Raw genomic sequence first — 56481 nt, forward strand, 5'->3', positions numbered from 1 at the left:
TCTGGGCGTGCGCGTCGTCGGCTCCCGTACGGTGCGTGAACGCGACGGACTCGCGATGTCCTCGCGCAATGTCTACCTCAGTGCAGAGCAGCGCCGTGTTGCACCGACGCTGCACCGGGTGCTGAAGGAGATCGCGACGCGGCTGCGCGCGGGCGAGGACATGCGGCAGGCCGTTCGTGATGGCGCTGCCGCGATCACCGAAGCCGGCTTTGCCTTGGACTATCTCGAGGTCCGCCACGCGGAGACACTGGCGCCGATCGGACCCAAGGAGTCCGGGCCGAAGCGGATTCTGGTGGCAGCCAAGATCGGAACCACGCGGTTGATCGACAACATCGCGGCGTGAGAATCGCGAGAGGAAGCGGCACAAGCGCCGGAACCAGAACAGGCGGGTTACACCGTCTGCGAGGTGCAAATGACTGCGCCCTCTCCCCTTGCGGGAGAGGGCATGTAGGACAGCACGGCGGACTCGGTCGGGTGAGGGGTATCTCTCCACACGTTTTTCTTGCGGAAAGATACCCCTCACCCGATCGCGTATGTGGATGGGCCGGTGATGCCCTCTTCCGCAAGGGGGCCCGCAAGGGGAAAGGGCGCAGCAACTGGCATCGCGGAGCGGATGGTTCTGCTGAGAGCGAGCTGCGGCACGCCGGCATTGGAACTCGCGCCCTTACAGCAGCCCCAGATCCCGCAGCTCGCGCCGCAGCGGCTCGGGCATGGCCTCGACGCCGGCAGCGCTGGCCTTGCCGAGATCGGCGGGAGCATCCTCCGCGGTCAGATAGCGCCAGCCCTGGAACGGGCGCATCGGCCGCGGCGACACGGCAATCACCTTCGGCTGCATGATGATGCGGCAGCGTCCGATGCCGTCGCCGTCGCGAAACGGCTCGATGCCGACGATCTTCTCGCGCGCAGCGACCTCGCCGCGAATCACCCAGTACAGCGAGCCGCCGCCGAGAATGTCCTCGACCCGTTTGGGCGTCATCCGCGTGACGTGCAAGTGCTGCTGCGGCAGGCCCTTCTTCTTGGCCGCGAGCATGCGCTCGGCGATCCATTCCTTGAGCTCTTTGACCGACTCGCAGCCGACGGCCAGCTTGATCAGATGCAGGGGCATGATGGCGGTTCGATCAGCGGGCTCTATTCGTCCTTGGCAGCCGGCTCGGCCGCCTCAGGCGCGGCCTGCGGCGCTGCCGCCGGCGGCTTCGGCCTAGGGGCCGCCGCCTTCTTGGCCGCGGGAGGCGCCTGCGCATGGCTCGCCGCGACGCTGGCCGGCGCAGCCGGTGCCGGCGCAAGCTGCGTCGGCGGCTTTGGCGCCGCCGCAGGCGCGGCCGAACGCGTCGAGGCCGTCGGCTCAGGGTTCATGATGCTGACCGGCGGGGTGTTGGCCGAGCTGGGAAACTCCGCAGTCGTGGGCTTGCCGGACGGCGCCGAGGGCGCCAGGCCGGCGAAAGTGCCGGCGGCCGGCTGCTGACCCGCAGCAGCGGCTGGCGGCGCGTTCCACTGCGAGGCATAGCGCGTCACCAGCCCTTCATAGGTCCGGCCTTCCATGTTGTTGACGAGTTGCTGGCGGTCCGCCACGGCACGGAACATCACGCAGTCGGTCGGCGTGCAGCGGTCGCGCGTCAGCAGCACATAGGCCATCAGGCCATAGCGATCACGCTCCACGGCACGGCGCAGCGCCAGCAACTCGGCGGTCATGACCTTGTTGGCGCTGGCGACATCCCCCGCTTGCGTTAGCCGGCTCAGCATGCCCGCCGCATAGCTGACGGCGGCCGCCGTCATCTCGGCCGACCCGAACAGGCCCCGCTCACAATTCGACAGCACCAGATCGCCGGCGAGATCGTCGACGCAGGCGAGCGCGGGCGGTGAGACGCCGACCGAAGCCGTCGTCGCAGCATCACCATTGCCGCCGCGGGGCGAGGCATCCTGGCTGCGCATCATCGAAGCGACCGCGATGCCGACGGCAAGCAGGGTGATCACCGTCAGCGCGCCGTTGGCGACCGACTTCTCGGCCCGCAGCAGCGTGATCAGCACGATCAAAGCAAAGAAGCCCGCCGCCGCAACGGTGAGCCACATCGGGAACGCCGGCGAGTTCAGGAGCTGGTCGAACGACGAGGGCCAGGTCGAATTCAAGGTCGAATTCATGCGCGCTGATTCCTGACGCGGGCCAAGCAAATCGGCCCCGATGGCATCCCGACATGGGACACAAGTGAAACGATCACCAAATTCAAACGATCACCCGATCCATGACGCCCCACCCCAGGACAATACGACGATTCCATGCCCCGTGCGGGCACAGGATGGTGCGGAGCTACCCGCTATCCCCAGGGGGATCGCGCAGCCTTCGTAAAACCTTCGGAGTCACACCTTCGGACAAAACCTTCGAAACCGGGCTTCGAGCCCCGTTGAGACTGCCGTTTCTCCTCCCTATCGACCGGCTGCGTCCGCCGACGCGCCGAGCCTGCCGAAAATCGTGCCGTCCTCAAGACAAGGCCAATTGGCTCTCTCTTGCAACCCGTTCAAAGGCTTCCGTCGAGCTCTTGATCCGGTACTGGCAGTCGTCCCCATCCGTCGGAAGTTGACGGATGATTTCATAGGTACCGCTGGCCGCCGGACGCGAGACGTTGCTCGCGGTAAAATAGACCGTCGACCCAATGGGGAACTTGTGTTTCAACGCCCTCTCCTGCTCGCATGCCGGCAAGAGCCCCTGGTCCCGCTGCCCGGGCCGGCGTGTCTTTAATAATATCTCTCCTATAGCACGCCGCCGCCGGCCGTGGCCAGCGGCCTCGTGACATGGCAAACACTGATATTGCGAGCTTCTTCAACGAGATGGCGCCGCGACCGGTATTCCTGGACTAACAGGCCCGGACAGGCTCTGGACAACCCATCGGACGTCAGACGTTCTCCACCCGGTCGATGGTCCAGGTTTCTGCAAGCCCGTCCTTCACCCAGGCTGCGAAGGCCGGCATCGCCATCATCGTCGCCATGTAGGCCCGGGTGTCCGCCGCGACCGGAACCGCGAAGGTGTGGAAGCGCGTCACGACCGGAGCGTACATCGCGTCTGCTCCGCTGAAGCGGCCGAACAGGAACGGACCGCCGGCGCCGTAGCGCGCCCGGCAGTCGCGCCAGATGTCCTCGATCCGGGCGATGTTGGCCCGGGCGTCGGCGGACAACTCCACCGGCCTGATCTCGCGATGCAGGTTCATCGGACACTCGTTGCGCAGGGCCTGGAAGCCGGAATGCATCTCGGCCGAGACCGACCGCGCATGCGCGCGCCCCGCCGCATCAGCGGGCCAGAGCCCGGCCTCCGGACAACGTTCAGCGAGATATTCGATGATCGCGAGCGAGTCCCACACCGTCACGGCGCCATCGATCAGGATCGGCACCTTGCCGGCAGGCGAGTGGCTGAGGATACGCGCCTTGTCGGCGGGATCGTCGGTGTAGAGCGGGATCACGATCTCCTCGAAGGCGATGTCGCAGCCGCGCAGCGCCAGCCACGGCCGCATCGACCATGAGGAATAGTTCTTGTTGCCGATCACCAGCTTCAGCGTCATGTCGCACCGTCTCCGCATCTCGAGCGTGGACCGCCCGTGCATCCCCCGCATTGGGGACCCGCGCGATCGAGGATCGCATACAGGATGAACGGCCATCGCGTCGACAGCCAAGCGCGACCATGCGACGCCCGCTCTCTCCCGACACGCATGCGCCGCTGGCGATCAGCGGACGAAGTCCCGCGGCGTGAACGACATCTCGATGATCTTCCACTCGTTGTAGCGATCGGGCGGAAGCATCGCGTAAGGCTGGCAGGCGTTCAACGCCTGGACCGCGCTCTCCTTGAGCTGAATGGCCTTCGAGGCTGCGACGACCTCGATCACCTCCGGCTCGGTCGCAAGCCGTCCATCCGGTGTCATGCCGAAGCGAAGCCTGATCAGCACGTTGTCGGACAGCGACAGCGAGACCGGCAGACGCGCGCAGCTCCTGACCTTCTCCCGCAGCGCTGTCTCGAGATTGGGAGCAAGGTTCGTCGTCGCGACCGACCCCGCCTCCTTGCCATCCTCCGAGGCCCCGGCTCGCGGCAGCGGTGAGAGCGGCTCGGGCAGACCGAGCATGACGCCGTATTTCACGGTGAGGTCCGGCTCTGGGGGCACATAGCTCGGCGCTGGAACCGGCGCTGGTGGCGGGGTCTGCTTGGCGGCGGATTTGACCTCCGATCTGGCGGCCAACTTCGCCGCTTTGGGCGATGCAGCCGGCGCCGGCTGTTTCGCCGCCGGTGCGGCCGGCGCCTGCGGAGTCGGAGTTTCCTTGGCCTCTTGCGGAGGACTGGGCGGAGGTGGCGCGGCGGCCGCCGGCAAGGCGCTCGGGGCCGGCTGCGGCAGGACCAGCTCCGGCGTCGGCGACGGTGATGGCGTGACCAACGGTTCCGGCGTCTTCTGCGGCTCGTCAGCGTCGACGATATTGACCGCGATCTCGTCGGACTTCGGCATCTCGTAAGGGCGCACCGAGGTCGAGACCACGGCGCCGCCGAAGATCAGGAGATGCACGAGCACGGATGCGGCGATGCCCCAACGTATGAACTGCCAACGTTCCATGCTGCTTCATTTGCGCCCGCTCGCGGCCTGGCGCATGCGGCACGCGCTGTCGCGGGGGTCATCGCCAGGGTTGAGCGCGGGCCACCTGCCCGCTCCTGCCACTCTAGCATGCCGGCCCGGGCGCCGCTCAATCCCATTTCGGCGCGAAGGCGAAGTTGGTCATCCGCCCTTCCGGACTGCCCATGGCGAAGATGTCGGCCATCTCCTGCTCGGACAGCTCGAAATCGAACACCTCGAGGTTCTCGGACAGCCGTTCGATCTTCGAGGTGCGCGGGATCGCCACGACGTTCTGCTGCACCAGCCAGCGCAGGCAGATCTGCGCCGGGCTCTTGCCATGGGCGCGGCCGATCCGGGTCAGGGTCGGATCGTTCTTGATCTTGCCCTTGGCGATCGGGCTATAGGCGACCAGCGCGAGGCCGTGCCGGGCGCAGGCCTCGCGAACCTTGGTCTGGTCGAGATAGGGATGATACTCGACCTGGTTGCACACCAGCGGCTCCGGCGACAGCGCCACGGCTTCGTCGAGCAGCGCGACCGTAAAATTGGACACGCCGATATGGCGTGCCAGCCCGAGCGTCTTGGCGTGCGCCAGCGCTCCCAGCGTCTCGGCCAGCGGCACGTGCGGGTTCGGCCAATGCAGCAGCAAGAGATCGACCTCGGAGACGCGCAGGCGGACCAGGCTCTCCTTGGTCGAGCGCTCCAGGTCATGCGGTGCAAAGTGCGTCGTCCACACCTTGGTGGTCAGGAACAACTCGTTGCGCCGGACGCGGGAGGCCCGCAGGCCCTCGCCGACCTCCTGCTCGTTCTCATAGACCTGGGCGGTGTCGATGTGCCGGTAGCCGAGGGTGAGCGCCTGCTCGACGATCCGCGCGCAGGTCCGTCCGCGTAGCTCCCAGGTCCCCAGACCCAGGGCAGGAATCCTGGCACCATTGGCCTCGATCGTCAGCATGGCCGTGCACTCCAGACCGCGTGTAACATTATGTAGGCACACGCGAGGCCTTGCCAACGCACGACCGGTTTTTGGCTTAAGTCTTAGCTAAGGCCGCAAACACCGTGTCGGGCGCGTGCGCGATCACGGTGAGCAGCGCGCGCGCCGGGCCGCGCGGCATGCGCTTGCCCTGCTCCCAGTTGCGGATGGTCTCGACGGGCACACCGAGCTTGGCGGCGAATTCCTGCTGTGTCAGCTGCACCCGCCGCCGGAGGTCGCGCACCTCGAGCGGCGCTGCCGGCGCGGCTTCCGACGGCGCGAGCGGAAACTCTCCGCCATCGCGCAGCTCCACGATCCGTCCATCTGCCTTCAGCCGCAAGCGTTGCATCGTCCGACTCCGTCTCGGATGAGAGTGTCGCCGAGCTGCGTTAAGGCCGGATTAACGATATAAGTCGTTCAGGCGCTGTGGTTATTTCAAGCCGAACCAGAGCGTTGCGATGCCCAGAAACGAGAAGAAACCGACCACGTCGGTGACCGTGGTGACGAAGGTTCCCGACGCCACCGCGGGGTCGGCGCGGACACGCTCGAGCACCATCGGGATCAGGATGCCACCGAGCGCGCCGGCCACCAGGTTTGAGATCATCGCGAGCCCGATCACGATGCCGAGCCCGGGCGTCTTGAACCAGGCGAACGCGGCGAGGCCGGTGACCAGCGCGAAAGCGAGACCATTCACCAGTCCTACCAGCACCTCGCGCATCACGACGCGCATCGCATTGTTCGGCCCGAGCTCGCGCGTCGCCAGCGCGCGCACCGCGACCGTCATGGTCTGGGTCGCGGCATTGCCGCCCTGGCTCGCCACGATCGGCGCGAGCACGGCAAGCGCGACCATCTGCTGCAGCTGGCCTTCGAACAGGCCGAGCACCGAGGACGCGAGGAACGCGGTGGCGAGATTGATCAGCAGCCAGTTGAAGCGGCCCTTGGCGATGGTCCAGACGCTGTCCGAGAGCTCCTCGTCGCCCGACACGCCGCCGAGCGCCTTGAAGTCCTCGTCCGCCTCCTCCTCGATCACGTCGACGACGTCGTCGATCGTGATGACGCCGACCAGCCGGTTGTCGGCATCGAGCACGGGGGCCGCCACGAGATTGTACTTGCCGAACAGCCGCGCCACCTCGGCGAGATCGTCGGTGACCGTGACGCGGCGACGATCCTCGTCGATCAGCTCGGCCAGCGGCACCGGGCGGCGGGCGCGCAGCAGCTTGTCGAGCGAGACCGCACCCTGCCAGTGCCGCGCCTCATCGACCGCATAGATCTCGTAGAACCGCTCGGGCAGATCCGGCGTCTCGCGCATGTAGTCGATGGCCTGGCCGACGGTCCATGCCGGCGGAACCGCGATGAACTCGCTCTGCATGCGCCGGCCGGCCGAGCCCTCGGGATAGTCGAGGCTGCGCGCCAGCACGTCGCGCTCGGACGGCGGCAGGCGCTCGAGGATCTCCTCCTTGTCCTCCTCGTCGAGGCTCTCCAGCAGCTCGACGGCGTCGTCGGATTCGAGCTCGCGGACGCCTTCGGCGACGGTGGCCGGCTCCAGCTCCTCGAGGATCTCCTCGCGGACGGCGTCGTCGACCTCGTTCAGCGCCGAAAAGTCGAAATCGGTGCCGGTCAGCTCCACCAGCCTGACACGGTCGTCGGGGGCAAGCGCGGCGATCAGGTCGCCGAGATCCGCCTCGTGCAGCTCGGCGACCTCGGCGCGCAGGAACGCCTCGTCCTCGGCGGCGATGGCGGCGGTCATGGCGGCGATGAATTCGGCGCGAATCTCGCCGGATTCGGTGCGCATCGCCGCGCGATCGGCTAGAGTTGCATCGGCAGGGGCAACGTCCAATGTCTCGTTCATGACGTGCCTCACCAAGCCATCTTCAGACAACTGGTCTGATTTGTGCTTTGACGCATTACATAATCGGTCACTGCGAGCGCAACGGGAAAAGATGTCTCAGGCGCGATGGACATCACGATGGGTAAACGCAGCCGGCGGGGCGGCCGCGCTGCTCGTGGTACACGGCGCCGCCGCGGCGCCGGCCGACTGTCCGCGCGAGCACACGCTCGGCACCTCGCGCATCCTCACCGTCGACCCGAAGCAACATCCGCGCATCGGCCTGAAGAGCTTCCCCGAGACGCTGCCGCTGCACGACGGCGAGGTGGTGCTGACCTTCGACGACGGACCCTCGCCGCCGATGACCAACAAGGTGCTCGCCGCGCTTGCCAAGGAATGCGTGCGCGCGACGTTCTTCCTCGTCGGCAAGCCGGCCTCGGGCCGCACGGCGCTGGTGCAGAAGATCGCGGCCGAAGGCCACACGATCGGCCATCACACCTACACGCATGCGCATCTCGCGCATATCACGCCGGAGCAGGCCATCGAGGAGATCGACCGCGGCATCGCCGCAGACGAGAAGGCGCTCAACGGCGTCGAGACGACAACGCCGTCGACGCCGTTCTTCCGCTTCCCCTATTTCGAATCGACGCCGGCCACGCTCGACCTGCTGGCGTCGCGCGGCATCGCCGTGTTCGGCGCCGATCTCTGGGCCAGCGATTGGAACCCGATGTCGCCGCAGCAGACGCTGAAGCTCCTGACCAGCCGCCTCAACCAGGCGCGCAAGGGCATCATCCTGCTGCACGACCCGCAGCCGCGCACCGTCGCAATGCTGCCGGCCTTCCTGCGCTACTTGAAGGATCATGGCTACCGCGTGGTGCACGTCGTGCCTTCCGAGGAGAAGCACAACGAGCAGCACAGCGAACGGCCGTCTCCCGCGCCGGAGACGGCCCATGAAGGTGGTTAATCGGGCGTTCAGGGCCGTCGTTTACGCTTGACCGTTGCGGCCGCGGCCATTCCAGCCTCTTGCAATCCGGCAACAGCCGCGGGCAAACCGGAACCCGGGGTGATGCGATGTCGCGACGAGCCAACATCCCTGCTATGTCTTGGCGGTCGCTTGCCCCGGCCGCGCGGCTGCGATTCATAGGGGCAATGAGGCAGGTGGACCGAAGAAGCCGGCCACCGCAGAAAGAGACAATGTGAGCAGCGTGATGCGTGATCATGAGTGGGCTTGCGTCGGACGGCCAACATGGCTCGCAGCACTGCTGGGCGCCCTCGCCCTGATCACGTCGAGCCCGGATGCATCGGCCGCCGACTGTCCTGGCCACCCCAACGCGCTCGGCACATCACGCGTCCTGGTGGTCGATCCGCGCGAGCATCCGCGGCTCGGCGCCATGCAGTACAAGGAGACGCTGCCGCTGCGCGATCACGAGGTGGTCATCACCTTCGACGACGGGCCGCTGCGCAAGTACAGCAACCAGGTGCTGCAGATCCTCGCCGACGAATGCGTCAAGGCGACGTTCTTCACGATCGGGCGCCAGGCCAAGGCCGACCCAGAAGGCGTGCGCAAGCTCGTGGCCGCCGGCCACACCGTCGGCACCCACAGCCAGAACCATCCGCTGAGCTTCAACAAGATGACGCTCGAGCAGGTCCAGCCCGAGGTCGACCAGGGCATCGCCTGGACCAAGGCCGCGCTGACCGACCCTTCCGCGCTGTCGCCGTTCTTCCGCGTGCCCGGCCTGCTCCGCGGCGACGCCGTGGAGAGCTACGCCGCGACGCTCGGCCTGCAGGTGTGGAGCGCCGACTTTCTGGCCGACGACTGGCGCAACATCTCCGGCGCCAAGGTCCATGAGCTCGCGATGAAGCGGCTGGAGGCGCGCGGCAAGGGCATCCTGCTGCTGCACGACATCCAGGCGCGCACCGTCGCAGCGCTGCCGAAGATCCTCGCCGATCTCAAGGCCAAGAACTATCGCGTCGTGCATGTCGTCGCCGCGACGCCGGACCGGCCGGCAACGCCGACCGAGCCGGAGGACTGGCTGGTGCACCGGCCGTCGGACGAGACGCCGGTGGCGCGTTGGCCGGCCATCACGCCAACCAACCTCGCCGGCGCCGACACGCGCGCCCGTGCCACGCTGGACGATTTCGGCAATCTGGACCTGCCGCCTGCGGCGGCACGCACCCTGCCGAAGCCGTCCTGGCCGCGGCCTGCGGTCAAGGCGCGAATCGCGACGGCTCCCGCGCTTCCCGCTCCGTCCGCCCAGCTGTTCGCCTGGCCGCCCGCCGCACCATTGTCCGCCCGCCGGCATCAGGTCGTCCGGGTCGAGGGCCAGGCCGCCACCAAGCCGGCCGGTCGCCCGGTTCGCCTCGCGGCGCTGCGCCGGCGCTGAGATCAGAGCAACGATCTTCGAAACGAAAACGGGGCGCTGACGCGCCCCTTTTTCAATTGAGCAATCTGGCTGGCCTCACGCCCGATGCATTCTCCCGCGCGTCAGTTCGAGATGAGCTTGCTGACGCAGAGGATGACGGCCGCGGCCAGGAAGAACAGGTCCATATAGGACTTCTTCTCGCCGTCCTTGCGCAGCGAGCCGACGTCGGCGACCACCTGCTTGCTGACGACCTGGGCGACCGGCCCTTCGCCGAGCATGCCCGCCAGCCGGCGAACGTCGGATTCCATCTTTTCGATCCGTCCGAAGAAGTGGAAGGTTCGCACCACCGTCACGGCGCGCATGCCGGCATAGATCAGCACCACCAGCGCCAGCACGGCGCGGTTCTGGTATTTCTCGATGTAGTTCAGGCTGAGAAAGACAGCCGCGAGAAACACGAAATTGGATATGAAGCGGTAGGCTAGGCCCGCGAAGTTCATCTGCTCCCCCACACGATGTTCGGATCGCTGGCCAACGGCAGAACTCACGAACTGCGTTCGCCCCAATGTCCTGGCCCCAACCGGCACCGCCACGCTAGGAGAGCGGGCTTGCGAATTGGTGAAGCGGGGGTTTTCCGGGCTCCGGAAAGGCGCGCTTGGTAAACGACTGGCTGCGCTTTGCAGCCGTCACTTGCGGCCTTCCCGGCTCACCCTCTCTTGCGGTCGCAGGGCAGACGGCTCACGCCCCGAATCGCGCCGGCGCACAGGCGGCGACGTCGACGCTGGGCGTCTCGCCGCTCATCAGCTCGGCGAGGATGCGGCCGGTGGCCGGTCCCAGGGTAAAGCCCTGGTGGCCGTGGCCGAAATGCAGCCAGAGACCCTTGTGCCGCGCCGCCTGTCCGACGACCGGCAGCATGTCGGGCATGCAGGGCCGTGTGCCGAGCCACGGCTCGGGCTCCACCGGCTTGCCGAGATCGATCAGCTGGCGTGCCGCGGCCTCGGCCTTGCCGAGCTGAACCGGCGTCAGCTTCGCATCCGGCGACGACAGCTCGGCGCCGGTGGTGATGCGCACGCCCCTTGCCATCGGATTCATCAGATAGCCGAACGCGGCATCGCGCAGCGGCAGGTCGAGCGGCGCGCCGCCGCTGTAGTGCCGATGATAGCCGCGCTTGCGCACCATCGGGATGTCCATGCCGAACCGCTTCAGGAATTCCGGCGACCACGGACCCAGCGCGACCACGACCGCCTCGGCCTCGATCCGTCCTTCGCTGGTCGTCACCGCCCAGCCGCTGCCCTGTTGCGCCAGCGTGGTCGCATCGCCGACCAGCAGCTTGCCGCCACGCTTCACGAACAGATCCGCATAGGAGGTCACCAGGCTGCCCGGATCGGACACCGTCCACGGCTCCTGCCAATGCAGGCCGCCAATGCCGCTCTCGTTCAGGCCGGGCTCGACCTTGGCCAGCTCGGCTGCACTGAGCAGCTTGAACTTGACGCCGAACGCCTTGCCGACCGCTTCGGCCTCCTTGGCCTCCTTGTCGAACTGCGCCTGGTTCCGGTGCAGCACGCGAAAGCCGTCGCGGCGCACGAGATTGCCGGCGCCGGCGGCCGTGATCAGCGGCTCGTGCTCGGGCGCGGCGCGCGAGATCAGCTGCGCGTAGGTGCGCGTCAGCACCTCGTGCCGGCCGGGGAACGAATTCCACCAGTAACGCAGCAGCGGCTTCACGTGATACGGCAGGGCCGGAAGGCTGTAGTGCACGTCGTTGGTGCGCGCCAGCGCGATGTCGAGCACGCCGGCGATGTCATAGGGCATCGCATAGGGCCGGACGGCCTCGCTCTGGATGATGCCGGCATTGCCGTAGCTGGTCTCGCGTCCCGGCTCGCGGCGATCGACCAGCGCCACCGACCAGCCGCGGCTCTGCAGGTGCAGCGCCGTGCCGACGCCGACCATCCCACCTCCGAGAACGATAGCGCTCCGCATCGTCATCACTCCCATCAGGTCCGCGCCGCCGCGACGACGGTGACCTCGAGCCGAACATCCGCGATCATCTGCGCCTGCACCGTGGTGCGCACCGGCAGCGGATCCTTGAAATGCCTGCGATAGGCCGCGTTGTATTCGGCGAAGTCGGCCTTGTCGGCGAGATGCACCATGCAGGACACGACGTCGTCGAGCGTCAGCCCCTCGGCGGCCAGCGTCTCCGAGATCAGCTTGAACACGAGGTCGGTCTGCGCCGTGATGCCCTCGGGAATGCTGCCGTCATCGGCAACCGGGACCTCGCCCGACAGGAACACAAGGCCGCCGGCGCGGCGCACCAGCGAGAACGGCCATGAGGAAGCGTCGGACATTGCTAGCTCCAGAAGATGTTGATCATGTCGGCGCGGCTCAATCCCACGCCATGAATCCCGGCGTCTGCGCCAGCGGCGGCAGCGCGGCGAGCTTCTCGAGATCCGGCTGCGGACGGCGCAGCTCGGCGTCACCCGCAAAGGCCTGCTCCAGCGCCGCGGCCACGCCGAGCACCAGCGCATCGCCGCCACGGGGACCGATGATCTGCAATCCGAACGGCAGCCCGTTGTCGTCAACGCCGAGCGGCAGGCTGAGGGCCGGATGTCCCGCCAGCGTCACCGCATAGGCCAGCGCCAGCCAATGAAAATAGGACTTGGTCGGCACGCCGTCGATCTCGGCCGGATACAGCTCCGACCACGGCCGCGGACTCAAGGTGATGGTCGGGCTGATCAGCACGTCGTGCTGAGCGAAGAACGACTGATAGGACCGGTAGATCCGGGTCTGGTTCGCGCTCGCGCGCGAGAAATCGTCGAGGCTGTAGGACAGCCCCTCCTCGACATTGGCACGCACGTTCGGCCCGATCATCTCGGGGCGTTCGCGATAATTCTTGCCATGCTGCGTCAGGAACAGCGAGGCGCGCAGCACCGCAAAGGTCTCGTCGGCGCCGCTGCAATCGGGCGTCGCTTCGCTGGCGTCCGCAAACAGCGGCGCGATGCGCGTCACGCGCGCGCGGAAGGCGCGGCGGATCAGCGCTTCCGTCGGCGCAAAGCCGAAGTCCTCGGTGAAGGCGAGCTTGAGCTTGTGCAAGTTGACCTGCGGCGGCACCGCCCAGCGCGCAGGCGCACCGCGCACCGCCTCGCCCGGCAGCGTATAGGCGAGCGGATCGCGCGCATCGTCGCTCGCCATCACCGAGAGCATCAGCGCCGTATCCGCAACATTGCGCGCCATCGGCCCGTCGGTCGACAGGCACGACCAGCCATGGGCGCGCTTCTCGCTGGCGACGAGTCCGTAGGAGGGACGCATGCCGACGATGCCGCAGAAGCCGGCCGGATTGCGCAAGCTGCCGCCGGTGTCCGAGCCCGAGGCGAGCGGCGCCATCCCGCAGGCCAGCGCCGCCGCCGAGCCGCCGGAGGAGCCGGCCGCCGACCGCAACGTGTCGAACGGATTGCCGGTGGCACCGAACACGGGATTGCGGGTGTTGCCACCAGCCGCCCATTCCGGCGTGTTGGTCTTGCCGAAGATGATCGCGCCGGCCGCGCGCAGCCGCGCCACCGACGCCTGGTCGATCGCGGGCACGTTGTCGGCCAGGATCGGGCTGCCATAGGTCGAGCGCATCCCGGCGGTGTCCTGGGTGTCCTTGATCAGCACCGGCAGGCCGTGCAGCGTCCCTTTATCCTCGCCGCGGGCAAGCTCCGCCTCGGCCCGCTTGGCGGCAGCCCGGGCCCCCGGCTCGTCCAGGGTGACCACGGCATTGACCGCCGGGTTGACCGCGGCGATCCGCTCCAGGCACGAATCGAGCAGCGCGACCGGCGAGATCGCCTTCGATTTCAGAAGCTTGACCAGTTCGCCGGCCGTCTTGTCGCAAATCGATTCCACAGGGCTTCTCTTTTCCGTTTCGGAAAACTATTTAGCACATAAGAAATCGAATGCACGGCTTGAAAACGCAATGTTCCACCGCGCGTCACGCATGACCGTGAGGCCGGACGTCCAGCCCATTGATCGATCAGCCACTTTCGCGCGACATTACCCGACCGCCGCCGCACGAAGACCACCCGATCCGCTAACGGATTTTCCGGAGCCCCCCGTGACCGACACCGTCGTCAGCGAGACCGCCGCCGAAGGCCCCCACTCCCAGCTCGGCCACTGCCTGAAGGCGGCCCGGCAGGCGCGCGGCCTGACCCTGAAGCAGGTGGCGGAAAAGACGGGCATGGCGCTGTCGACCTTGTCCAAGGTCGAGAACGGCCTGATGTCGCTGACCTACGACAAGCTGTTGCAGCTGACCTCAGGCCTGCAGATGGACATCGCCGAGCTGTTCAGCCCGGCCGCGCCGCGCCCCGAGCCCGGGCGTCCCGTCACGGCCCGCCGCAGCATCAGCCGCGCCGGCCAGGGCCAGGTGGTCAGCACGAAGTTCTACACCTACACCTATCAATGCACCGATTTGATCGGCAAGCGCATGGTGCCGATGATCACCGAGGTGCGCGCCCGCACCCTCGACGAGTTCGGCCCCCTGCTCCGCCACAGCGGCGAGGAGTATTTTCTCGTCACCCGCGGCACCATCGCCGTCCACACCGAGTTCTACGCGCCGGAGATCCTGCACGAAGGCGACGGCATGTATCTCGACAGCACCATGGGCCACGCCTACCTCAACGCCGGCGAAGCGGACTCCGCGCAGGGCGTCTGCCTGTGCACGAGCGAGCAGGCCGATCTGTTCGAGCAGCTGCATAGGATCGCGAAGAAGGATGCCGTGGAGTGAGGGCCTGCGACCCCAGCGTTGATCGAGACTCCAAGACGTACAGTCGGCCTGCAAAACCGCTTCTTTCTGCCAGGAGGTTCCGATGCGCAAGAGAAAGAGACCAAACGAAATTCTACCTCTGGCGGAGCAAACGACCTATCACATTGCGGAGCACGCGCGGTCCAAACGCAAGAAGCCGGCCACGCGTCCGATCGAACACGCTCACCCCGCCGACGAGAAGGAAGATTTGTTTGCGGACGTCTTCAAGAGGACACGCGGCACCGTCGATCCGAGGCTGAAACTCGGCTACTGAATTGAGGTAGGTCCAAAAGCTCCTACCACACACCAGCCATAGCGACATCACCTTAGACAGGCCTTGCCGCCAAGACGCGGCACTCAATCATTGTCTGTGCCGTAACTCTTTCACCGGCGCGGTATCGACTAATCGCATCGATCATTTGCGTGATTGATGGGCTACCGTTTCGCTCTCCTAGCGCCTCCCAAGCCAATTGGATTGGGACGTTGATGCGCCTTTCCGTCGTTTCACCGCCGGCGTCAATCCTAACCTAGCTGGCTATCCCATGTATGGCTTCGCCGTCTCAACGGGAGCGTCTCAGCCTCCGGGGAGCGCGCACCGCGCCAGTGTCACGGCGAGCGCCACGAACCATCCCAGCGCCAGCGACGGAACGATGGCGCCAAGTATCTCAAATGCCGGCACGAACGTCCGCAGCGCCGTCGTTGCAAAGCCAGTGCCGATGGCGAGGCCGGCGAGACCGTTGACGCAAAGCTTCGCACGCAGCAGCATCGTGCCGACCAGCATCAGCCAGATGCCGGAGAACAGTTGCACGCCCAGCAGTTCGCCGACGGCGCCGGCATAGCCGTTGAGCGCAACGTACCCGACCTCGACGGCGGCCCGGATGATCGGATCGTTGGTGCCGGCATGGAGCATCGCGAGGTTCGGCATCGCGATCAGCCAGCGCACGATGCCGAGCGTCTTGAGGACGGCGGCAGCGACGCCCATCGCCGCCATGACGTCGGGTAACCCGCCGCGAACGCCGTGCGCCTGCGCAAAATGGCGCAAGGCGAGCGCGAGCGGCACCATCGCGGTCGCGGTCAGGAGATAGCCCCAGTAGCCGATCTGCACCGCCGTCGCATGGCGCGCGATCAGCGGCAGCGCTTCGCCGGCCGGCAGGCGCAGGCTGGCCGGCCAGCCGATCGCGCGGCCGAGCACGATCAGCGGGATGAGAAACAGGACGACCTGCGCGGCGACGAGCAGGACGAGCGTGAGCATGTCGGCGCGCGCCATCGGCGCCGCAGTCGTTGCGGTGGTCATGGGATCGATCCTCTTGGGGTAATGGGTTCAGCGGTTGGATGCGAGCGCCGCCTTGACGGCGCCGTTGAGCGGCGTATGCGGCTCCACCCCGAGCAGGCCGACGAGCTCGCTGTTGTCGAGCGCGAGGCTCTGTTTCCACAGCCAGCGCATCTCGATCGCCTCGCGCATGAAGCCGACGAAAGGCGCGGCGAGCCAGAGGATGATCCAGGGGAACGGCTTCACCGGCAGATCGGGCCGGCCGATGACGCGGCGAACGGCGTCGGTCATGTCATGCCCGGTCGCATCGTAGTGCCCGGCAAAGTTCAGCATCGTGCAGGCCGGCAGATCGGCGCGGATGTCGACCAGGCGCGCGAAGGTTTCGGCGAGATCGGGGACGTAGGCCCAGGCATGGCCGATGCCGGGGCGTGTCAGGCGCTGCACGGAGGTCACGGCCATGCCGCCCTTCGCCAGCGCCTGGGCGAACCAGGAATTGGTTACACCGGGGCCGAAGAAGTCGCCCGCCCTGATGGCGATGACGCGGACGCCATGGTCGCGCGCGGCCTGCTCCAGCATCTCCTCCATCTCCAGCCGCACCTGGCCCTTCCGCGTCGTCGGCCGCCGCGGCGAGGTCTCGCTGACCACCGCCGGCGATGCTGATGAGTAGACGTAGACATTGCCCGGAAACACGATCGTCGCGCCGACGGCCTTCGCCGCCGCGATGGTGTTGGCGAGCATCGGCAGCGCGTCCTCGCGCCAGCGCGCATAGCCCGGCGGATTGACGCCGTGAACGATCAGGCTCGCGCCCACGGCCGCGGCCAGCACCGACGCCGCATCGCGCGCGTCGCCACCGCGCCAGTCGACCGGGAAGGCAAACGAATTCCGCTCGGCCGGTGGCCGGCGCGTCAGCGCGCGGATGGCGAAGCCGCGCTTTGCCAGCGCCTTGGCAATGGCGCCGCCGATCGCACCGGTCAGGCCGAGGATCAAGGCGGTCGGGATGTTCGTGTCGTGGGACATGAGTCAATCTCCTGCTGTGCCCGGCAATCTGACCCGGCCGTCCCAAAACGAAAATTGCCAATCATTCTTGAGATGCTATACGTTTCTGTATGATTGAACCCTCGGATTGGAGCCTGCTGCGCTCGTTCCTCGCGGTCATCAGGCGCGGCAGCCTGTCGGCCGCAGCGCGGGCGACCGGGCTGACGCAGCCGACCGTCGGCCGCCACATCGACGAGCTCGAGGCCGGCCTCGGCGTCGCCCTGTTCACCCGCTCCCAGGCCGGCCTGCTGCCGACCGAAGCGGCGACGGCACTGGTGCCGCACGCGGAAGCGATGGAGGCGGCATTCGCGGCGCTGGTGCGCGCGGCCAGGAGCGGAGGCGATGCGCGGCAGCCGCGCGGCGTCGTCAGGATCTCCGCGAGCGAGATCGTCGGCACCTTCGTGCTGCCGACGATCCTCGCCGGCATCCGCAAGCGCTGTCCGGAGATCATCATCGAGCTCGTGCTCAACAACCGCACCGACGACCTGCTGCGGCGCGACGCCGACATCGCGGTGCGGATGATCAGGCCGAAGCAGGACGGTCTCGTCGCGCGCCGGATCGGCAGCGTCCCGCTCGGCCTCTATGCGCATCGCGACTACATCGCCCGCTTCGGGCTGCCCGACACGATCGAGGCGCTCGCCGCCCACCACGTCATCGGCTTCGACCGCGACGATCATTCGGCCCGCTCGGTCGCCAGCTCACAGCTGCCGATCTCACGCGAGCTCTTCTCCTACCGCACCGACTCCGACGTCGCCCAGGTCACGGCGATCGAAGCCGGCCTCGGCATCGGCGGCATGCAGATCGCCATGGCCAAGCGCAATCCGGCGCTGGTCCCGGTGCTCGCCGGCCAGGTCGCCTTCGAGCTCGACTGCTGGCTCGCCGTGCACGAGGACCAGAAGGACGCTGCCCCGATCCGCGCGATGTTCGACGGGCTGGCGGAGGGACTGGCGCGGTGGATCAGCGAGGGCGGCCGGTGACTCAACACGGCCTTACTTGTGCTTCATCCGGCTCGGGCAGATCGAGCTGACCATCGACTCCCCCTGGCGAAGCCATGGCCTGTACGGTCCAGCTTCCATCAGCATTGTACGTCACGCTGAACGTCGTGCATCCGGACGTCGCGTCGCACACCGCCGCATTGATCGACGCGTCCGTGGCGTTCACGACGGTTCCCGGGGGATAGTTACCGGTCTGGACGTAGAAGATCGTGTCCGGCTGACAGTCGGACTCCTGGATCAAAAATGTGACATGAGCGTTCGACGTGGCATGGGGCAGCAAAGCCTCGCTATCGAGACTGTTCGAATAGACCTGCGGTTCACCCGAATCCTCAGCCGGCTCCTCGAAGATGAAAAAGTTCTGCGGCTCGAGGCTCTCGTTGATGACATCGATCGTAATGGTGGCCATGTTGATCCCCCTCTACGCGGCTGGTTTCCCAAGTTAGCCTCCTTCCGCAACGAATTCGGAGACGACAACAGCCTGCCGCATCAACCTATCTCCAATGTGTTTTCTTTGATACCTCTTTTGGTTGTGCGACCGGCAAGTCCGGTTATCGCTCCTGCGCTGCCCGCGTGCCGTTCAATGCTTCAGCCGTCCAGCCCATCATCAACGGCAACAGAGGCGAGCTGAAGCACCACCGCGCAAGTCTCTTGGGGCTGCGCCACCTCTGCCCGACGGGCGACTCACGCACCGGCTTACCGACCGCGGCGGGCTTTCACCGCGCTCCGCGTCGCTGTCGTCGAACGCACGGCGAATGGTCTTCCAGCAATGCCATCAACGCGTTGGCGGTGACGAGGTCACGCCGCGACAGATTTCGCTTTCGTTTTTTCGGAATCTGTGAAACACTCTGCCCGTCCCGCCTCGCCATGAGGGGCGCTTCGCGATCGTCACGAACGTGGAGGCGGTGATGCGACGGGCGCGTTCTACCGCAGCGTGGCTTGCCATGCGGACGAACGGTGGGATGCGCCGGCGAAATCGTGTGGTCCTGGCATCGCGGTGCTGATGCCAAGCCGGTGGTGATGATCCGCCGGTGACGGGGGCAAGACAGCCGTTCCCCGGGGAGAGCACGTATAAGTCGGAAAACCGTTGCGCAGGGAAGGCCGGAATGTCCGGCTGAGCCTGTGGTTCCTGCCCCGTGCACGTCTTCACGCACGGGGGCCGCGGGTATCAGCGGATACCCGGTCTTCCCTGCGCCCTCTGTTTGACAGGGGGACATCGTTCGGACATCACCCGGGTGCGCTTGGCACCGCGGGATCGCGACGACATGCTCCGCTGTTTGACATTCACATCAGAACGACACGCCCATGATGCGCGCGCTCACTTGATGCGCGCGCTCATTTGCCGTCATCGAGATGCACCAGCACCGCGGCATTGGCGATGATGATGGCGTCGCTGCCGGCCTCGGCGGGAATCTCCAGCCCGCCCTTCACGGCGGTGACCGTCACCGTGCCATAGGGCAACTCCTTGGCGACCGCTTCCGTGTCGACGGCCTCCGGATTGGGAACCGCGACGGTGACGTCGACGAGCATGTCCTGCGGCGTCTTGCCGACCATGCGGAAGAAGCCGAGGCTGGAATGGCGGATCGCATCCGACACCGCGCGCTTCGCCGCCTTGGTGGCGTCGCGGCCATGGACGTCGACGCCCATGCCCATCTCGGTAATGCAGCGAATGCGCGCCATGGCGATGGTCCCTCGAATTGCGTTGCTTGGCGCGCGACCTTAGCGCCGTTGCCGCCAAGTGCAACATGCCGGACGTCGTCGAGCTCAGGCGATCACGACCTCGCCGACGACGCCGCGCAGCGCGCCGAGCGCAGGCGCATCGGTGGCGCGCGCGTCGGTGATCAGGCTGTCGATGCCGTCCGGCGCGCGATACGCGACGCGGCTGGTCTGGCCGATCTTGCTGTGGTCGGCGAGGATCAGCACGCGCCTGGCGGCCGCCGCCATCGCGCGCGCGACATTGGCTTCCTCGATGTCGAAGCTGGTGGCGCCATAGCGATGATCGATGCCGACCGGCGACAGCAGCGCGACATCGGCCTGCCAGCGCTGGATCTCGGCGACCGTGGTCGAGCCGAACGTCGCAGGCAGGGTGCTGCCGAGCTCGCCGCCGAGCACGATGACGCGGTTGCCGCGCTCGCCGGAGGAGCCGCCGATGATGGTCGCGACCTCGAACGAGTTGGTGACGATGGTGAGCCCCGACAACGTCGCGAGCTCGCGGGCGAGGATCGAGACGGTCGAGCCGACGTCGAGGAACAGCGTCTGGCCGGGGCTGACCATGCGCGCCGCAGCCTGCGCGATGCGTGTCTTCTCGGCCAGACGCACGCGGGCGCGGACGGTGATCGGCGGCTCGGCCTCCGGCGCGATCGCAGCGACGCCGCCATGGACGCGGCGCAGCTCGCCGCGGGCCTCGAGCGCCAGCACGTCGCGTCGCACGGTCTCGCGGGAGACGCCGAGATCGGTGGCGATACGGTCCGTTGTGGCGCGGCCGACGGTGGCGAGCAGCGCGCGGATGCGCTGGTGGCGATCCTCCTGCAGCATCATCGGCGCCCGCCGCGCGCGGCCAGCCATTTCAACGCCAGCTGCATCACCAGCGCCGCCGCACAGACCACCGCCATGATGCAGGTCGAGAACGCCGCGGCCTGCGACACGAAGCCGGCCTCGTCGAGCCGCATCACCGAGACGGCGGCGATGCCGAGCGACGGCGTCACCAGGAAGATGACGGCCGACAACGTCACCATCGAGCGCATGAACAGGAAGAAGAACACGGAGATCAGCGTGGGCGACATCACGGGGATGATGACATTGGCGAGCACCTGCCCTGCTCCGCTGCCGAGACACGTCGCGGCCTCCTCCAGCGCCGGCGGCACGGCGCGCATGCCGGTCACCATCGTGAGAAAACCCTGGGTGTGGTAGTGATAGAAGTTGCACAGCGCGAGCAGCAAGGTGGAGCCGTACAGCACCGACAGCGGCGATCCCGCGATGTTGAAGGCGAAGATGTAGGACAGGCCGAGCACGAGGCCGGGCACGCCGACCGGCATGACGGCGACGAGATAGACGAGCTTGGCAGGCCAGGACGGCAGCCGGCGAATGCCATAGACCAGCGCGAACAGCAGCAAGGTGCCGAGGCCCGCGGCGACCGCCGAGACCAGCAGCGAGGTCCAAAGCGGCGCATAGCCGCCGCTCAGCGTGATATCGTAGTGCTTGAGCGTGAAGGTCAGCCGGTACGGCCACAGCCGCATGAAGCTCGCATAGACGACGACGCCGATGACGGCGAGCACGGAGAATGTGGCAAGGAGGGTGACGACTGCCAGCGGCACGTCGCGCGCGGGGACGAAGCTCGGCTGTGGCGGCACAGCCCCCTCGGGTCCGCCGCCGAACTGGCGCTGCGCAGCCACGCGCTCGATGTAGACGGCGAGCCCCGTGGGCGCGAGCAGCAAGAGGCCCACCACGGCGCCGATGCCGAACTTCATCTGCCCGGTGACCTGGTTGTAGATCTCGGTCGCCAGCACCGCATAGTCGCCGCCGATGACGGCAGCATTGCCGAAATCGGTGATGGTGACGGTGAACACGACGAAGCCGGCACTGAGCAGGCCGAACTTCACGTTCGGCAGCGTGATGTCGAAAAACTGCCGCCAGCGCCCGGCCCCCATCACCTCGGCGGCGTCGTAATAGCGGGCATCGGCGTGGGCGAGCGCGGCTTTCAGGATCAGCACCGCCTGCGGCAGCGCGTAGAGCACGTCGGCGATCAGCAGCCCCGGGAAGCCGTAGATGTCGATGCGCTTGCCCAGCATGCCGCTGATCAGGCCGTTGCGCCCGAGCAGGAAGATCAGCCCGAGGCCGAGCACCAGCGACGGCGCCAGCATCGGCAGCGCCAGCACCGCGGAGATGATGCGCGATCCGGGCACGCGGGTTCGTGTCATCGTATAGGCGAGCACGAAGCCGAGGACGAGGCAGACCGCCGTCGTGGCGAGCCCGAGCGTCAGGCTGTTGAGCGTCGCCTTGATGATTCCGGGCGTGCGCGCGAGCGCGATGTAGTTGGCAAAGCCGATGCTGCCGTCCTCGGCGACCAGGCTGCGCCACAGCATCATCGCCAGCGGGAAGACGAAGAAGATGAGCAGCGCGAGGCATGGCAGCGCAATCGCCGCCGCGATCAGCACCCGATCATGGCCGGCCCGCCGCAGGCGAAAGCCGGCGCGCTCTGCGACCTCGACGGCGGCGATGCTCACGCGCGCACCCAGCCGCAGCCGGCGGCATCGGCGGAAACGGCCACCGCGGCTCCAGGCGCAACGCCGTCGATCGGGCCGGTCTGCACCATCAGCTCGCGCCCCTTCCAGGCGACGCGGGTGCGGCTGATGTTGCCGAGGAAGGTGACGTCGACCACCTTCGCCTCACCCGACGCGAGAGGTTGAAGCCGCACATGCTCGGGACGCAGGCAGGCAAGGAAATCCGCATCGTCGCCGTCGGGACGCGAGGCGAGCAGCGCCGGCATGGCGTCGCGCACCCAGTCGGTCGGCAGCAGGTTGCTGCTGCCCATGAAGTCGGCGACGAACTTCGTCGCCGGCCTGAGATAGAGCGCCTCGGGCTTCCCGACCTGCTCGATGCGGCCGGCATTCATGCAGACGATCCGGTCGGACAGCACCATCGCCTCCTCCTGGTCGTGGGTGACCATGATGGTGGGGATGCCGAGCCGGCGCTGCAGCTCGCGAATCTCGACCCGCAGGTCGGCCCGCACCTTGGCGTCGAGCGCCGACAGGGGCTCGTCGAGCAGGATCAGCCGCGGATCGACGGCCACCGCCCGCGCCAGCGCGACGCGCTGCTGCTGTCCGCCGGACAGCTGATACGGCAGCCGATCGGCCAGATGCGGCAGCTTGATCAACTCCAGCAGATCGGCGACGCGCGCGGCGATCCTGCCGCGCTCCGCTTTCCGGATGCGCATGCCATAGCCGATGTTCTCGGCCACGGTCATGTTGGGAAACAGCGAGTAGGACTGGAACACGATGCCGAAGCCGCGCTCGCGCGCCGGCACCGCGCTGAGATCCTGGCCGTCGAGCAGCAACCGCCCACTGTCCTGGGTCAGCAGGCCGGCGATGATGCGGAGAAGCGTGGTCTTGCCGCAGCCGCTCGGCCCGAGCAGGCAGACGAACTCGCTGCCTTCGACCTTGAGCGAGATGCGATCGAGCGCAACGAAATCGTCGAACGTCTTGTGCAGCCGGTCGAGCTCGAGCGTCATGGCCGGCTCCGTTCAGCGGCCGATGCTGGTCTGCCAGTTTTTCAGGATGCCGTCGCGCTCCCTGGCGGAACGAGCGAAGTCGATCGGATAGACCGCCTTGGCGACATCGGCGGGGAAGCCCGCGGTCTGCGCGGCCTTCGACGGCGGCGTGCCCGAGATGGTCACGAGCTCCTTGTAGCTGGTGTAGAGCGCGGCCGCCTCCGGCGACAAGGTCCAGTCGAGGAAGCGTCTGGCGTCAGCCTTGTTCTTGGCGGCCTTCATCAAGCCGGACGCCTCGAGCTCATAGCCCGCGCCGTCGGTCGGGATCACCATCTTGATCGGAAAGCCCTCCTCGATCGACTTGATCGCGGCGAAGGCGAGCGAGCCGCCGATGGCGAACTCACCGCCGCGCGCCGCCTTGCACGGCCGCGAGCCGGACTTGATGTATTGGGCAACGTTGCCGTCGAGGGCCTTGAGAAACTGCCAGCCCTTCTCCTCGCCCTGCGACTGCAGGATGCCGGCGATCTGCATGTAGCCGGTGCCGGAGGAGACCGGGTTCGGCAGCACCACCTCGCCCTTGTAGACGGGGTTGGTGAGATCCTTCCAAGAGGTCGGCATCGGCAGATTCTTCGCCTTCAGCACCTCGGTATTGACGCAGAACGCGGTGACATAGCCGGTCGCGGCGAACCAGCTGGCATCAGTGCCCTTGGCGGAGGCCGGCAGCTTCTCGGTGCCCTTCGCCTCGTAGGATTCGAGCAGCGCGGTGATGCGCGGGTCGAGCATGTTCGTGACCGCCCAGCCCCAGATCACGTCATGCTGCGGATTGCCGGACTCGGCGATGATGCGGGCGCCGAGATCGCCGGTCGACAACCGGAGCACCTTGAGGTCGACATCGGGCAGCGCCGTCTTCGCCGCTTTCACGTAGTCGGCGATCTCGTCCTCTTCCAGCGCCGTATAGACCGTGACCGTTCCCGCCTGCGCGACCGCGCCGAGCATGACCAGAGCGAGACTTGCGGAGAGACCTTTCAACAACTGCAACATCGTCATGCCCCTCATGAGCTGCGGCGCGGGCTCGATCCCGTCCGATCGTCTGTGGATTTGAGTGATTATTTGCAAATTTGTGGAACCAAGTCTACGCTGATTGCGCATATGTCATGCAAATCAGCAACTGCCTACGATCGATGCACCATCGTTGGGCAGGTGCTCTCGGTCGCGCGCACGCTGCTTGCAGGCGTGGACGGCGTACCCATGGTTTGTGACGACGACACGTGCCGCCGATAATGACCGACGGCGTGACATAGGACGGAGACGAATGGGTTTTTCACACACGCTGGCCGGCACGACCTATCGCTTCGACGACCTCCGAACGCTGCTTGCGAAAGCAACGCCGATGCGTTCCGGCGACGCGCTCGCCGGGCTTGCCGCGCAGGACGCGGCCGAGCGCGTCGCGGCGCGCATGGCGCTTGCCGATCTGCCGCTGCGGCACTTCCTCAACGAGGCAGTCGTTCCCTATGAAAGCGATGAGGTCACGCGGCTGATCGTCGATCAGCATGACGGCGCCGCGTTCGCACCGATCGCGAGTCTCACCGTCGGAGCCTTCCGGGAATGGCTCCTGTCGGATACGGCTGACGCAATGATGCTCGCGACCGTGTCGCCCGGTCTCACGCCGGAAATGGTTGCGGCCGTCTGCAAGATCATGCGGCTGCAGGATCTCGTGACGGTCGCGGCGAAGTGCGAGGTGGTCACGCGCTTCCGCTGCACCATCGGCCTGCCCGGCCGGATGTCGACGCGACTCCAACCCAATCATCCCCTGGACGATCCCAAGGGCGTCGCCGCCTCGATCCTCGACGGGCTGATGTATGGCGTCGGCGACGCCACGATCGGCATCAACCCCGCCAGCGACGACGTCGAGACCATGCTGCGCCTGCTCGACATGATCGAGACGCTGCGGCTGGCCGCGAACGCGCCGATCCAGTCCTGCGTGCTGGCGCATGTCACGACCGCGCTGAAGGCAATCGAGCGCCGCGCGCCGGTCGATCTCGTCTTCCAGTCGCTCGCCGGCACCGAGGAGGCCAATCGCGGCTTCGGCATCACGCTGTCGCTGCTCGATGAAGCCCTTGCTGCTGCGGAGAGCCTGCAACGCTGCCCGGCGGGCGGCAATGTGATGTACTTCGAGACGGGTCAAGGCAGCGAGCTGTCGTCATCAGGCCATTGCGGCGTCGATCAGCAGACCCTGGAGGCACGCTGCTACGCGGTGGCGCGGCGCTACCGGCCGCTGCTGGTCAACACCGTCGTCGGCTTCATCGGCCCCGAATATCTCTACGACGGCAAGCAGATCATGCGCGCGGGCCTCGAGGATCATTTCTGCGGCAAGCTGCTCGGGCTGCCGATGGGCTGCGACGTCTGCTACACCAACCATGCGGAGGCCGACCAGGACGACATGGACGCGTTGCTGACGTTGCTCGGCGTCGCCGGCTGCACCTACATCATGGGCGTGCCGGGCGCCGACGACATCATGCTGAACTATCAGAGCACCTCGTTCCATGATGCGCTGTACGTGCGGAAAGTGCTAGGCAAGCGCGCGGCGCCGGAGTTCGAGGCGTGGCTCGCGGCGACCGGCATCAGCGATGCGCAAGGCGAGTTGCGCTTCGACCCGACGCGGCTGATGCCGTCGCTGCCGCTGCTGGGAGCCGAATGATGAGCGGCGCGGACCCGACCAAGCTCGCGACGAATTCAGTCGACGCCTGGACCTGGCTGTCGCGCTACACGGAGGCGCGCATCGCGCTCGGCCGCTGCGGACCGGGCGTGCCGACGTCCGCGCATCTCGGCTTTCAGGCTGCCCATGCCGAAGCCCGCGATGCCGTGCTCAAGCCGTTCGATGCCGAGCAATTTGCGGATGACGCCACCGCGCGCGGCTGGCCCGCGCTCGCCGTGCACAGCCGCGCCGCCGACCGTGCGACGTATCTGCAGCGCCCCGATGCAGGCCGCCTGCTCTCGCCCGAGTCCGAAGCGCTGCTGTCGGAGCCGCGCGCGCCGGCCGACATTGCGCTGGTGGTGGCGGATGGACTGAGCAGCCGCGCGGTACTGGTCAACGCCCTGCCCGTGCTCGAAGCATTGATGCCGCTTCTCGCAACGACCGGCCGAAGGCTGTCGCCGGTGACCGTGGCCGCCCAAGGCCGGGTCGCGCTCGCCGATCACGTCGGCGAGCTGCTCGGCGCATCCGCCTCGATCATCCTGATCGGCGAACGTCCAGGCCTCAGCGCCGCGGACTCACTCGGCCTCTATCTCACCTGGATGCCACGCCGCGGGCGCGTCGATTCCGAGCGCAACTGCGTTTCCAACGTCCGCCAGGGTGGGCTCGCGCCTGAGGACGCTGCAAAGCAGGCCGCCGATCTGATCGCGCGCATGTTCCAGCATCAGGCCGCCGGCATCAGCCTCGCGCGCCTGCCGCAGCTGCCGGCGCCGGAGCACGGCGGCTCCTGACGATGCCAGGACCCTCACACCGCGCAATAGCGGTCCTGGATGTCCTTGTCGGCGAGCAGCGCGGCGGCGCTGCTTTCATGAACGACCTCACCCTGGTCGATGATGACGGCACGGTCGGCGAGCCGCAGCGCCCATTCGACGTTCTGCTCGACCAGCAGCAAGGTCTTGCCCTGGTCGCGTAGCCGCCGGAACAGCACACCCATCTCCTCGACCAGCACGGGCATGATGCCTTCCGAGGGCTCGTCGAGCAGCACCATGCGCGGACGCGCGATCAGGGCGCGCGCGATCGCCAGCATCTGCTGCTCGCCGCCGGACAAGGTGACGCCCTCCTGATCGAGCCGCTCGCGCAGGCGCGGAAAGGTCTCAGCGATCTCAGCGAACGCTGCGCGCTCGTCGATCTCGGCCTTGGCCGCGACGAGCCCGAGCCGCAGATTCTCCCGCACCGACAAGCCCGGCACGATGCGCCGCTCCTCCGGCACATAAGCGAGCCCGAGATGAAAGCGCCGATGCGCAGGCAACGGCAGGAGATCATGTCCGGCGAAACGCACACGGCCCTCGGCCTTGGGCATCAGTCCCATCACGGTGCGCAGCGTCGTAGTCTTGCCGGCGCCGTTGCGCCCGACCAGCGCGACCACCTCGCCCTCGTTCACGCGCAGCGTGATGCCGTGCAGGACGTGGCTGGCGCCGTACCAGGCCTGGACCTGATCGAGCTCGAGCAATGCGGTCTCAGCCATAGCCCTCACTCTGTCCCAGATAGACCCGGCGCACGTCGGGATTGCTGCGGATGTCCTCCGGTCTGCCGTCGGCGAGCAGCCGGCCGTGGTGCAGCACCAGCACGCGCTGGCTCAGGCCGAGCACCATTTTCATCTTGTGCTCGACCAGCAGCACCGTCCGCTTCTCAGCCAGCCTCTCCAGCAGCGCCACCATGTCCTTGGTCTCTTCCGGCCCCATCCCGGCGGTCGGCTCGTCGAGCAGCAGCAACTCCGGCTCGGACACGAGCGCAATCGCGATCTCCAGCGCGCGCTGCTGGCCATGGGCGAGATATTTCGCCTGCTCAGCGCGCTTGCCGCCCAGCCCCACCGCTGTCAGCGCCGCGTCGGCGCGCTCGCTCAGCTCGACGAGATCGGCGCGCCTGCGCCAGATGTCATAGCTCACGCGCATCGCCTGCGCTGCGACCCGCACGTTCTCGTGTACCGACAGATCGGGAAAGATGTTGGTGATCTGGTAGGACCGCGAGATGCCCTGGTGCACGAAGCGGTGCTGCGGCAGCCCGTTCAGCTCCCGCCCCTTGAAGCGCAAGGTGCCCATGCTCGGCGACAGCGTGCCGGAGAGGATGTTGAAGAACGTGCTCTTCCCGGCGCCGTTCGGCCCGATGATCGAGGTCAGCTCACCGGCCGCGAACGACACCGAAATGCCCTCGAGCGCGGTGAACCCGCCGAACCGGCGGCCGATGCCCTCGGCCTGCAACAGCGTGGTGCTCATCGCCGCTCCCTCGCAAACGGCAGCACATCCAGCAGCGTGCCCCAGATGCCTTTCGGCAGGAACAGCACGAACACCACGAAGACCGCGCCGACCACGATCTGCCAATGCGGCGTCCACAGCGAGACGACGTCCTCCAGGATCAGGAAGGTCGCCGCGCCGATGAACGGGCCGAAGAAGCTGCGGGCGCCGCCGAGCAGCACCATCATCACGATCATGCCCGAGGTCTGGTAATGTAGGGAATCGAGCGGCACGATCGACAGATGCAGCGCCGACATGCAGCCGCCGATCGCCGAGATCGCGCCCGACAGCATGAACACGATGAGCTTGCAGCGCTCGACGTCATAGCCGCAGGCGCGCGCCCGCTGCTCGTTCTCACGGATTGCCTCGATGACGGCGCCGAACGGAGAGTTGAGAATGCGCGACTGCACCCAGAGCGCCAGCGCCGCGAAGGCCATCAGGACGTAGTATTTATTGACGGGATCGAGAAAGTTGACCTGCAGGCCGAGCAGATTGATGCGGTCGACTGTGAAGCCGCGCAGCCCGTTCTCGCCGCCAGTAAAGGACGACGCCTGCAATGCGACGTAGTAGACGAGCTGTGCCAAGGCCAGCGTGACCATCGAGAAATAGATGCCGCGGGTCCGCGTCGAGATCGCGCCGATCACCGCGGCGAGCGCGGTGCCCGCCGCAATCGCCAGCGGCACGGCCGCAAACCACGGCAGGCCCCAGCGGCCGATGGCGATGCCGGTCAGATACGCGCCGGTGCCGAAGAAGGCGGCGTGGCCGAACGACAGCAGCCCGGTGTAGCCGAACAACAGATTGTAGCCCATCACCACGACGCCGTAGATCAGGACGTTCACGGCGAGCGCCTTCGACGGCAGCAGCCAAGGCAGCAGCGCCAGCGCGACCAGCGACACCAGCACGCGGTGATCGGCCAGAGCCGTGACAAGCCGCTGCGCCTGGGGAAGCGGCGGTGCTTCGCCGGTCGACTGCACCGTCATCACGCTCTCCCCTTGAGGCCGAACAGACCTTGCGGCCGGACCAGCAGCACGGCCGCCATCAGGGCGAACATCACGATGGTCGCCATCTCAGGCGCGAACAGCGCCACCATGCTGATGCAGATGCCGACCATCAGGCCGGCGACGACGGCGCCGACGATCGAGCCGAGTCCACCGATCACGGTGACGACGAAGGCTTCCGCGAGCACCAGCGTGCCCATCTCCGGATTGACGCTGCGCATCGGCCCGGCCAGCACGCCGCCGAGCGCGGCGAGGCCGACGCCGAGGCCGAAGATCGCGAGCCACACCCTGCCGATGTCGACGCCGAGCACGCGCATGATCTGGGGATCACGCGCGCCGGCGCGGACGATCAGGCCCACGCGCGTCTTCTCCAGCATCAGCCACAGCAGCAGCAGCACGATCGCCACCAGCGCAATCACGAACAGACGATATTTCGGAAAGAAACCGACGCCGAGATCGACGACGCCGATCAATTGCGACGGCGTCGGAAACGGAATGCCGTCGCTGCCGAACACGATGCGCACGCCCTCGACCAAAATGTAGCTGAGACCGAAGGTGAGCAGCAGGGGATCATCGATCGAGCGGCCGTACAGGCGGCGAACAAGGACGAACTCGATTAGCATGCCGAACGCGCCGACCAGCACGGGGGCGAGCAGCAGCCCCCACCAGAAGCTGCCGGTCAGCGACGCCAGATACAGACCCGCATAGGCGCCGATCATGAACAGCGCGCCATGGGCGAAGTTGACGACGCCCAGCATGCCGAACACGATGGTCAGGCCGAGCGCCGTGATCACCAGCACCGCCCCGAGGGCGATGCCGGAGAACAACTGCATGATGATCAGAGACAGGTCCATGCGGTCAGGATCAGGTCGCGTGGCCGAGCTCGCCGCAGCTGCGCAGCATCTCGTCCGCACCGGGATCGCTGGCCACGATGGCAAACAGATCGTTGTCGCTGGCCATGGCCGACTTCTTCTTGGATTCCAGCACCAGCACCGACTGCACCGACTGGTGGTCGCATTTGCGGTAGTGCTGCGGCCCCTTGGTCAGGTCGTATTGCAAACCCTCCAGCGCCGCGACGACCTTGTCGGTCTCCGTGCCGCCGGCCACCTGCATCGCCTGCAGCAGGGAGCCGACGCCGGAATAGCCGTAGGCACCGTAGTCGGTCGGGATCGCGCCACCATTGGCTGCGCGGAACGCCTTGTTGAACTCGGCCGCGGTCTTGTTCTGTGTCTCCAGACCCCAATAGTAGTTGGCGCCGCCGACGACACCCTCGAATACGTCGGGACCGACGGCGAGGCGCTGGTTGTGCAGGATCACGGGCACCACGATCTTCATCTGCTGCTTGATGCCGAAATCGACCGCCTGCTTGATCGCATTGGCCTGGTCGCGGCCGAAATTGCTGATGCACAGCACGTCCGGGCGCAGCGACATCAGGCGCGGCATGAAGGTCGAGTAGTCGGCCGCACCGAACGGATGCAGGATCTCCCCGACGCTCTCGGCGCCGATCGCGGCCTGCGCACGCTTGAAGCCGCGCAGCATCTCGTGGCCATAGGCATAGTCGGCGACGAGGTGCGCAACCTTCATGCCCTTCTTGATGGTCTGCCGCGCAACCGCCGCCGTGGTCATGTGCGGATTGAGCGCCTCGTGGAAGGTGTATTTGCTGAAATCCTTGGCCTCGTTGATGGTGTCGGACTGGCTGATCGAGACATAGATCACGCCCCGTGCGCGCGTCACCTCGTTGACGGCGAGCTGGACCGCGCTGGAGAGCGCGCCGACGATGGCGTGCACCTTGTCCTTCTCGATCAGCTCGAGCGTCCGCGTCGCGGCCTCTCCGGCGTTGAGCTTGTCGTCGCGCACCAGCAGCTCGACCTTGCGGCCACCGATGCCGCCCTTGTCGTTGACCAGCTTGACCGCAAGCTCCGCGCACTTCACCTGGTCCCGCGCTTCGGCCGCGAACGGGCCGGTCAGCGGCGTCGGGAAGCCGATGCGGATGGTGTCGTCGGCGGCGCGGCCCAGCCGCGGCATCGCGAGCGTGGCGACGCCCGCCGACAGTCCCATGAGCGCCGTACGGCGGGATAGTCCTGCTCGTCGCGACTTCGTCTCGTAGCTTGGCATGATGTCCTCCCTCAACTTGTTGTTTTAGTATCGACCGAGTGCCTTGAGCACACGCGCGGGCGTGATCGGAATGGCATTGATGGACGCGGCAAGCGGCGCCAATGCGTCGTTGACCGCATTGAGCACGCAGGCGGACGCCGCCGCCGTGCCGGCCTCGCCGCAGCCCTTGGCGCCGAGAATGGTGTCGGCCGTCGGCGTCTCGACATGGTCGATGATGATGTCGGGCATCTCCATCGCCATCGGCACGAGGTAATCGGCAAGCGAGCCGTTGAGCAGCTGACCGGTCTCACCGTAGCGGCATTCCTCGAACAATGCAGCGCCGAGCCCCTGCACGACACCGCCGCGCAGCTGCTCGTCGACCAGCATCGGATTGATGATGCGGCCGCAATCCTCGACGACGTAATGCTTCAAGAGCTTGATGAAGCCGGTGTGGACGTCGACCTCGAGATAGCAGCCCTGGATGCCATTGGTGAAGGCGAACGGATAGCCCTGCGGCGCGAAGTGATGGCTGACGGTCAGCTGCGCCTGGGTGCCCGGCGGCAAGGTGTCGGACCGAAAATAGGCGATGCGCGCGATCTCGGCGACCGGCAGTCGCGGCTGTCCCGTGGCGACACTGACCACCTGCCCATCGATGATGTCCAGCGCCGACGGCTGCTCCTGCAGGATCAGGCCCGCGATCTCCAGGATGTTGGCCTTGAGCCGGCGCGCGGCCTGCAGAGCGGTCTCTCCGCCGATGCCGGCGCCGCGGCAGGCCCAGGTTGCCCCGCCATGCGGCGTGACCTCGGTATCACCGGTAATGACCTTGACGTGGTCCTGAGCGACGCCGAGCTGGTCGGCGACGATCTGGCCGATGATCGCCTCGGTGCCCTGGCCCTGCTCGGTGACGGAGATCGCGCAGCGTACCTCGCCCGACGGCGTCAGGCTGAGGGTCGCGCCATCCTGCGAGGAGATGCGCGCGCCGCCAACGCCATAGAAGGCAGGGCTCGGATTGGTGATCTCGACGAAGGTGGCGATCCCGATGCCGCGATGAATGCCGCGCTGGCGCAGCTCGTCCTGCTCGGCGCGCAGCGCGTCGTAGTCCATGATCCCGCGCAGCCGCTGCAAACATATCTCGTGCGACAGCGCCTCGAATTTGTAACCCGTCGGCGATGCCGTCGGATAGGCGTTGTCGGCAATCACGTTCCTGGCGCGCATCGTGAACGGGTCGATCCCGGCATGGCTGGCCGCCAGATCGACCATGCGCTCAGTCACCGCGCAAGCGATCGGGTGTCCGACGGCGCGGTACTGGCTGGTCTGCACCTTGTTCTGAAACACGACCTCCAGCACGGCGCGATAGGATTTGAAGTTATAGGGCGCACCGATCAGGCGGATCACCTGGTTGCCCTCGACCACGCTGGTGCGCGGATAGGTCGAGAATGCGCCGATCGCGGTGGCATCGTGGATGTCCATGGCGAGGATCTTACCGCCCGCATCGACGGCCATCCGCGCCCGGACATGGTGATCACGGGCATGGATGTCGGAGACGAACGACTCGATCCGGTCGGCGACATATTTCACCGGGCGTGCGAGCAGGATCGACAGTCCGACCACCGCCACATCCTCGTGGTAGACATGCAGCTTCATGCCAAACGAGCCGCCGATATCAGGTGCGATGACCCGCACGCGGGCTTCCGGGATGCCGTAGTGACGCGCGTAGAGATCCTGGAACTGATACGGCGTCTGCGTGGCGTGGTGCACGGTGAGCGAGGCACTCTCGAGATCGTAGTCCGCGACGATGGCGCGCGGCTCCAGCGTGACCGGCGTGTGACGGCCGAAATTGAACTCCTCCTCGATGACATGCGCTGCCGAGGCGAAAGCCTCGTCGACCCCGCCACTGTCGAGCTGGGTGCGGAAGCAGATATTTGAGGTTCCGGACGGATTGACCGTGGGCGTTCCAGGCTGGCGCGCCGCGTCGAGATCGACCACGGCGGGCAGCTCCTCATAGCCGATCGAGATCAGCTCCAGCGCATCCTCGGCAAGCGCCCTGCTCTCGGCGACGACGGCGACGACGGCCTGCCCAGCCCAGACCACGCGATCGAGCGGCAGCGGCAGCTGCGGCTCCGAGGTCATGCCCTTGAAATGATCGAGCGTGCCGGTCCAGGGCGCGCAGATCTTGGCGAGATCAGCGCCGGTGGCAACCAGATGCACGCCTGCGAGCGCACGTGCGGCATCGACGTCGATGCTGATGATCCGTGCATGCGCATATGGGCTGCGCAGAAATGCCGCATGCAGCATCCGCGGCAGGCGAATGTCGGTGACATAGCGGCCGCGCCCGGCCAGCAGGCGCTTCGCATTCGGCCGCGGCACCGAGCGGCCGATATAGGAATTCGGACGATCGAGCGGGGTGAGCGCTTTCATCCCGGCGAGCCCTCTTGCGACGCCTTCGTGGCGCGAGCGTCGGCCACCGCCGCGATCGCGTCGACGATCGCCTCATAGCCGGTGCAACGGCAGAAATTCCCCGAGAGCGCATCGCGGATCGCAGCGCGGCTCGGCTCCGTGAGCCGGGACAGCAGCTCGTGGGCATTGATCAGCATGCCCGGCGTGCAGAACCCGCACTGCAGCGCATTGCGTCGATGAAACTCAGCCTGCAGATCGGCGATCGCGCCGCTTTCGGAAAGCCCCTCGATGGTATCGATCCGGGCGCCATCGGCCTGCACGGCGAACATCAGGCAGGCATGCACGGCACGGCCGTCGAGCTGCACCAGGCAGGCGCCGCAGGCCCCCATCTCGCAGCCGGCATGCGTGCCGGTCAATTCGAGAGCATTGCGCAGGCAGTCGACCAGCGTGTCACGTGGTGCGACCTCGCAGGCGACCTTACGGCCGTTGACCGTGAAGCGAACCCGCACCGCCTCCTCGGCATCGTCGATCTCGCTGCTCATGCCGCCTCGCTCATCCGCGCCAGCAGCCGGCCGAGCAGCACCCGCGCCAGATGCAGGCGCATGGCCGGTGGCACCTCGTCGCTCTCCGGCGGCGCGAGATCGCGGTCGAGTGCGGCCTGAGCCGCAACGATCCGATCGGCATCGATACGAGCACCACTCACCACAGCTTCGGCCGACCTGGCGCGGGTCGGCACGTTGCCGACCGAAAAGAAGGCGATGCGGATGGTTTCGACCAGGCCATCCTTGCAGGTCGCCAACATGCCGCAGCCGACCAGCGCGTAATCACCACGGCGCCGCGCCAGTTCGTCGAAGCAGATGCGCTGGTTGCAGCGGAAGCGCGGCACCAAGATCGCCGTCACGATCTCGCCCGGCCTCACGACCGTCTCGAACAGATCAATGAAGAAGTCATCGGCCTTGACGCGGCGCCGGCCCGAGGTGCCCGCGATCTCGATCTCGGCATCGAGCGCCAGCATCATGGCGGGAAACTCGGACGCCGGGTCCGCCAGCGCGACGCTGCCGCCCAGCGTGCCGCGATTGCGGATGGCAGGATGGGCGACGAACGGAGCTGCGGCGCGCAACAGCGGCGCAAACTCAGCGATGAGCGGATCGGTCAACATCTCGCAGTGCCGCGTCAGGGCGCCGATGCGAAGCCATTCGCCGTCGCAACGAACGCCGCGCAGCTCTTCGATGTGGTTGATATCAATTAGAATTCGCGGCGCCTGAAGGCGCAACGCCAAGGCGGGGACGAGGCTCTGCCCGCCGGCGATGTAGCGCGCATCGTCGCCGCTCCGCGCATGAGCGTCGCGCGCGTCGTCGACCGAATGTGCACGGTGATAGCTGAAAGCCCTCGCTTTCATCCATTTCCTCGCTGCCTGGGCTCGCCTGCCCGAACTCCAGATTTGTGACCATCTGGTCTCAAAACAGTTGCACGGTCATAGGTTCGCGGTCAACCAGAAACGAACGATTGGTCACAAATCTGCTTTCAGCTATCAAGCAACTCCCTGCGGCAACGATTCAGGACATGGCCAGACCTCCGAAGACGACGAGCGCCACCAAGGCGGCGAGCGGTGTACGTGCAGGACGCACGCGGCAAGCTGATGCTCCCTCGCAGACGCGGCGCCGCAACATGCGCGCGGCCGACCGCGAGCGGCTGATCGTCGATGAAGCGATCCGCTTCTTCGCCGAGCGCGGCTTCGAGGGCCAGACGAGAGAGCTCGCCAAGCGCATGGGCATTGCCCATTCGGTGATCTACCGGCACTTTCCGAGCAAGGAAGCGCTGATCGAACGGGTCTATCAGGAGGTCTATCTGAGCCGCTGGTCACAGGACTGGGCCCCGCTGATCCGAGACCGCCGCCAGCCGCTGCAGGTGCGGCTCACGAGCTTCTATCTCGACTACGTCGCCCGGGTGTTCGAGTACAATTGGGTGCGGATCTTCGTCTTCTCCGGAATGAAGTCGTTCGGAATCGCCGGACGCTATCTCGACCTCGTCCGACGCGAGATCATCGAGCCGGCGGCGATCGAACTGCGCCACGAGCTGGCATTGCCGGACACCCTGACCTGCCCGCTCGGCAGCCGCGAGACGGAGATGTTCTGGGGCCTGCACGGCCGCATCTTCTATCTTGCAATCCGCAAGTTCATCTATGAAACACCGGTGCCGTCCGATCTCGAGCAGACCGTGCGCGACGCCATCGCGCTCTTCCTGGACGGTGCACGCCTCTCGCTTCCGAAGATCCTGCAGGACGGCGAGCCTCATCCCGCCCGATGATCGGCCTGCCCTTTCCCGTTTGCGCGATCGACCGTCGGTCCCTGCGTCCACAACTCATGAGCATTCTCGATCTGTCGAGAGTGCGACGTTTCGTTCCACTATGCATCGCAACGAACCCGCCCGCTGCGCGGATCCGACACAGGTTGCATGACACCGTCATGCGGCGTCTGTCACGCGCGTGTCGCACTCTCTGACCCGGCCCTCGATCTCCGTTCGCTCGCATGATAGCTCGACGTCGATCAGCCTCAGGTGGCATCGCTGCAACTTGACGCGTTCGGCGACTGAAGTTATCGTGGTTGAATATTTCGATGCTTTCTATTTGTTGTTTTCGACGCAAACCTCATTGAACGACCTGAACCACATCGACTGGTCCGCACACACACGCTTAATGATCATGTTGTGCGAGACTCACGGCCTGATCGAGCCGCCAAGTCGGCGGCCATGAGCGTTATATCGCGACCGCTTGGTCGCGGTAGCCTTCGCTACGTCGTTGCCAGCTGTTAGTTGCGGAGCGGGACGTGATTGATCAAGCGATGATTTTCCTTCGCGACCTGCTCAATGCGCATTTGACGGGGCCCGCTGTTCCGGGTCACGCGGCGCCGGCCGAGGACGCCGTGATTTTTCTCGACGGCGACAAGACCGACCCGATCTCGTTCCGCATGGGCGCCGTCACCACGATGCTGATCAATGTCGAGCAGGAGCCGATCCTGCGCGCGGCCAACCCCTATCAGCGATTGGCTGCCGACGGTACGGCCTACCGCATCCAGCCCGATGTCCGTCTCAACATGCGCGTGCTGTTCGTGGCGCGCTTCAAGCAATATGAGCAGGCGCTGGCGCGGCTGTCGCAGATCATCACCTTCTTCCAGTCGCACCCGGTGCTGGATCGCCAGGCCGTGCCAAGCATGCCGGCAGGCATTCCACAACTGGCGCTCGAGCTGGTCACCCTTCCGCTCAACGAGCAGAACGATCTCTGGAATGCGCTGCGTGCCGCGTTCCAGCCTTCCCTGCTCTATCGCGTGCGCATGCTCGTGTTCGAGGATCGTCAGGAAGAGATGACGCGGCCGGTCTCCGGTCCGCCGGAACGGAGGCTGGAACATGCCCTCGGCCGCTCTGTTTGACGTCCGCGTCACCCACGACTACTACGCGGATCTGCGCTGCGGCGATTTCGCGATCGTGCCGGCGGCGCAGACGGAGTCAGCGATGGCGCGGCTGCGGCTCACTCACAAGAGCTTCGCCGACCGCCTGCGCGTCTATGCCGAGCTCGACGCCAAGGGAAACACCATCGCCGCGGCCGCGGCGCCGCTGTCGCTGGAGTTCGCCCTGCAACCGCGCGGGGCCGGCTATGCCGCGATCACCAGGCTCAGTGAGCTCACCCAGCAGCCCGCCCCCCTCTTCACCAATGAGGGAGTTCAGCCGGCGGACCCGCTGCCGCTACGCCTGACCACGCGCCGCGCCACGGCGAGCGAGCGCCTCATCGTCTCGGCTCCAGCTGTCGCCGAGCCGTTCGTGCTTTCCGGCACGCCGCTCGACGGCACCACACCCGCGGACGTCACCGTCGCTGGCGCAGGCGCCGTCACGAGCGTCATGCCCGGTTCCAAGCGCATCACGATCGATACATCGGCGCTTCTGCCAGCCACCACTTTTCAGGTTTCCTATCCGGTCCGCGCGGCGACGGCGCGCGGCGCGCTCGCAGACATCACCCTGACGCTGACCGCGCAGGCGCTGAAACCATCGCCGGCGCCGCGGGCCTATGTCATCCCGCTGGCTTCCGCCGATTCGCGCTGGGCCTATTATGTCGTGACGGATTTTGCCGGCGACCTCTCCACGCTCGGCGTCGTCGATGCGACGCCGGGCAATGGGCCGCGTGCCATCACCATATCCGACGCCGGCCGCACCGAGCTGACGCTGGCGATGGTCGGCAGCGATCCGGTCGGCATGGACCTGCTCGGACGCTATCCGGGCCGGCGGGTCATCCGACTGCTGTCGGATGCGCCAATTCCGACGCGCGACGTCCCCCTCGGTGCGCTCGAACTCCGCCTCGACAACACGCCCCTGCTGACGCGCCTGCCCAATCCGCCGCCTGATCGCCTGACCCTGCTGCAGACCGCCGCGGCCGCGCCGCGCCAGATGGTCCGCTACCAGATCCTATCGCTGCTGACGAACTGATTTCTTCCACCTCTCCTCACCACGTTCCGAAGGTGCATTGTCATGCCGATCTACAAGACCCCGGGCGTCTACGTCGAAGAGATCTCCCGATTGCCGCCGTCCGTCGCCGAAGTGTCGACCGCCATACCGGCGTTCCTCGGCTACACCGAGAAGGGCCCCGCGATGGCGCGGATCAGCTCGCTGCTCGAGTACACGGCCACGTTCGGCGGCGCCAAGCCGACCGCCTTCGTCGCCACGTCGACGACCGATGCGGCCACGGGCCTGCCGACGATCGCGTTGTCCGATCCCGCGGCCGCCAATGGACCCAGCCCCGACCGCCTGCTGTATTATGCCGTCAGCCACTACTTCGCCAATGGCGGCGGCCCCTGCTACGTCTTCTCGCTCGGCGACTATGCGAGCGCCCTCGCCAAGGCCGACTTCCTCACGGCGCTCAATCTGCTGGCGCTGGAGGACGAGCCGACCTTGATCGTCCTCACCGATGCCGTGCTGCTCGCCGCCGGCGACTATTTCGAGATTGCGCAGGCCGCGCTGAGCCAGTGCGCGCGGTTGAAGGATCGCTTCACCATCCTGGATGTTCCCAAGGGCGACATCGCCACGTTCCGGAACCAGATCGGCGTCGACTACCTGTCCTACGGAGCCGCCTATCATCCGTATTTGCGAACGTCGCTGAACTTCGCCGTCGACGAGAGCAAGATCCAGGTCAAGATCACCGACGCCCAGGTGCCGCCGACGATCAAGGAGGTGCAGTTCCCGGCCAACGACCCCAACGGCATGATCGTCTCGTTCCAGAGCAACGATCCGGCGATCGCGCCAAAGGTCCAGCTCGTCGGCGGCGACAATGCGCAGGCGATCGACATCTCCATCGTCAACGGCAAGCCGACGCTGGTGATCACCAATGTCGCCGGCGGCAAGACTGCCAAGCAGGTGGTCGACCGTTGGGCCGTCGTGAAGGCCGCGCTGGCGCCGTCGGGGTTCGACATCCGCCTGCAGGGCAATGGCACGGCCGCGCTGCAGCCGACGGCCGCCGGCGACGGCGCCGATCTCGTCAAGGTCGGCGGCGGCGCGCCGCCGACGCCCGCGCTCGGCGACATCAAGCTCAGCGACACCGCGCGCTACAACCAGATCAAGGATGCGCTCAGCCGACAGCGCGTGACCCTGCCGCCGAGTGCCGCGATCGCCGGCATCTACGCCCGCGTCGACCGCGACCGCGGCGTCTGGAAGGCGCCGGCCAATGTCGGCGTGATGGCGATGATCGGCGTCGACAAGAAGATGACGGATGCCGATCAGGAATCCCTCAACGTCGACCCGACCGCCGGCAAATCGATCAATGCGATCCGCGACTTCACCGGCAAGGGCACCATCGTCTGGGGCGCTCGCACGCTCGCCGGCAACGACAATGAATGGCGCTACGTGCCGGTGCGGCGGCTGTTCATCACCATCGAGGAAAACACCCGCAAGGCCTCCGGCTTCGCCGTGTTCGAGCCGAACGATGCCACCACTTGGCTGAAGGTCAGGGGCATGATCGAGAGCTATCTCTACTCGCTGTGGGAGCGCGGCGCGCTCGCCGGCTCGACACCGGAAGCGGCCTATTACGTCAATGTCGGCCTCGGCAAGACCATGACGCCGCAGGACGTGCTGGAGGGCCGGCTGATCGTCGAGATCGGAATCGCCGCCGTCAGGCCGGCCGAGTTCATCGTGCTGCGCTTCATGCACAAGCTACAGCAAGCCTGATCGACCAGAACCGATAGAGGAGCGCACCGATGGCTGTCAGCGCCAGCGAAATCAAGGCCACCTATCCCTTGCCGGTCTACAACTTCCGCGTCGAGATCGGTCCGAACGCCGTGGCGTTCTCGGAGGTGTCCGGCCTGTCGATCCATTATGAGGTCACGACCTTCAAGGAGAGCCCGACCGGCGGCGGCAGCGCCGGCCCGCGCATCATCCACATGCCGTCGCAGCCGCAGCCGGTGAACATCACGCTCAAGAAGGGCGTGGCGCGCACGGCGAGCGTCTCCGCGCTCTACAGCTGGATCAAGACCGTCTCGCTGAACCAGGTCGAGAAGAAGGACGTCGTCATCCGGCTGTGCGACGAGCAGGGCAAGCCGGTCATCAGCTGGACCGTGATCAACGCCTTCCCGACCAAGCTCGACGGACCCGCCTTCGATGCCAAGTCGAACGAGGTCGCCGTCGAGTCGCTCGAGCTGCGCGCCGACGCCATCACCATGACCGAAGGCTGATCACGCCGATGCCCGACGACAAGACGACGCAGAAGCTGCTCTATCCGCTGCCCGGCTACAATTTCCAGGTCGCCGTGGATTCGGACTCGGCGAGCTTCGTCGAGGTGTCCGGGCTCGCCAGCGAGTACGAGACCGTGACCTACCGGCACGGCTTCAGCCGCTGGGAGGGCGAGGACGTGACGCGCGTCCCCAAGCGAAGCCACAGCACGGTGACGCTGAAGAAGGGCGTGATGCCCGGCGGCAACTTCCTGTCGCAATGGCTGACGGCGGATCCGCCAACCGCACGGGCGCTCGCCATCAGCCTGTGCGACGAGGCGGGAACGCCGGTCGTCGTCTGGCACGTCAAGGAGGCGATCCCGGTCAAGCTTTCAGCGCCGAGCTTCGACGTCAACAGCACGCAGCTCGCCATCGAGACGATCGACCTGCTCGCCAGTGGAATCTCCGTCGAGTATCTGTGACATGCCGGTCAAGGACCTCCCCTTAAGCTTCCGCTTCGGCGTGTTCTTCTTCGTCGGCGGACTCGTGCCCAACCCGATCGACATCCGCTTCCAGAAGGTGTCGGGGCTGGGCGCGACGGTGTCGCTCAAGACCCACGCCGAGGGCGGGCAGAACCTCTACACGCACCGCTTTCCCGAGACCATCGGCTACCAGAACCTGGTGCTGGAGCGCAGCGCACCGCTGATCTCGCCGCTCGACATCGAGTTCAACATCTCGCTGTCACTGTTCAAATTCTCCGCCTCCAACGTTCTGGTGACGCTGTTCGACGACAGCGGCGCGCCGACGGCGGGATGGATGTTCCTCAACACCTATCCGGTGCGGTGGGCGACCTCGGATCTCGATGCCGGGCAGACCGGCGTCGTGATCGACACGATGGAGCTGGCCTACACCCGCATGCAGATCATGAGGCTCTGAGCCATGCCTGTCGAGATCCGCGAGCTGATCATCCGCGCCGTGGTCGATCCGCACAAGGTCGACGCGCGGAGCCCTGCCGCGAACGCCCCGGCATTCGACCGCGACGCACTGGTGCAGGCCTGCGTCGACGAGACGCTGCGCATCCTGCGCCGCGAGAAGGAGCGCTGATCATGGGTTTTCCCGACCTGTTCAAGCTCGAGAAGCTGCAGATCTACGCCTTCGCCGATGCCAAGCGCTCGAAGAGCAAGGAGATCGACGGCTCGCCGTTCGTGGCGATGTTCAACCCGCAGACCTTGAGCCAGACCAACAGCAACCTGTTCGAGCCGGGCAAGGCGGCCGGCGGCGCCGAGCAGGTCGCGACCTTCATCCGGACTCAGCCGAGCGCGATCGAGCTCACTCTGCTGCTCGATGGCACGGGCGTCGAGGAGATGGGCCTCGTCAATCTGTTCTCGGACACCAAGACGGTGAAGGATCGCATCGACAGCTTCCTTGCCATCGCCTACCAGCCGCAGAGCGAGACGCACGAGCCGAGCTATCTGAACCTTAAATGGGGCAAGTTCAGCTTCAACTGCCGGCTCACCACCGTCACCATCAACTACACGAGCTTCGAGCGCGACGGCTCGCCGCTGCGGGCCGAGCTGGTGCTGAGCCTGGCGGCGGACGATGACGTCGCCAAGCAGCAGTCGCAGCTTGCCTTCACCTCGCCCGACGTGTCCCATGCCCGGCTGGTGCGCGGCGGCGATACGCTGCCGCTGCTGGTCCATGCCGTCTACGGCAGCGCGGTGCATACGCCGCGGGTCGCGCGTGCCAACGGGCTCAATCATCTGCGCGGCCTGGAGCCGGGCCGCACGCTGATCTTTCCGCCGCTGTCGCGCTAGGAGCTCGAGGTGCCCGACGGCTTCACCATTCCCACCATTCTCGTCGCGGGAGCTGCGCTGCCGCCGAACCTCGCGCCGCTGTCGATCGACGTGATGCGGGCGGTGAACCGCATTCCCACCGCGATGTTGTCGATTCACGCCAAGGGCCCCGTGGCCGACGAGGCGCCGCTGATGGCGGGCGGTCCGTTCAAGCCGGCGGCCGAGGTCGAGATCAAGCTGCGCCGCGCCGGCGAGGACGACGTCAGCGTATTCAAGGGCCTCGTCACCGCTCTGTTCGTCCATACGCGCGAGGGCCTGCCGACGCTCGACGTGGTGGTCAAGGACAAGACGGTCAAGCTCACCGGCGCGCGCCACAACCGGATCTGGACCGACACTCCCGATAGCGACGCGATCCGCGCCATCGTCGGCGACGCGCAACTGACCGTCGATGACGCGCCCGACACGACCCCAACGCACAAGACCCTGGTGCAGCATGATTGCACCGACTGGGACTTCATCCTGACCCGCGCCGATGCGCAGGGGCTCGGCGTCGTCGCCTTCGACGGGGCCGTGTCGCTGAAGAAACTCGCCGTCGCCGGCGAGCCGGCGCACAGCTTCTCGCTCGGGCTCGATCCGATCACCGACCTGCATTTCGAGCTCGACGCGGCGAGCCAGGCGCCGAGCATCGACGGCGTGGCGTGGGACCCGAAGGCGCTCGCGGCGGCTGAGCCTGCCACGGCGGAGACGCTGAGCCTGCCGCAGGGGGAGATCGGAACGGCATCGATCGGCGATAAACTCGGAATGGGGCCCGTTCGCCTCACCCATATGGTGCCTCTTCAGCCCGACGAAGTGAAAGCGTGGACGAATGCACGCGCGGCCCGTGCGCGGCTCGCGCTGATCCGCGGCCGCATGTCGGTGGCAGGACTTCCCGCAGCAAAGCCGATGGACATTGCCGAGCTGAACGGGCTCGGCGACCTGTTCGACGGCAAGGTGCTCGTCACGGGCGTACGCCATCGCATCGATACGCACGGTTTCTCGACCGACCTGCAATTCGGTCTCGCCGCCGAGCCCGCGGGCCGGTTGCCCGAGCTTTCGGACATGGCTGCCGGGGGCCTGCTGCCGCCGATCTCGGGGCTGCATCTCGGCACCATTGCCGACTCCTCGGACGAAGATCCGGATGGCGAGAGCCGAATTCAGGTCAGCGTCTCCTCCGTCCTCACCGATCCGCCCAAACCGCTCTGGGCGCGCATCGCAAGTCCCGATGCCGGCGACAAGCGCGGCTTCTGCGTCCGGCCGGAGCCGGGCGACGAAGTGCTGGTCGGCTTTCTCGGCGGCGATCCCAGGCATCCGGTCGTGCTCGGCCGCCTCTGGGGCAGCAAGAACAAGCTGCCGGAGGGGTTCACCGATGCCAAGCAGAAGGGTCTCGTCGGCAAGCAGAACACGCGCATCGTCCTGTCGGAGGCCGACAAGCCCTCGATCACGATCAGCACGCCCGGCGGACGAACCGTCATCCTCGACGACGACGGCGGCACCATCACGCTGTCCGACAAGAACAACAACAAGCTCGTTCTCGACGCGAACGGCATCACCATCGACTCGGGCAAGGACCTCGTGATCCAGGCCAAGGGCGCGATCAAGATCAAGGGCAGCACGATCGACCTGAACTGATTTCCACCGTTGCTGGGAGACGAACGATATGCGGCGCTTCAGCTTACACCGAACGGAACGGACATGACGACCTCCGCCGGCTATCTCGGACGCGGCTGGGCGTTTCCGCCGCAGTTCGGACCGAACGGCTCCGACGTCGCCATGGTCGCCGGCGACGACGACATCGTTCAGAGCCTGACGATCCTGTTCGGCACGGCGCTGGGCGAGCGCGTGATGCGGCAGGATTTCGGCTGCGACGTCTCGCGTTACATGTTCGAGGAGATCGACCAGACGCTGCTGACCTCGATCCGCGAGGCGGTGTCAGATGCGATCCTCTATCACGAGACGCGCATCCGGCTCGACGGCGTCGATGTCAGCACCGACGGCCAGACCCCCGGCCTCGTGCTGATCGCGATCCGCTTCACGGTTCGCACCAGCAACTCCCGTTTCAACATGGTCTATCCCTATTACCTCAACGAAGCGACGAGAGCGGTGCCGTGAGCGACGTGATCGTGATCGATGGCGACATGGCGAGTTTCGAGCCGGGCTTCGGAGCGGCGACCGTCGTCGTGCGCCCCGGTCCGATCACCGCAAGCGGCAAGGCCCGGGTCGCCGGCAAGCTCGCCTGCGTCGCCGGCGACGAGAGCAGCGTGTCCGTCGCCGGCTGCATGTACACGGCCGGTCCCTATTCGATCCCGGGCACCGGAACGCTCTCGATCGCCGCGCTGGCCGGAGACCAGAAGGCGGCAACCTGCCAGTCAGGAGCCAAGAAGCTGCTGCTCAAGGGAAGCTCGTTCACCGCACGATTCACCGTCGCGGCGCCGGCGATGCAGCCGCCGCCGGGGCCCGGCTCGCCCATTCCGGACGCGACGACGAGCTACACCGGCAAGGGCAGCTTCGTTGCGGCCGAAACCAGCGTGAAGGCGGGGTAACCGATGGTGCAGCCGCCCGCCGAGATTCCTTCGCCCCGGCGTGACGGCACCAGCCAGCTCGCGCGGCTGCTGGCCACCAGGATCGTCTCCGACCGCTATCCGGACGGCGTCGGCATCGACGAGCGGACGACGCGTGACCTGCTGACATTCCTGCGCGGCTACGTCGAGAAGGTGACCTACTATGACGCGGACAACGATCCCGTCGGCGACTGGTCGGGCCTGCTCGGCGATCTCAGCGACGATCAGATCCTCGCCTTCATCGACAATCCGGGCACGGGTTCCGACGACCGGCTGCGACGGCCGCATCTGGTGCTGCTGCTTGCCTTGTTCAAGCTGCTCGACACCGCCCGGAACGCGCTCAATGGGATCGTCCCCCGCCATCTCGACTACTACTATCGCGACGTGCTGCGGCTCGCCCCGAAGCTGCCGGTACCCGATCGCGCATTCGTGCTGTTCGATCTCGCCAATGGTGCGCATGCCGTGCAGATCCCCGCCGGCACCAGGCTTCCGGCCGGGCGCGACTCCGCCAAGCGCGAGCGCTTCTTCCGCACGGACGCCGATGTCGTCGTCAGCCGCGCGAAAGTCAGCAGGCTCGCCACGGTGTTCACCGACAAGCTCGTCATCGGGCTGCCGGAGGCGCGCGATCCGAGAAAGGGCGCGCTCGGCACCAAGGAGGATCGGTTCCTCGCCATGCTGCGGCTCGCGCTCGGCGAGCCCTCGCCGGGCGGGCTGCTGCCGCTCTATGGCGGCAAGCCGGTCACCTATCCGCTGCTGCAGTCGCTCGCCGCCCTGGTCGCGTTCGCCCCCACGGCGCTGCACCTGCAGCACTATGAGCTGCGCGAGCTGATCGATCGCAAGCGTACCCGCGACAATGCCGGCGCCGACTGGGCCAAGATCAATGCGATCCTGCAGGCGGCGGGCCGCGATGCGCGGCACGACCCTAACTTCGTTCTCAACCCGGCCAATCCGCGCGACTTCAACGCCAATCTCGCGACCGCGCTGAACGGCACGCCGAACCTCGCGGGCCTGCCCGAGATCACGACCGTCGACGATCTCTACGTGCAGCGCTATCGGCAGGACGTGCAGGATGCGATCACGCAAAAGCTGCACATGCCGGTTGCGACCTTCGTCACGATGATGGACCTCAAACGGGCCTCCGATGCCGATTGGCGTGTCATCAACGGGCTGCTCGAACATGCCGGCCAGGACAAGCGCAAGGATTCGAACTACCGGCTCAAGGTGATCGATCCCGCCGACTTCGCGACCAACATGAAGGAGGCGATCGGCACCATCGACTACACGCCGACCGGCGTAACCTCGATCGACGGCTATGCAGCGGCGGTGCGCAACCTGGAAGCCTATGCCTTCATGTCGGCCGAGGCCTTCGCGGCCATGATGGCGACGGCCGATCAGCCGGAGGCGAACGTCTCCGAGCGTGCATGGCAGCAGGTCTACGGCACCCTCGAAGATGCGTTGCAGAAGAAGGTGGTCGCTGCACGGCGCGATGCGATACGCAAGCGGCGCGAGGCGGCTGCCGATCCCGCCGCGGGCCTGCAGTCGATCCTGGCCGATGCTGCCGGGGCGTCGCCCGGCGCCCCCACGCCGCAATTGCTGGAGGAGCTGAAGGACTGGGCCTCCGCTGCCGACATGCAGCCCCTGAGGAGGGTCGCGGATGCGCCGAAGACCGCAAGCACCGAGCAATGGGTGCAAGTCTACGACATCCTCGAACGCGCCTCGCGCAAGCGCACGCAGCTGCCCATCCCGCGGCCGGAGCGGCAGGACTGGCTCAATCTGTATCCCCAGGCAGACGCGACGACGGTGCATCCGAGCGCCGAGCTGGAGCAGCGCTGGAAAACGTTCGGCGCCGCACCGGCACAATCCCCCGAGCAGCCGCCGCCGGAAACGATCGGCCTCGTGATCGGCTCGCCGCTGTTCGCGCTCAGCGCAGGAACGCGGCAGATCATCCTGACTTTCGGCTTCTACGATGATGGCGGCGGCCCGATCGTTGCCGCGCCGGAGCAGCCCTTCTCGGTGCAGGTCAGCACCGCCGACGGCTGGGTCACCCTCGGCGCCGACAAGGTGGACATGACCGGCGACGGCACCGTCGACTACAGCAAGCTCGACGACATCGCGCCGATCCCCGGCACGACCACCCTGATCGGCCTGCGCGTTCGCCTGACGCTGCCCACGACCATGCCGGCCATCGCACCGCTGCCGGGCGATCAGGCACTCGCCTCTTGTCCCTGGCCCGCCGTCCGGCTGACGCTGCGCCAGATCTGGGACGGCACGCTCGGCCGCTGGGTGATCCGCTATGCCCGGCTGCGCTCGCTGCGGATCGCGCGCATCCACATGCGCGCGGCGATCGGATCCTACGTGCAGCCGGCGCAGAGCGGCGAGCCGCTCGGCCCCCTGGTGCTGGAGAACGATCTCGGTCCGCTCGACGGCAAGCGCCCGTTCGAGCCTTTCGGGCCGCAGCCGGACGCCGGCGCCACCTTCTGGATCGGACATCCCGATCTGCAGAACAAGCGGCTGCGGGCCGTCAAGATGCGGCTCGACTGGATGGGCGGCCCACCCGATCTGAACGCGACCTACGCGGCCTACCAGCTCGCCGGCCCGTTCACGGCCAAGGTCAGCCTGGTCGACGGTCCACTGGTGACGGCGCAAGGCGGGGCCGGCGCCCTGTTCGTGACCGACAGGGCGCGGCGCACGCAGGACGCCAGCAAGCCGCAGACACTCGAGATCGCGAGCGTCAGCGATGCCGTGCAAGCTTACACCTTACCGCCGCCGGAAACAGCGGCGGCGACCGCACGCAACCTTCCGCACGCACTGCGGCTGGAGCTCGCCATCGGCTTCGGCCATCGCGACTATGCCGGGCTGGCCGCCACCAAGGCGATCGCGCTCGCGGTCGACACGGCCGTGTTCGCCAAGAGCGGCGGCACCATCAATGCAGCGAGTTACACGGTCGGCCTGCCCTATGCACCGAAGCTGAAATCGCTCACGCTCGATCTGCTGGCGGGGCACGAGATCCGCATGGAGGCCTATCAGCAGGGGCCGGCATCGGACATGGTGTTCCACCTGCACCCGTTCGGGATCGCCGAGCTCAGCGCCGCCGCGAACGGCTCTCCCCTGCTCCCCGACTACGGCAATGAGGGCGAGCTGCTGATCGGCCTCGAAGGTCTGCGTCCGCCGGAGACTCTGTCGCTGTTGTTTCAGATGGCCGAAGGCAGCGCCGATGCCGATGTCGACCCGCCTGCCATCCGCTGGAGCGTGCTCGACCGGAACGGCTGGGTCGATCTGCCCGGCGAAGCCATGCTGCAGGACGGCACGCGCGGGCTGATCAATTCGGGGATCATCACCTTCGCTCTGCCGCAGGCGGCGCCGGATGCACGGCTTCCCGCTGGGCCGTATTGGCTGCGCGCCAGCGCGGCCATCGGCGCCGCCGCAGTTTGCGACACCATCGCGATCCATCCGCAGGCGGCGCTCGCGACCCGTGAGCTGAACGCCTCGGCCGTCGACCTCACGCCGCTGCCGCCCAAAACCATCAAGTCGCTGTTCGCGCCGCTGCCCGGCGTCGCCGCCGTGCACCAGCCCTATGCCTCGTTCGGCGGACGTCCGGCGGAAGATCCCGTGGGCTTCCATGCGTCGTCGAGCGAGCGGCTGCGGCACAAGCAGCGTGCGGTGACGGCCTGGGACTATGAGCGGCTCGTGCTGCGCCGCTTCCCGGAGATCTACAAGGTGAAGTGCCTGCCGGCGACCTCCAACGAAGCCGCTATCGACAGGCGCGACGCGCTCGGCCTCGTCAGGCTGATCGTCATTCCGGACATCCGCGGCAAGAGCCTGTTCGATCCGTTCGAGCCCAAGGCCGCATCGGCGCTGCTCGCCGACGTCGCGGCCTACCTGACGCCGCTGCTGCCGGGATCGGCGCGGCTGAGCGTCGAGAACGCCAGATACGTCCAGGTCCGCATCCGCGTCGGCGTCCGCTTCGTCGACCAGAGCAATCCGGCGCTGTGGAAGCAGCGGCTGAACGACGACCTCAACCGCTTCCTCTCGCCATGGGCGTTCGACGACGGCGCCGACATCATGATCGGGCGCCGCATCTATGCCAGCAGCATCGTCAACTTCATCGACCAGCGCTCCTATGTCGACTACGTCGCCGGCATCAAGCTGTTCTCCAGCGAGGACGGCGAGGTCTTCACCCTGGCTCCTCCGGGCGGCCCGGACGGCGACAGCGTCGGGTCCGAGCGGCCGGACGCGGTGCTGGTCGCCGCGCGGCGGCACGAGATCGATCTGATTGCCGACGAGATCTTCCCGGCCGATCAGTTCAAAGGCATCAACTACATGAAAATCGAGCTTGATTTCATCATCGGTTAGACACTCACACATGATCGCGGGTACGAGGCTGCCATGAACATCGATGACAACAAGAAATCGCGGGCAACGCTGAAGTCCTACTTCGTCAAGAATGCGATCCCGACCGAGCAGCAGTTCTCCCAGCTCATCGACAGCCTGATCAACCAGCGCGACGATGGCGTCATCAAGCCCGGCGGCGGCGAGCCGCTCTCGATCGAAGCCGTCGGCGACTTCGAGAAGGCCATCAACTTCTACATGCAGATCTCCGACGCCAGCCCCGCCTGGACGCTGTCGCTGCGCCCGCGATCGAACCCGAACGATCCGCAGACGGGGCGGCCGGGCCTCTCCATCAACGATGCCGCCGGCAACAGCCGCCTTGCCGTCGATGCCGCGAACGGCCGGGTCGGCATCGGCGTGGTCGCGCCTGCTGAGCGGCTCGAGGTCGGCGGCCGCATCAGGGCCGGGCTGCTCACGATCGGCGCGCCGGACGTCAATGTCGACTATTCCTATGTCGGCGGCAGCGCTGCCGGCGATCTCACGACCACCTATGCGCTGGCGGTCGGCATCTCCGGCGCGCAGCTCGGGCGAACGGCGCTGAACGGCAAGGACATCTCGTTCCGCGTCAACAACGTCCAGCGCGCGACCTTCGCGGCCAACGGCCATCTCGGTATCGGAACTCCGTCCCCCGCCGCGATGCTCGACGTCGCCGGGGTGGCGAGGTTCGGCTCGTTGTCCATCGGCCCCTGGCCGGCCAACGGCAATTACGTCCATTTCGGCGTCACCACGCTGAACCAGGCCGCCGCGGACAACTATGCGCTGCTGCAGAGCGCCGCGGGCGACGACTTCGGAACGACGTATTTGAATTCGCCCGAGACGATCCAGTTCAGGATCAAGAATGTCAGCTATGCAGAGCTTCAGAAGGACGGCGACTTCAACGTCAAGCGAAGCCTGTCGATCGGCGGCTCGGATCTCTACTTCACCAAGACCGACCACAATCATACGGGCATCGGCAACAAGCTCGGCTACGCGGCCATCGAGAACGGCGCCAATTACGGCGGCCTGATGATCCTGGGCAGAACCGTCAACACCTCTCCGCTCCGACGCGTCGTCAAGGTCTGGGACTATCTCGAGGTGAACGGCGACCTGCTGGTGACCGGCCGCATCGGCAGCATGGGCAAGGGCCCCAATCCGCTCACGCCGGGCTGGGGCGGCGGTATGCGCACGTGGGATCTGGAAGCCGAAGGAACGGTCTGGTCACGCGGCCCCGTGCAGACCGGACCGCGCGATCTCGCCGAGATCTATTTCGCACAGGCATCGCTCGCGCCTGGAGACGTCGTCAGCCTCGATCCCGATTCCGAGCATATCGTCCTTGCCCCGGAAGCGAATTGCAGCCGGGTGATCGGGGTCATCTCGACCGAGCCCGGGATGCTGCTCAATTCGCTGATCAACCGCGAGGATCTTCCGGCCGACGGCAGCAAGGGATTTCCCGTGGCGCTCTCGGGATGCGTCCCCTGCAAGGTCACCGACGAAGGCGGACCCATCCGCCGTGGCGATCTCCTGACCGCGGCCTCACGCCCCGGCTACGCCATGCGGGCCGCTCCGGCAACGACCGACGGCGCCTATCGCGCCGGAACCATCATCGGCAAGGCGCTCGGCGCGCATACGGCCGGCGAAGGGCTGATCGAGATCTTCGTCATGCTGCACTGACAGGAGCGACCATACGACAATGACAATGATCGAGAGTTCGACGATGGAAGACCGTCTCAAGGAACGGCTGAGCCAGTTGCGCGAGGAGTTCGCCAGCGGCCAGACCCAGCTGGTGCAGGCCGAAGCGCGCGTGCGCGACCTGCGCGAAACGCTGCTGCGCATCAGCGGCGCCATCCAGGTGCTGTCCGAGGAGCTCGGCGAAAGCAAGGAAGGTTAGGACCCGTGGACGCGCTATCGATCTCCACCGGACCTCCGGAGCATCCGCTGCTCGACTTCACGGCCCTGCTGCGTCAGGGCCTGACCGAGCTCGAGCGCCTCGCCGGCGAGCAGTGGACCGACTTCAACGCCCATGATCCCGGCATCACGCTGCTCGAGGCGATGTGCTACGCCCTCAGCGATCTCGGCTATCGTACCTTTCACCCGATCCCCGATCTGCTGGCGGAAGCCGGCAAGACCACCGAGGCCTGCCTGTTCACACCGGCGCAGGCGCTCACCTCCAGGGCGGTCACGCCGGATGATCTGAGGCGCATCGTGCTCGACGTGCCCGGCGTCAAGAACGCCTGGATCGTCACGGCGGACGGCGCCTCGCTCCCGCTCCGCTATGATCCGGCCGCCAAGACGATCGCGATCGACCGCGATCCGACGCCGCCGGCGAGCTCCGAGGCCGTCGCGCCGCGCGGCCTGTGGCGCGTGCTGGTGGAAAAGTCCGATGTGCAGGACATCGATGCCGCTGTCGTCCGGCTCGCGGTCGCAAGACGCCTCTCTGCCAACCGGCCGCTATGCGAGGATTTCGACGACATCGTCATGCTCGATCCGATGCCGGTGGCCGTGCGCGCCTCCGTCGAGATCGGCGAAACCGAGAACGGCGCCGACGTGCTGCTCGGCATCTTCGAGCGGGTCAGCGCGCTGATCTCGCCGTCGGTGGGATTCCTCAGGCTCGACCAGGCGCTCGCGCAGGGCGCGCGCAGCGACGAGATCTTCGAAGGCCCGCCGCTGCTGCGCGGCTTCGTCGATCCAGCGACCTTGCCGGCAGCCGGGCGCCGCGTTGCGCTGCATACGTCGGACGTGATCCGCACGATCATGAGCGTGCCGGGGGTCCGCGCGGTCCGCTGGATCCTGCTCGCGCGCGCCGGCAGCCCGTCGGCCGAGCCGTGGTCGCTGACGCTCGACGAGACCGGCGCGGCCCGTCTCGATCTCACCGCCAGCAGCATCGAGCTGGTCAAGGATCGCCAGCCGGTCATCGTCGACACTGCCGGCGTGATCAGCGCGTATGACGCGCGTGCGCGCAGCGCGCGGCTGTTCCCGGAGCTCGACACGGCCGAGCGCGATCTGATCCCGAGCCCCGGACAAAGGCGGGACGTCGCGCACTATCTGCCTTTGGAGACGGACCTGCCACGGCTCTACGGCGTCGGCGCGGGCGCCCTGCCCGATACGGCCGACGACGCCCGCAAGGCCGCGGCCAACCAGCTCCGCGGCTATCTGGCCGTGCTCGACCAGTTGCTGGCGAACGAATTCGCCCAGCTCGCCCACGTCGCCTCGCTGCTCGGCATCGACGAGACGTCGCCGCGCACCTATGCCGCACAGTACATCGGCGATGATCCGGATCGCGATCCGATCCTCGATCCGACCTTCGGCCCCGACGAGCTGGCCAAGCTGGTCGAGCCCGAGCAGCCGCCGGGGGCGATGAAGCGGCGCAACCGGCTGCTCAACCATCTGCTCGGGCGCTTCGCCGAAACCGTGACCGACGATCCGCAACTGTCGGCGACCGCGACGCCACAGGATGCAGATGCCGCGACCGCGCGGCTGTTGCAGGCCAAGCGCGAATTCCTCCGCCGCATGCCCGAGCTCGGTGCAGGGCGCGGCACGGGAGTCGACCTGCTCTCACCGGGATCATCGCCCGCCCTGATCGACCGCGTACGCCTCCGGCTCGGCTGGCCGGCCAGCGAGACCAGGTTCCTGCTGGTCGAGCACATTCTGCTGCGCGCGCTGCCGGAGGACGAGATCAACGCGCTGCCGCTGCTCGCGGCGGCCTCGCGCAACGATCCATGGACGGCGCAGCTCACCTTCATATTTCCATCGCGCTTCAAGACGCTCGAAAGCATGATCCAGCGCATCATGCGCGAGGAAACGCCGGCGCATCTCACCGCCTATCTGCTGTGGCTCGATCCCGCTCCCTTCGCCGCCTTTGCCGCGACCTATGACGATCTGCTGCTGGCGCTGCGCCACCATCGTCTTGCCGACCGGCTCGGCGTGAAGGCCGATTCCGTCCCATCGGGGCCACTCACATGAGCGGCGCAACCATGAGCACGGCCACGGTGTTGCGCCTGCGCGAGGCACGCAACCGCATGCTCGAGGCGCTCGGGCTCGGCGAGACCTATCCGGTGCGTGACCTGCCGGTGCCCAACGAGCGGCTCACGGTTGCCTTCAACGACATTGCGACGATCAAGATCGAGACCAGCGAGACGGGCGTCGACTACGGGCTGCGCAACAAGACCGGCGACGCGGTCGGGGCTACCGTCAAGGGCACCGGCAAAACCGTGGCGCTGACCACGCCGCCCATTCGCGACGACGTGACCTTCACCATCCATGCGCGGGCGCCGAATGGCCGCGAGGCGGACCTTTTGACAACGGCGGGAGTCAAGGTCGGACTCGACCTCTCGCTGGCGGCAATCGTGTTGCCCGAGGATGGCCCATCTCCGCGCATCCTGAGCTACAACACGGCGATCACGGTGCGCCTGCCCTCCAGCCAGGACGGCGTCGACTACCGGCTGGTCCGTTTCGTCAACGGTGACCCGGCGCATCCGGACGACGTCGCCGCGGCCGCGCAGGACGACGTCGTCTCGGTCGGCCAAACCGTCCGAGGTACCGGTGGGCCGATCGAGCTGGCGAGCAAGCCACTGCAGGCCGACACCGAGATTAGGATCCGCGCCACCAAGACATTCGACGCCGCCCTGGCGCGTCCAACGCAGACCAACCTTCTGGCCATCCGCCTACGCATCTACGTCAGGGCCAATCCGGATCTGTCTCTCGCGCCCGAGCCCGGCGCCATCGTCGACTTCCTATCCGTTCCGAAGATCAGGCTCGCCGCCGCCCAGGGCGGCGTCGACTACCGCGCCGTGCTGCTGCGCCTGCCCGATACGGCCTTCGCGCAAGGCGCGCCGCCGGGCCCCGGTCTGCTTGCCGTGCCGGTGCCGGGCCAGCCGGACGTGATGATCCGCCTGCCGTCGCTCGCGGCGGCAGATCCGAGCGCCGTGCCGCAGGGTTTTGCGCTCGGCGCAGACTGGCAGCCCGGCGCCAATGCCGACCTGCGGCTGCCCCTGCCGCAAGCCACCGCCGACAGCGTCGTCGCGATCGCCGCGCGCAAGACCCATGCAACGGGGACGACGTCGTTCTCGTCCTGGATCTGGCTGCGCCAGATGCTGGCCGTGCTGGTGCGCCCCAATCCCAAGCCGGGCCTCAGCGTCACCGTGACGCTCGCGGGCGCCGCAACCGACGGCGCGATGACGATCGCGGGCGGTCAGGCCGGCGTCTACTACACACCGCGGACGGCGCAACCCGTGCCGGCCGTTCTTCCGGCCTATGTGCACCAGCGCAGTCCGGAGGACGCCAACGTCAACAAGGGCATCGGCCAGCTCGAGCTGGAGGTCGACTTCGCGGTGACGCGCGACGGCCAGCCGCCGCTGCCGCCGGTGGTGGAGACCGGCGCGAGCGCGGTGGGGACGTCATGGACGATCGGCGCGATGAAGGCGCAGAGCCGGGTCGGCATCGACCTGCCGAATCCGGCCGTCATCGCCGCGGTGCCGGCCGCGCAGCCGACCGCCGCGCTGATCGATCGCGGCAGCATCGCCCATGTCATGGTGCCGGCGAGCGCAGCCTCTGACAGCTACGCGCTGTCCCAGGAAACCTCTGCGGATGACATCGCCATCGGCGCGGCGCGCGACGGCAATGGCCAGGCGCTCGATTTCGCCTCCGCTGCCATCGCCAACGACATGGTGCTGGTGCTGTCGGCCACCAGCAAGGCAGCGATCCCGGTGCGACGCCGGATCCGCTTTCCGGTTGCCGTCCGGCCCGATCCGACATGCCCCGTCCGCGCCGGCGATGCCGCCGTGCCCGCGGGCAATCGCGCCAAGATCCTCGTCGACAAGACCCAGACGGAGATGAGCTATCAGCTCGTCGCTGCGGGCGCGCCGGTCGGCGCAGCGCAGCCGGGCAATGGCGACACCCTCGCTTTGCTCACCGATCCGATCAGCGCAAGCACCACGTTCTCGATCATCGCAACCCGGCTCAATCCGCCGGTCGCAACCGTCACGCTGGCTGCGACCGCAACCGTCACGCTCAAACAGAACTAGGACCGTTCGTCGCGCGCCATGTCCCAGCGTCATACCATTCATCGCGAGATCGTCGAGCTGACCGTCGCCCATGCAGCGACCGCCGAGCGCGTCAGCACGGCCGTCTCGGACGTGGTCCGCGAGGCGCTGACGCCGCTGTTGGAGCGCATCTTCGATGAGCTCACGCCGCATGCCGAGCTGATCCGGATCGACTGGCTCGAGCTCGATCTCGGACGGCTCGATCTGGATTCGCTGTCACGGGAGCTGCCCGCGCGGATCGCCGCCAGACTTCCGGGCGCACTGAGGTCATCGGTTGCACTGAGCCACCATCCTCAATCGACAAGCCCCGCGCCAGCCGGCCGGGCGAAGCCTGCGGCCGACGCGGCGGCGCTGCTCGTCATCAATCACTTCGTGACGACCGGCACCCTGCCGTGGTGGTGCGACGGCCACGATCGCGACCTCTTGAACCGCGCCGCGGACTCGGCGCTGCGACAATCACCCGCCAGCCTGGCGCACAGCCTGCGCGGCCTCGTCGCCGATCCGGCAGCCATGAACCGCCTCGTCGGTCACCTCGCCGATACCACGCTGGAGCGCATCGTCGCGGCGCTCGCGCCCGAAGACACCGCCATTCTGCATCAGCTGGCAGAGCTCTTGGAAACGTCTTCGATCGCCGGTCTGACGCCCCGACGCAAGCGTCTCGCAATCTGGCGCGGACTGCTGCAGGCAGCCTGTGCCGCCCCTCGCGCCGACCCCGTCGAGACCGCGCTCACGAGCATCGCCATCGCCGCCGGCATGACCCTCACGGCGCTGCTGGAGGCCTGCGCGGCCGCCCTGGCAATGCGGCCATCACCGGCCGTTCTCGTCGCCCGCATCGCCGAGCTGGAACGGATTCATTCGGCGCTTGCCTCAGAGCCGCCGCGGGCGCCGCGCAGCTGGCCGCCGGGCTCGATGCTCGCAGGCTTGCATGCGGAGCTGGCGCCACTGGCAGCCCGACTGGCTGCGCGAGAACAGCCGGCATGGGCGGAGAGCTTCGCGCGGCTCGCCGAGGCTCCGGTCGGTCCGTCCTTCGACACTGCGCTGGCCGCCGTGCTCCAGCCGTTACGCCAGGCCGGATTGATCACACCGGCCGATGCCGAGCGCCTGCAGGCGCGGCTCTCGCGTCGGCCCGCGCCTGTTCGTCAGGATGATCGTGAGCGCCGTGCGCCCGACGACGTTCATTCCGTCATGGCCGCGGGCGTCTGCCTGCTATGGCCGTTCCTGCCGCGCTTCTTCGCCCGCCGCGGTCTGCTCGATGACAAGGAAACGGGCTTCGTCAGCCTGGCCGCGCAGCAGCGTGCCGTGCTGCTGCTGCATCATCTGGCGACCGGCGAGCCTGACGCGCCGGAATTCGCGCTGCTGCTGCCGAAGGCGCTATGCGGCCTGCCGCCGTTCGATCCGTGCGAGATCGCCGCTCCCATCACCGACACCGAGCAGGCCGAAGCCGGAGCGCTGATCGATGCCGCGATCGCGCATGCGAGCTGCCTCGGCGCGATCTCGCGGACCGGCCTGCGCGAGACCTTCCTGATG

General features: G+C 67.0%; 54 protein-coding genes (2 of these 54 cut by a window edge). 26 read left to right on the forward strand and 28 right to left on the reverse strand.

Annotated features, from left to right (window positions below; all coding sequences use genetic code 11):
• Positions 1–343, forward strand: the end of a protein-coding gene (panC, locus tag QXZ94_RS12220) for a pantoate--beta-alanine ligase (protein ID WP_172113950.1). 509 nt of this gene lie to the left of the window's left edge; only the last 343 of its 852 coding nucleotides appear in the window; its start codon lies beyond the left edge, outside the window; its stop codon occupies positions 341–343.
• A gap of 321 nt (positions 344–664) precedes the next feature.
• Here the strand turns inward: panC and QXZ94_RS12225 are convergent, their stop codons facing one another.
• The 8 genes from QXZ94_RS12225 to mgtE all read right to left on the reverse strand — a co-directional run bounded on the left by QXZ94_RS12225 (position 665) and on the right by mgtE (position 7393).
• On the reverse strand, positions 665–1105 hold the full coding sequence (locus QXZ94_RS12225) for a DUF1489 domain-containing protein (RefSeq protein ID WP_315720613.1): 441 nt from the start codon (positions 1103–1105) through the stop codon (positions 665–667).
• Between the two features lie 23 nt (positions 1106–1128).
• The gene (locus tag QXZ94_RS12230) at positions 1129–2067 is read right to left on the reverse strand and encodes a hypothetical protein (protein WP_315726215.1); all 939 of its coding nucleotides are present in this window, start codon (positions 2065–2067) and stop codon (positions 1129–1131) included.
• 406 nt (positions 2068–2473) lie between these two features.
• Positions 2474–2665 (reverse strand): hypothetical protein, encoded by a 192-nt coding sequence (locus QXZ94_RS12235; protein WP_172113948.1) that lies wholly within the window; start codon positions 2663–2665, stop codon positions 2474–2476.
• 220 nt (positions 2666–2885) lie between these two features.
• Positions 2886–3545, reverse strand: coding sequence for a glutathione S-transferase family protein (locus tag QXZ94_RS12240; RefSeq protein WP_172113947.1), 660 nt, complete (start codon positions 3543–3545; stop codon positions 2886–2888).
• Positions 3546–3707: 162 nt separating this feature from the next.
• The gene (locus QXZ94_RS12245) at positions 3708–4580 is read right to left on the reverse strand and encodes a hypothetical protein (protein WP_315720614.1); all 873 of its coding nucleotides are present in this window, start codon (positions 4578–4580) and stop codon (positions 3708–3710) included.
• Positions 4581–4707: 127 nt separating this feature from the next.
• Entirely contained in the window at positions 4708–5526 is an 819-nt protein-coding gene (locus tag QXZ94_RS12250; protein WP_315720615.1) for an aldo/keto reductase, read from the reverse strand.
• 76 nt (positions 5527–5602) lie between these two features.
• Positions 5603–5893, reverse strand: a complete 291-nt coding sequence (locus QXZ94_RS12255) for a helix-turn-helix domain-containing protein (protein WP_172113943.1) — start codon at positions 5891–5893, stop codon at positions 5603–5605.
• A gap of 81 nt (positions 5894–5974) precedes the next feature.
• The gene (mgtE, locus tag QXZ94_RS12260; RefSeq protein ID WP_172113941.1) at positions 5975–7393 is read right to left on the reverse strand and encodes a magnesium transporter; all 1419 of its coding nucleotides are present in this window, start codon (positions 7391–7393) and stop codon (positions 5975–5977) included.
• Positions 7394–7484: 91 nt separating this feature from the next.
• On the opposite strand from mgtE, the gene QXZ94_RS12265 reads away from it, so the two are divergent.
• Positions 7485–8333, forward strand: a complete 849-nt coding sequence (locus QXZ94_RS12265; RefSeq protein ID WP_315720616.1) for a polysaccharide deacetylase family protein — start codon at positions 7485–7487, stop codon at positions 8331–8333.
• Between the two features lie 244 nt (positions 8334–8577).
• Complete coding sequence (locus QXZ94_RS12270) at positions 8578–9753, forward strand: polysaccharide deacetylase family protein (protein ID WP_315720617.1); 1176 nt, start codon at positions 8578–8580, stop codon at positions 9751–9753.
• Positions 9754–9854: 101 nt separating this feature from the next.
• On the opposite strand, the gene QXZ94_RS12275 is transcribed toward QXZ94_RS12270, so the two are convergent.
• The 4 genes from QXZ94_RS12275 to QXZ94_RS12290 form a co-directional block, all read right to left on the reverse strand.
• A complete protein-coding gene (locus QXZ94_RS12275) occupies positions 9855–10229 on the reverse strand; it encodes a hypothetical protein (RefSeq protein ID WP_315720618.1) in 375 nt (124 codons plus the stop codon).
• A gap of 238 nt (positions 10230–10467) precedes the next feature.
• The gene (locus tag QXZ94_RS12280; RefSeq protein ID WP_315720619.1) at positions 10468–11706 is read right to left on the reverse strand and encodes an FAD-binding oxidoreductase; all 1239 of its coding nucleotides are present in this window, start codon (positions 11704–11706) and stop codon (positions 10468–10470) included.
• Between the two features lie 14 nt (positions 11707–11720).
• Complete coding sequence (locus QXZ94_RS12285) at positions 11721–12071, reverse strand: RidA family protein (RefSeq protein WP_315720620.1); 351 nt, start codon at positions 12069–12071, stop codon at positions 11721–11723.
• Between the two features lie 37 nt (positions 12072–12108).
• Complete coding sequence (locus tag QXZ94_RS12290) at positions 12109–13605, reverse strand: amidase (protein ID WP_315720621.1); 1497 nt, start codon at positions 13603–13605, stop codon at positions 12109–12111.
• Positions 13606–13813: 208 nt separating this feature from the next.
• Here QXZ94_RS12290 and QXZ94_RS12295 point away from each other — a divergent pair, with 208 nt between their 5' ends.
• On the forward strand, positions 13814–14482 hold the full coding sequence (locus tag QXZ94_RS12295) for a helix-turn-helix domain-containing protein (protein ID WP_172113928.1): 669 nt from the start codon (positions 13814–13816) through the stop codon (positions 14480–14482).
• Positions 14483–14564: 82 nt separating this feature from the next.
• Positions 14565–14774: a hypothetical protein gene (locus QXZ94_RS12300; protein WP_315720622.1), complete on the forward strand. Its 210-nt coding sequence runs from the start codon at positions 14565–14567 to the stop codon at positions 14772–14774.
• A 300-nt stretch (positions 14775–15074) separates the two neighbouring features.
• Here QXZ94_RS12300 and QXZ94_RS12305 read toward each other — a convergent pair whose 3' ends face one another.
• The gene (locus QXZ94_RS12305; protein ID WP_315720623.1) at positions 15075–15794 is read right to left on the reverse strand and encodes a DUF4386 family protein; all 720 of its coding nucleotides are present in this window, start codon (positions 15792–15794) and stop codon (positions 15075–15077) included.
• A gap of 27 nt (positions 15795–15821) precedes the next feature.
• Positions 15822–16787: an NAD-dependent epimerase/dehydratase family protein gene (locus QXZ94_RS12310; protein ID WP_315720624.1), complete on the reverse strand. Its 966-nt coding sequence runs from the start codon at positions 16785–16787 to the stop codon at positions 15822–15824.
• An 89-nt stretch (positions 16788–16876) separates the two neighbouring features.
• Between QXZ94_RS12310 and QXZ94_RS12315 the strand changes: the two genes are divergently transcribed.
• The gene (locus tag QXZ94_RS12315) at positions 16877–17782 is read left to right on the forward strand and encodes a LysR family transcriptional regulator (protein WP_315720625.1); all 906 of its coding nucleotides are present in this window, start codon (positions 16877–16879) and stop codon (positions 17780–17782) included.
• Position 17783: 1 nt separating this feature from the next.
• On the opposite strand, the gene QXZ94_RS12320 is transcribed toward QXZ94_RS12315, so the two are convergent.
• From QXZ94_RS12320 to QXZ94_RS12345, 6 genes are all read right to left on the reverse strand, one after another.
• A complete protein-coding gene (locus tag QXZ94_RS12320) occupies positions 17784–18206 on the reverse strand; it encodes a hypothetical protein (protein WP_315720626.1) in 423 nt (140 codons plus the stop codon).
• 926 nt (positions 18207–19132) lie between these two features.
• Positions 19133–19477 carry a Lin0512 family protein gene (locus QXZ94_RS12325; protein WP_172183789.1) on the reverse strand — a complete coding sequence of 115 codons (345 nt, stop codon included), beginning with the start codon at positions 19475–19477 and terminating at the stop codon, positions 19133–19135.
• Positions 19478–19561: 84 nt separating this feature from the next.
• Entirely contained in the window at positions 19562–20362 is an 801-nt protein-coding gene (locus tag QXZ94_RS12330; protein ID WP_315720627.1) for a DeoR/GlpR family DNA-binding transcription regulator, read from the reverse strand.
• Positions 20332–22020: an ABC transporter permease subunit gene (locus tag QXZ94_RS12335; protein ID WP_315720628.1), complete on the reverse strand. Its 1689-nt coding sequence runs from the start codon at positions 22018–22020 to the stop codon at positions 20332–20334. The genes QXZ94_RS12330 and QXZ94_RS12335 overlap by 31 nt, the downstream gene beginning before the upstream one ends.
• Positions 22017–23024, reverse strand: a complete 1008-nt coding sequence (locus QXZ94_RS12340; protein WP_315720629.1) for an ABC transporter ATP-binding protein — start codon at positions 23022–23024, stop codon at positions 22017–22019. The genes QXZ94_RS12335 and QXZ94_RS12340 overlap by 4 nt, the downstream gene beginning before the upstream one ends.
• A 12-nt stretch (positions 23025–23036) precedes the next feature.
• Positions 23037–24044: an ABC transporter substrate-binding protein gene (locus tag QXZ94_RS12345; protein ID WP_315720630.1), complete on the reverse strand. Its 1008-nt coding sequence runs from the start codon at positions 24042–24044 to the stop codon at positions 23037–23039.
• Positions 24045–24315: 271 nt separating this feature from the next.
• On the opposite strand from QXZ94_RS12345, the gene QXZ94_RS12350 reads away from it, so the two are divergent.
• Complete coding sequence (locus QXZ94_RS12350; protein ID WP_315720631.1) at positions 24316–25701, forward strand: ethanolamine ammonia-lyase subunit EutB; 1386 nt, start codon at positions 24316–24318, stop codon at positions 25699–25701.
• Entirely contained in the window at positions 25698–26486 is a 789-nt protein-coding gene (eutC, locus tag QXZ94_RS12355; protein WP_315720632.1) for an ethanolamine ammonia-lyase subunit EutC, read from the forward strand. The genes QXZ94_RS12350 and eutC overlap by 4 nt, the downstream gene beginning before the upstream one ends.
• A gap of 14 nt (positions 26487–26500) precedes the next feature.
• Here eutC and QXZ94_RS12360 read toward each other — a convergent pair whose 3' ends face one another.
• Genes QXZ94_RS12360 through QXZ94_RS12395 form a run of 8 tightly spaced genes read right to left on the reverse strand, consistent with a single transcriptional unit; the run spans position 26501 to position 34874 of the window.
• Positions 26501–27220 carry an ABC transporter ATP-binding protein gene (locus QXZ94_RS12360; RefSeq protein WP_315720633.1) on the reverse strand — a complete coding sequence of 240 codons (720 nt, stop codon included), beginning with the start codon at positions 27218–27220 and terminating at the stop codon, positions 26501–26503.
• Positions 27213–27968: an ABC transporter ATP-binding protein gene (locus tag QXZ94_RS12365; RefSeq protein ID WP_315720634.1), complete on the reverse strand. Its 756-nt coding sequence runs from the start codon at positions 27966–27968 to the stop codon at positions 27213–27215. The genes QXZ94_RS12360 and QXZ94_RS12365 overlap by 8 nt, the downstream gene beginning before the upstream one ends.
• On the reverse strand, positions 27965–28966 hold the full coding sequence (locus tag QXZ94_RS12370; RefSeq protein WP_315720635.1) for a branched-chain amino acid ABC transporter permease: 1002 nt from the start codon (positions 28964–28966) through the stop codon (positions 27965–27967). Before QXZ94_RS12370 ends, QXZ94_RS12365 begins: the two co-directional genes overlap by 4 nt.
• Positions 28966–29838 carry a branched-chain amino acid ABC transporter permease gene (locus tag QXZ94_RS12375; RefSeq protein ID WP_315720636.1) on the reverse strand — a complete coding sequence of 291 codons (873 nt, stop codon included), beginning with the start codon at positions 29836–29838 and terminating at the stop codon, positions 28966–28968. Before QXZ94_RS12375 ends, QXZ94_RS12370 begins: the two co-directional genes overlap by 1 nt.
• A gap of 10 nt (positions 29839–29848) precedes the next feature.
• Entirely contained in the window at positions 29849–31099 is a 1251-nt protein-coding gene (locus tag QXZ94_RS12380) for an ABC transporter substrate-binding protein (protein ID WP_315720637.1), read from the reverse strand.
• A 24-nt stretch (positions 31100–31123) separates the two neighbouring features.
• On the reverse strand, positions 31124–33496 hold the full coding sequence (locus QXZ94_RS12385) for a xanthine dehydrogenase family protein molybdopterin-binding subunit (RefSeq protein WP_315720638.1): 2373 nt from the start codon (positions 33494–33496) through the stop codon (positions 31124–31126).
• Positions 33493–34017: a (2Fe-2S)-binding protein gene (locus QXZ94_RS12390; RefSeq protein ID WP_315720639.1), complete on the reverse strand. Its 525-nt coding sequence runs from the start codon at positions 34015–34017 to the stop codon at positions 33493–33495. Before QXZ94_RS12390 ends, QXZ94_RS12385 begins: the two co-directional genes overlap by 4 nt.
• Entirely contained in the window at positions 34014–34874 is an 861-nt protein-coding gene (locus QXZ94_RS12395) for a xanthine dehydrogenase family protein subunit M (protein ID WP_315720640.1), read from the reverse strand. Before QXZ94_RS12395 ends, QXZ94_RS12390 begins: the two co-directional genes overlap by 4 nt.
• 269 nt (positions 34875–35143) lie before the next feature.
• Here QXZ94_RS12395 and QXZ94_RS12400 point away from each other — a divergent pair, with 269 nt between their 5' ends.
• The 18 genes from QXZ94_RS12400 to QXZ94_RS12485 all read left to right on the forward strand — a co-directional run.
• Complete coding sequence (locus tag QXZ94_RS12400; protein ID WP_315726217.1) at positions 35144–35782, forward strand: helix-turn-helix domain-containing protein; 639 nt, start codon at positions 35144–35146, stop codon at positions 35780–35782.
• 533 nt (positions 35783–36315) lie between these two features.
• Positions 36316–36900 carry a DUF4255 domain-containing protein gene (locus QXZ94_RS12405; RefSeq protein ID WP_315720641.1) on the forward strand — a complete coding sequence of 195 codons (585 nt, stop codon included), beginning with the start codon at positions 36316–36318 and terminating at the stop codon, positions 36898–36900.
• Positions 36878–37948, forward strand: a complete 1071-nt coding sequence (locus QXZ94_RS12410) for a hypothetical protein (protein ID WP_315720642.1) — start codon at positions 36878–36880, stop codon at positions 37946–37948. The genes QXZ94_RS12405 and QXZ94_RS12410 overlap by 23 nt, the downstream gene beginning before the upstream one ends.
• A 42-nt stretch (positions 37949–37990) precedes the next feature.
• Positions 37991–39679 (forward strand): phage tail sheath family protein, encoded by a 1689-nt coding sequence (locus QXZ94_RS12415; RefSeq protein ID WP_315720643.1) that lies wholly within the window; start codon positions 37991–37993, stop codon positions 39677–39679.
• Positions 39680–39708: 29 nt separating this feature from the next.
• Positions 39709–40182, forward strand: a complete 474-nt coding sequence (locus tag QXZ94_RS12420; protein WP_172113894.1) for a phage tail protein — start codon at positions 39709–39711, stop codon at positions 40180–40182.
• A gap of 8 nt (positions 40183–40190) precedes the next feature.
• Complete coding sequence (locus tag QXZ94_RS12425; protein ID WP_315720644.1) at positions 40191–40640, forward strand: phage tail protein; 450 nt, start codon at positions 40191–40193, stop codon at positions 40638–40640.
• 1 nt (position 40641) lies between these two features.
• The gene (locus QXZ94_RS12430) at positions 40642–41094 is read left to right on the forward strand and encodes a phage tail protein (protein WP_315720645.1); all 453 of its coding nucleotides are present in this window, start codon (positions 40642–40644) and stop codon (positions 41092–41094) included.
• 3 nt (positions 41095–41097) lie between these two features.
• Positions 41098–41262 (forward strand): DUF5908 family protein, encoded by a 165-nt coding sequence (locus tag QXZ94_RS12435; protein WP_172113891.1) that lies wholly within the window; start codon positions 41098–41100, stop codon positions 41260–41262.
• A 2-nt stretch (positions 41263–41264) separates the two neighbouring features.
• Positions 41265–41972 carry a hypothetical protein gene (locus tag QXZ94_RS12440; RefSeq protein ID WP_315720646.1) on the forward strand — a complete coding sequence of 236 codons (708 nt, stop codon included), beginning with the start codon at positions 41265–41267 and terminating at the stop codon, positions 41970–41972.
• A gap of 9 nt (positions 41973–41981) precedes the next feature.
• Positions 41982–43619 carry a phage baseplate assembly protein V gene (locus tag QXZ94_RS12445; protein WP_315720647.1) on the forward strand — a complete coding sequence of 546 codons (1638 nt, stop codon included), beginning with the start codon at positions 41982–41984 and terminating at the stop codon, positions 43617–43619.
• Positions 43620–43682: 63 nt separating this feature from the next.
• The gene (locus QXZ94_RS12450; RefSeq protein ID WP_315720648.1) at positions 43683–44099 is read left to right on the forward strand and encodes a GPW/gp25 family protein; all 417 of its coding nucleotides are present in this window, start codon (positions 43683–43685) and stop codon (positions 44097–44099) included.
• A complete protein-coding gene (locus tag QXZ94_RS12455) occupies positions 44096–44530 on the forward strand; it encodes a hypothetical protein (RefSeq protein ID WP_172183761.1) in 435 nt (144 codons plus the stop codon). The genes QXZ94_RS12450 and QXZ94_RS12455 overlap by 4 nt, the downstream gene beginning before the upstream one ends.
• 3 nt (positions 44531–44533) lie before the next feature.
• On the forward strand, positions 44534–48901 hold the full coding sequence (locus QXZ94_RS12460; RefSeq protein ID WP_315720649.1) for a hypothetical protein: 4368 nt from the start codon (positions 44534–44536) through the stop codon (positions 48899–48901).
• Positions 48902–48934: 33 nt separating this feature from the next.
• Complete coding sequence (locus QXZ94_RS12465; RefSeq protein ID WP_315720650.1) at positions 48935–50587, forward strand: hypothetical protein; 1653 nt, start codon at positions 48935–48937, stop codon at positions 50585–50587.
• A gap of 43 nt (positions 50588–50630) precedes the next feature.
• Positions 50631–50804, forward strand: coding sequence for a hypothetical protein (locus tag QXZ94_RS12470; protein WP_246739323.1), 174 nt, complete (start codon positions 50631–50633; stop codon positions 50802–50804).
• 5 nt (positions 50805–50809) lie between these two features.
• Positions 50810–52876: a hypothetical protein gene (locus QXZ94_RS12475; protein WP_315720651.1), complete on the forward strand. Its 2067-nt coding sequence runs from the start codon at positions 50810–50812 to the stop codon at positions 52874–52876.
• Positions 52877–52887: 11 nt separating this feature from the next.
• The gene (locus QXZ94_RS12480) at positions 52888–54936 is read left to right on the forward strand and encodes a hypothetical protein (protein ID WP_315720652.1); all 2049 of its coding nucleotides are present in this window, start codon (positions 52888–52890) and stop codon (positions 54934–54936) included.
• A gap of 18 nt (positions 54937–54954) precedes the next feature.
• On the forward strand, positions 54955–56481 hold the 5' portion of the coding sequence (locus tag QXZ94_RS12485) for a contractile injection system tape measure protein (protein ID WP_315720653.1). 147 nt of this gene lie beyond the right edge of the window; only the first 1527 of its 1674 coding nucleotides appear in the window; the start codon lies at positions 54955–54957; the stop codon falls past the right edge of the window.

This window comes from Bradyrhizobium sp. SZCCHNS2022, from assembly GCF_032377575.1.
GTDB classification, from domain to species: domain Bacteria; phylum Pseudomonadota; class Alphaproteobacteria; order Rhizobiales; family Xanthobacteraceae; genus Bradyrhizobium; species Bradyrhizobium aeschynomenes.

Bases quoted from the DNA above. Each gene is read 5' to 3' on its own strand.
- QXZ94_RS12225 (WP_315720613.1), bottom strand. From the start codon at position 1,105: ATGCCCCTGCATCTGATCAAGCTGGCCGTCGGCTGCGAGTCGGTCAAA.
- QXZ94_RS12230 (WP_315726215.1), bottom strand. From the start codon at position 2,067: ATGTGGCTCACCGTTGCGGCGGCGGGCTTCTTTGCTTTGATCGTGCTG.
- QXZ94_RS12240 (WP_172113947.1), bottom strand. From the start codon at position 3,545: ATGACGCTGAAGCTGGTGATCGGCAACAAGAACTATTCCTCATGGTCG.
- QXZ94_RS12245 (WP_315720614.1), bottom strand. From the start codon at position 4,580: ATGGAACGTTGGCAGTTCATACGTTGGGGCATCGCCGCATCCGTGCTC.
- QXZ94_RS12250 (WP_315720615.1), bottom strand. From the start codon at position 5,526: ATGCTGACGATCGAGGCCAATGGTGCCAGGATTCCTGCCCTGGGTCTG.
- QXZ94_RS12255 (WP_172113943.1), bottom strand. From the start codon at position 5,893: ATGCAACGCTTGCGGCTGAAGGCAGATGGACGGATCGTGGAGCTGCGC.
- mgtE (WP_172113941.1), bottom strand. From the start codon at position 7,393: ATGAACGAGACATTGGACGTTGCCCCTGCCGATGCAACTCTAGCCGAT.
- QXZ94_RS12265 (WP_315720616.1), top strand. From the start codon at position 7,485: ATGTCTCAGGCGCGATGGACATCACGATGGGTAAACGCAGCCGGCGGG.
- QXZ94_RS12270 (WP_315720617.1), top strand. From the start codon at position 8,578: ATGCGTGATCATGAGTGGGCTTGCGTCGGACGGCCAACATGGCTCGCA.
- QXZ94_RS12275 (WP_315720618.1), bottom strand. From the start codon at position 10,229: ATGAACTTCGCGGGCCTAGCCTACCGCTTCATATCCAATTTCGTGTTT.
- QXZ94_RS12280 (WP_315720619.1), bottom strand. From the start codon at position 11,706: ATGCGGAGCGCTATCGTTCTCGGAGGTGGGATGGTCGGCGTCGGCACG.
- QXZ94_RS12285 (WP_315720620.1), bottom strand. From the start codon at position 12,071: ATGTCCGACGCTTCCTCATGGCCGTTCTCGCTGGTGCGCCGCGCCGGC.
- QXZ94_RS12300 (WP_315720622.1), top strand. From the start codon at position 14,565: ATGCGCAAGAGAAAGAGACCAAACGAAATTCTACCTCTGGCGGAGCAA.
- QXZ94_RS12305 (WP_315720623.1), bottom strand. From the start codon at position 15,794: ATGACCACCGCAACGACTGCGGCGCCGATGGCGCGCGCCGACATGCTC.
- QXZ94_RS12310 (WP_315720624.1), bottom strand. From the start codon at position 16,787: ATGTCCCACGACACGAACATCCCGACCGCCTTGATCCTCGGCCTGACC.
- QXZ94_RS12315 (WP_315720625.1), top strand. From the start codon at position 16,877: ATGATTGAACCCTCGGATTGGAGCCTGCTGCGCTCGTTCCTCGCGGTC.
- QXZ94_RS12320 (WP_315720626.1), bottom strand. From the start codon at position 18,206: ATGGCCACCATTACGATCGATGTCATCAACGAGAGCCTCGAGCCGCAG.
- QXZ94_RS12325 (WP_172183789.1), bottom strand. From the start codon at position 19,477: ATGGCGCGCATTCGCTGCATTACCGAGATGGGCATGGGCGTCGACGTC.
- QXZ94_RS12330 (WP_315720627.1), bottom strand. From the start codon at position 20,362: ATGGCTGGCCGCGCGCGGCGGGCGCCGATGATGCTGCAGGAGGATCGC.
- QXZ94_RS12340 (WP_315720629.1), bottom strand. From the start codon at position 23,024: ATGACGCTCGAGCTCGACCGGCTGCACAAGACGTTCGACGATTTCGTT.
- QXZ94_RS12345 (WP_315720630.1), bottom strand. From the start codon at position 24,044: ATGTTGCAGTTGTTGAAAGGTCTCTCCGCAAGTCTCGCTCTGGTCATG.
- QXZ94_RS12350 (WP_315720631.1), top strand. From the start codon at position 24,316: ATGGGTTTTTCACACACGCTGGCCGGCACGACCTATCGCTTCGACGAC.
- eutC (WP_315720632.1), top strand. From the start codon at position 25,698: ATGATGAGCGGCGCGGACCCGACCAAGCTCGCGACGAATTCAGTCGAC.
- QXZ94_RS12360 (WP_315720633.1), bottom strand. From the start codon at position 27,220: ATGGCTGAGACCGCATTGCTCGAGCTCGATCAGGTCCAGGCCTGGTAC.
- QXZ94_RS12365 (WP_315720634.1), bottom strand. From the start codon at position 27,968: ATGAGCACCACGCTGTTGCAGGCCGAGGGCATCGGCCGCCGGTTCGGC.
- QXZ94_RS12370 (WP_315720635.1), bottom strand. From the start codon at position 28,966: ATGACGGTGCAGTCGACCGGCGAAGCACCGCCGCTTCCCCAGGCGCAG.
- QXZ94_RS12375 (WP_315720636.1), bottom strand. From the start codon at position 29,838: ATGGACCTGTCTCTGATCATCATGCAGTTGTTCTCCGGCATCGCCCTC.
- QXZ94_RS12380 (WP_315720637.1), bottom strand. From the start codon at position 31,099: ATGCCAAGCTACGAGACGAAGTCGCGACGAGCAGGACTATCCCGCCGT.
- QXZ94_RS12385 (WP_315720638.1), bottom strand. From the start codon at position 33,496: ATGAAAGCGCTCACCCCGCTCGATCGTCCGAATTCCTATATCGGCCGC.
- QXZ94_RS12390 (WP_315720639.1), bottom strand. From the start codon at position 34,017: ATGAGCAGCGAGATCGACGATGCCGAGGAGGCGGTGCGGGTTCGCTTC.
- QXZ94_RS12395 (WP_315720640.1), bottom strand. From the start codon at position 34,874: ATGAAAGCGAGGGCTTTCAGCTATCACCGTGCACATTCGGTCGACGAC.
- QXZ94_RS12400 (WP_315726217.1), top strand. From the start codon at position 35,144: ATGCGCGCGGCCGACCGCGAGCGGCTGATCGTCGATGAAGCGATCCGC.
- QXZ94_RS12405 (WP_315720641.1), top strand. From the start codon at position 36,316: ATGATTTTCCTTCGCGACCTGCTCAATGCGCATTTGACGGGGCCCGCT.
- QXZ94_RS12410 (WP_315720642.1), top strand. From the start codon at position 36,878: ATGCCCTCGGCCGCTCTGTTTGACGTCCGCGTCACCCACGACTACTAC.
- QXZ94_RS12415 (WP_315720643.1), top strand. From the start codon at position 37,991: ATGCCGATCTACAAGACCCCGGGCGTCTACGTCGAAGAGATCTCCCGA.
- QXZ94_RS12420 (WP_172113894.1), top strand. From the start codon at position 39,709: ATGGCTGTCAGCGCCAGCGAAATCAAGGCCACCTATCCCTTGCCGGTC.
- QXZ94_RS12425 (WP_315720644.1), top strand. From the start codon at position 40,191: ATGCCCGACGACAAGACGACGCAGAAGCTGCTCTATCCGCTGCCCGGC.
- QXZ94_RS12430 (WP_315720645.1), top strand. From the start codon at position 40,642: ATGCCGGTCAAGGACCTCCCCTTAAGCTTCCGCTTCGGCGTGTTCTTC.
- QXZ94_RS12435 (WP_172113891.1), top strand. From the start codon at position 41,098: ATGCCTGTCGAGATCCGCGAGCTGATCATCCGCGCCGTGGTCGATCCG.
- QXZ94_RS12440 (WP_315720646.1), top strand. From the start codon at position 41,265: ATGGGTTTTCCCGACCTGTTCAAGCTCGAGAAGCTGCAGATCTACGCC.
- QXZ94_RS12450 (WP_315720648.1), top strand. From the start codon at position 43,683: ATGACGACCTCCGCCGGCTATCTCGGACGCGGCTGGGCGTTTCCGCCG.
- QXZ94_RS12460 (WP_315720649.1), top strand. From the start codon at position 44,534: ATGGTGCAGCCGCCCGCCGAGATTCCTTCGCCCCGGCGTGACGGCACC.
- QXZ94_RS12465 (WP_315720650.1), top strand. From the start codon at position 48,935: ATGAACATCGATGACAACAAGAAATCGCGGGCAACGCTGAAGTCCTAC.
- QXZ94_RS12470 (WP_246739323.1), top strand. From the start codon at position 50,631: ATGGAAGACCGTCTCAAGGAACGGCTGAGCCAGTTGCGCGAGGAGTTC.
- QXZ94_RS12480 (WP_315720652.1), top strand. From the start codon at position 52,888: ATGAGCACGGCCACGGTGTTGCGCCTGCGCGAGGCACGCAACCGCATG.